The organism is Tsukamurella tyrosinosolvens (assembly GCF_900104775.1).
GTDB classification, from domain to species: Bacteria; Actinomycetota; Actinomycetes; order Mycobacteriales; family Mycobacteriaceae; genus Tsukamurella; species Tsukamurella tyrosinosolvens.
This window is the reverse complement of sequence record NZ_FNSA01000003.1, coordinates 3,530,388-3,586,753: the sequence shown is the minus strand read 5'-3', so window position 1 is coordinate 3,586,753 and position 56,366 is coordinate 3,530,388. Positions and strand designations below refer to the sequence as shown.

Below are 56,366 nucleotides of genomic sequence, written 5' to 3'. Positions count from 1 at the left end.
GTGCCGGTGGGTGGTGCGGCGCGGTGATACGCGCGTCTAGCGGAAGATCAGAGCTTGTTGAGAGCCAGCGAGAGGGCCGACTTCTTGTTGGCGGCCTGGTTGGCGTGGATGACGCCGGCGCTGGCGGCCTTGTCGAGCTGGCGGCTGGTGCTCACCAGGAGCTCGCCGGCCTTGGCCTTGTCCCCGGCCTCGATGGCCTCGCGGAAGTGGCGGATGGCGGTACGCAGCGACGACTTCGCCGACTGGTTGCGCAGGCGGTTGCGCTCGTTGGTCTTGATCCGCTTGATCTGGGACTTGATGTTGGCCACGCGTTCAAACTCTCTTGTCTCGAAAGGGGCAGCCGGTACTGACTGCCGACGTACCAGGTTACCAGCGGCCCGGACACAACCCAAATCGTGGCACCGCCTGCGGGAACGGCGTCCGACACTCACATTGCCACGCCGTGAACGAGAGCGCTGCCGAAACCGCGCGGGTGCGGCACGATGGCCGAGTGACCCCGCAGAAACAGGCCAAGTCCGCGACCCGGAAGCAGGCCGCCGCCCCCCGCTTGTCCGACGAGGCGCCCCTCTTCGGGGGCTACGACGACGCACCGTCGTTCGGGCGGGCGTTCGACGAGATGTTCGCCGACGACGGCACCGTCCGCACCCCGTACAAGCGGATCTTCGGCGCCCTCTCCTCGGCCGACGAGTCGGACCTGGCGGCCCGCGTCGACGCCCTCGGCGCCGCCTTCATCGACCAGGGCATCACCTTCTCGCTGGAGGGTCGTGAGCGGCCGTTCCCACTCGACCTGGTGCCGCGGGTCATCGCCGCCGCGGAGTGGAACCGCCTGGAGAAGGGCATCAAGCAGCGCGTGCAGGCGCTGGAGATGTTCCTCGACGACATCTACTCGGAGCAGGAGATCCTGCGCGACGGCGTCGTGCCGAAGCGGCTGGTCACCTCCTGCGCCCACTTCCACCGGCAGGCCGCGGGCATCCGGCCGCCCAACGGCGTGCGCATCCACGTCGCGGGCATCGACCTCATCCGCGATGCGGAGGGCACCTTCCGCGTCCTCGAGGACAACCTGCGGTCCCCGTCGGGCGTGAGTTACGTCATGGAGAACCGCCGGACGATGGCACAGGTCTTCCCGGACCTGTTCCAGCGGCACCGCGTGCGCGCCGTCGCCGACTACAGCTCCCACCTGCTGCGCGCGCTGCGCCGCTCCGCCGCCTCCAACGAGGCCGACCCCACGGTGGTCGTGCTCACCCCGGGCATGGCGAACTCGGCGTACTTCGAGCACTCGCTGCTCGCCCGGCAGATGGGCGTCGAGCTGGTCGAGGGCCGCGACCTCTTCTGCCGCGACAACGTGGTCTACATGCGCACGACGAGCGGTGAGCAGCAGGTCGACGTGATCTACCGCCGCATCGACGACGAGTTCCTCGACCCGATGCAGTTCCTCCCCAACTCGGTGCTCGGCGTCGCGGGCCTGCTCAACGCCGCCCGCGCGGGCAACGTCGTGATCAGCTCCGCGGTCGGCAACGGCGTCGCGGACGACAAGCTGACCTACACGTACGTCCCCGACATCATCGACTACTACCTCGGCGAGAAGCCGATGCTGCAGAACGTCGACACCCTGCGCTGCTGGCTCGACGACGAGCGGGAGGAGGTGCTCGACCGGATCGACGAGCTGGTGATCAAGCCCGTCGAGGGCTCCGGCGGCTACGGCATCGTCTTCGGCCCCGACGCGAGCGAGAAGGAGCTCGCGACGATGCGCCGCAAGGTCGTCGCCGATCCGCGCGGCTGGATCGCGCAGCCGGTCATGCAGCTGTCGACGGTGCCCACCAAGATCGGCGAGCAGGCTCGCCCGCGGCACGTCGACCTGCGGCCGTTCGCGGTCAACGACGGCGACGACGTGTGGGTGCTGCCCGGCGGCCTCACCCGCGTCGCGCTGCCCGAGGGCTCGCTCGTCGTGAACTCGAGCCAGGGCGGCGGCTCCAAGGACACCTGGGTGCTCGCGGCCCGGTCGTCGGCCGCCGAGGCGGAACTCGAAGGCGTGGAGGTGGTCCCGAGCCGGGACCTCGCCGAGCAGCAGCAGGTGGAGCTCGGGCCCGAGCTCAGCTCGCAGGACCAACAGCAACAGCAGGCACGAGAGGAGGTCCGTGATGCTCGCCCGTAACGCGGAGGCGCTGTACTGGATCGGCCGGTACGCCGAACGCGCCGACGACACCGCCCGCATGCTCGACGTCACCGTGCACCAGTTCCTCGAGGACGCCACCGTCGACGAGGACCGCGTCTCCCGGCAGCTCGTCCGCGTCCTCGGCATCCCGGAGCCGCCCGCCGACCAGCCGCTCGACCTGCGTTCGGTCACCGAGGTCGTCGCGTACAACCGGGACCCGGGCAGCGGGTCGATCGCCGCCACCGTCGCCTCCGCCCGGGAGAACGCCCGCGGCGCACGGGAGGTCACCAGCTCCGAGATGTGGGAGTGCCTCAACGCCACGTACAACGGCCTCGCCGAGCGCGAGCGTGCTGCCCGGCGGCTCGGCCCGCACGAGTTCCTCAACTACATCAAGAACCGCGCGGCGATGTTCTCCGGCCTCACCGACTCGACGCTCTCGCGCGACGAGGGCTACCGCTTCCTGCTGCTGGGGCGCTCCATCGAGCGGATGGACATGGCGGTGCGCCTGCTCCTCTCGCGCGCCGGCGACCGGGCGAACGCCCCGACCTGGGTCACGGTGCTCCGCGCGACGGGCGCGCACGACACCTACCTGCGCACCCACCGCGGCGTCCTCGACGCCACCCGCGTCGTCGAGTTCATCCTCGTCGACCGGCTGTTCCCGCGGTCGGTGATCCACGCCCTCACCACGGCGGAGGACTGCCTCAACGCCATCGAGGGCGGGCGCGAGGGCCGCCTCGGCACCCGCACCGAGGCGCAGCGCCTCCTCGGCCGCGCCCGCGGCGAGCTCGAGTTCCTCGCCCCGGGCGAGCTCCTCGAGGACCTGCAGCGCCGGCTCCTCGCGCTGCAAGAACTGGGGCAAGCCGCCGGCGAGGCCGTCACCGCCCGCTACTTCCACGTGACGCCGTACGTCGCGTGGACCGACGCCCGCGCCCGGGGCGACATCGACACCATCCTGGAGGGGGAGCTGTGAGCTGGCGTCTTCGAGTCGTGCACTCCACCGGTTTCGGCTACAACGCGCCGGTCACCTCGTCGTACAACGAGGCCCGCCTGACGCCGCGCAGCGACCAGCGGCAGAACGTCATCCTCAACCGCGTGGAGACGGTGCCCGCCACCCGCGCGTACCGCTACACCGATTACTGGGGCACCGCGGTCACCGCCTTCGACCTGCACGCGCCGCACACCGCGCTCGAGGTTACCGGTGCCTCCGTCGTGGAGACCGAGGCGGCCGACGACAGCGGCGAGGTGGTCGGCTGGGACGAGCTGGAGACCGACCGCGTCCGCGACCGGTTCGACGAGCTGCTCAGCTACACCGACTACGTGCCGAAGCACCGCAAGCTCACCGCGCAGGCGAAGAAGCTCGTCAAGGACCGCGAGCTCGACGAGGCCGTGCTCGCGGTGTGCCGCTGGGTGCACGAGGAACTGGATTACGTGCCCGGCACGACGGGCGTCCACTCGTCGGCGATCGACGCCTGGGACGAGCGCAAGGGCGTCTGCCAGGACTACGCGCACCTGACGCTGCTCCTCCTGCGCAGCGTCGGCATCCCCGCCCGGTACGTCTCGGGGTACCTGCATCCGCAGCGCGACGCCGAGGTCGGGTCGACGGTGGCGGGGGAATCGCACGCCTGGATCGAGGCGTGGACGGGGCAGTGGCGCGGCTACGATCCGACCAACGACGTCCCCATCGGCGAGCGGCACGTCTCGGTGGGCGTGGGCCGCGACTACGCCGACGTCCCGCCCCTGCGCGGCGTCATTGCCGGCGGCGGGGCCTCGGACCTCGACGTCGTCGTGGAGATCACCCGCCTCGCATGACCGCCCACCGCGCATGACCGACGACACCCCGCTGCGGATCGCCGTCCGCGGGGCCCGGGTGCACAACCTGCGCTCGCTCGACGTCGACGTGCCGCTGCGCCGCCTCGTGGCGATCGCCGGCGTCTCCGGCAGCGGGAAGTCGTCGCTCGCGATGGGTGTGCTCTACGCCGAGGGTTCGCGCCGCTACCTGGAGGCCCTGTCGACGTACACGCGCCGCCGCATGGCCCAGGCGCCGCGCGCGGCCGTCGACTCCGTGGAGCACGTCCCCGCGGCGCTCGCGCTGCGGCAGCGGCCCGGCGTCCCCGGCGTGCGTAGCACCTTCGGCACCAGCACCGAACTGCTGAACGTGCTGCGGCTCATGTTCTCCCGCCTCGCCTCGCACCGCTGCCCCAACGGCCACCGCCTCGGCCCGACCATCGACGTCGCCGCGGGGTTCGACCTCACCTGCCCGGAGTGCGGGGCGGTCTTCACGCCGCCCGGCGCGGAGTCGTTGGCCTTCAACTCCGACGGTGCCTGTCCCACCTGCGCGGGCACGGGCGTCGTCCGCGCGATCGACGGGGCCGCGCTGGTGCCGGACCCGTCGAAGACCATCGCCGACGGTGCCGTCGCGCCCTGGTCGATGTTCGGCTTCTCCTTCATGCCGCAGGTCGTCGCCGACCTCGGCGTCCGCATCGACGTGCCGTACGCCGAGCTGACCGACGCCGAGCGGGAGATCGTGCTGCACGGCCCCGCCGAGAAGCGCAAGGTCGCGGTCACCAGCAAGAACGGCAAGCTCTTCGAGGTCAACTTCACGTACCGCAGCGCGAACGCCGCCGTGCAGGAGGCGCTCGGCAAGGCGACCACCGAGGCGGGCCTCGGCCGGATCAACCGGTTCGTGCACGCCGGGCCGTGCCCCGACTGCGGCGGGTCCCGGCTGAGCCCGGAGGCGCGGGCGCCGCGGATCGGCGACCTCGGGCTCGCCGACGTCACCGCCCTGACACTCGACGAGGTGCTCGCGTGGGCGCCGGGCACCGTCGGACCGCTGCCCGCGGACATGCGATCGATGGCGACGATCCTCGTCGACACCCTGCAGTCGATCGCCCGGCGCCTCGTGGAGCTCGGCCTCGGCTATCTCGGCCTGGACCGCGCCGCCGCGACCCTGTCGACCGGCGAGCGGCAGCGGGTGCAGCTCGCGCGGGCGGTCCGCAACCGCACCACCGGGGTGCTGTACGTGCTCGACGAGCCGTCGGTCGGTCTGCACCCCGCGAACGTCGAGGGCCTGCTCGGCGTGATCCGGGACCTGCTACGGGACGGGAACTCGGTGGTCGTCGTCGACCACGACCTCGACGTGCTGCGCGAGGCCGAGCACCTGATCGAGATCGGTCCCGGCTCGGGCGCCGAGGGGGGACGCCTCGTCGCGCAGGGCACCGTCGCCGAGATCGAGGCCGATGGGGCGTCCGTCCTCGGCCCCTTCCTGGCCGGCCGCGAACCCGTCCGCACCAGGCCGCGCACCACGGACGGGGAGGTCTTCGCACGCGGCCGGATCCGCCTCGCGACCGCGCCGATCCACACGGTGCACGCGCTCGCCGTCGAGGTCCCCGTGGGCCGGGTCACGGCGGTCACCGGGGTCTCCGGCTCCGGCAAGTCCACGCTGGTGCTCGAGGGGCTCGTGCCCGCGCTCACCGCCGCGGCCGCGGGGGAGCCGCTCCCCACGCACGTCACCGCGCTCGACGCACCGGGGCTCGGCCGCGTGAATCTCGTGGACGCCACCCCCATCGGCGTCAACGTGCGCTCGACGGTCGCGACTTACAGCGGCGTGCTCGACGACCTCCGCCGCGAGTACGCGAAGACCGCCGCCGCGAAGGCCGCAGATCTCAAGGCCGGTGCGTTCTCGTACAACACGGGCTCGCTGCGCTGCCCGCGGTGCGACGGCACCGGGCAGGTCTCGCTGGACGTGCAGTTCCTGCCGGACGTCGACATCGAATGCCCGGCCTGCCTGGGCCGACGGTACGCCCCCGAGGCCTCCGCGGTGCGGTGGCCCGAACCCGACGGGCTGTCCCTGCCGGACCTGCTGGCGCTCAGCGTCCGCGAGGCCGTGGAGGCGGTGCCGGTGCCGCGGATCGCGAAGAAGTTGCGCACTCTCGCGGACCTCGGTCTCGGTTACCTGACCCTGGGCGAGGCGACTCCGGCCCTGTCCGGCGGTGAGGCGCAGCGGCTCAAGCTGGCGGGGGAGCTGGGCCGCGACCAGTCCGACGCGGTCTTCGTGCTCGACGAGCCCTCGGTGGGCCTGCACCCGCGGGACGTGCGCGTGCTCCTCGGCGTGCTGCAGCGGCTCGTCGACCGCGGGGCGACGGTGATCGTGGTCGAGCACGACCTGGACATGATCGCCAACGCCGACCACGTCATCGACCTGGGCCCGGGCGGCGGGGCCGCGGGCGGCACCGTCGTCGCGGAGGGAGCTCCCGAGGACGTCGCGGCGGCGAAGGCGAGCGTGACGGGCCGGTTCCTGCGGGAGCACCTGAACGACTGAACGATCAACCGATGTATGCGTTGCTTACATGGACCGGTCACGCTAATGTAAGCAGTGTTAACCGCAGTCGTTCGCCGGGAGTCACACCATGTCGAAGCGCATCCTGAACGTCGTCACCAACGTCGGCCACTACGACGACCCGTCGCACGCGACGGGCCTGTGGCTCTCCGAGCTCACCCACGCCTGGCACGTCTTCGAGGAGGCGGGCTTCGAGCAGGTGCTCGTCAGCCCGCAGGGCGGCGCGGTGCCGCTCGAACCGCGGTCGCTGAAGTTCCCGAACTACGACAGGACGGCGAAGGCCTGGCGCGCCGACCCCGCGCGGATGGCCCTGCTGGACGACACGCGCGGCCCCGAGGAGATCGACCCGGCGGAGTTCGACGCGATCTTCTTCACCGGCGGTCACGCCGTGATGTACGACTTCCCGGACAGCGAGGGGCTGCAGCGGATCAGCCGCGAGATCTTCGAGCGCGGCGGCGTCGTCTCCTCCGTCTGCCACGGCTACTGCGGACTGCTCAACACGCGGCTCTCGAACGGCGAATACCTCGTCGCCGGCCGAAAGGTGACGGGTTTCGCCTGGCAGGAGGAGGTGCTCGCGCGCGTCGACAAGCTGGTCCCGTACAACGCGGAGGAGGAGATGACGAAGCGGGGCGCGCTCTACGAGAAGGCCAAGCTCCCGTTCGTCTCGTACGCGATCTCCGACGGCAACCTCGTCACCGGGCAGAACCCCGGCTCCGCCAAGGCGACCGCGCGGAAGGTCGTCGAGGTGCTGGGCTGACTCAGCTACGAATTGTGGCAGGCTCGCTGGCATGTCCGATCACATTCGGTTGATCAGGTCGACGCTGCTCAGCGATGTCGCGCAGTACGCCTACGCGTCGACGGCGTGCGCCGAGGCTCGGCTGGTATTCCCCGCCGGCGCGTGCCCGCTTGACGCGGGCGGGCGCATCGTCGGGGCTGGAGACTACGCGGTGCAGGCCGCGCGGTGCGTCGAGAACCTGCAACTCGCGTTGGACGCCGCAGGAGCCCGGCTCGAGGACGTCGCGTATACCCGCGTGCTCGTCGCGTCGACGCGGCGGCATGACCTCGTGACCGCATGGGACGTGGTCCGCGCAGCATTCGCGGACCACGACGTGCCCAGCACTTTGATGGGCGTCACGGTTCTCGGCTACGACGACCAGCTCGTCGAGGTGGAGGCCGTCGCCGCCGTCATTGATTGACTCAGCTCCAGCCGTAGTCGTCGCGCAGGCGCTGCGCGACGGACTCGAACCGCCGACGGTCGAGCACCGCGCCCTCGCGGCGGATGCCGTCCTCCGGCACGTCGAGGACGCGGTCGAGTCGCACCCAGGAGGGCCGCTGATCCGCGTCCCACGGGCCGGAGCCGATGCCGACCCAGTCCGGGTCGCCCATGTGCCGCTCCTGGCTGGAGAGCATGAGCCCGAGCAGGCTGTTCACCGACCGCCCGACCACCAGCACCGGCCGGTCCTTGCCCTGGCCCGCGTTCGGCCCCGTCGTCTCCTCGAACTCCACCCACGTCCACACGATCTCGCCCGGATCGGCCTGCCCGTCGAGTTGCGGGGCGTAGAAGACGCCGCGCGCCATCAGTGCGGTCGGCGTGAACGTGCGGGTGACGGGCCGGCCCGGCGTGAACTCCTTGGGCTCCGGCGGAGCCTCCAGGCCGAGCGCCTGGTTCACGGTCTGCGTGACCACCTGGGTGATCGCGTCCCGGCCCGCGCGGACCGGGGGACTGTTCACGACCTGCGCGGCGAGCCGCGGCCCGTGCTCGCGTGCGAGCTTGGCCGCCACGGCCGCGAAGCGGGTGAAGTCGTTCGCCATACCCCTCAGGATAGGCCCGGACCGTCGATGGTCGCTCGCGCGACGAATTCCGGCGGTCCCGCTCGTATGTACCTGTGACGACCCGTTCCGAGCACAGGAGACCGCCATGACCATCCGAACAGATACCGACCTGTACGACGCCACCGTCGCCGAGCGAACTCGCATGGCCGCGCTGCTGGCGGATCTCACCTCCGCGCAGTGGGCCTCCGACTCGCTCTGCGAGGGCTGGCGCGTGCGCGAGGTGGTCGCGCACCTCAACATGACCGACACCCAGACCCAGGAGGAGTTCGGGGCCGCCCTCGCCGAGGCCGGCGGTGACATCAACGCCGCGGTCGACCGCACCGCCCGCGACGACGTCGCCCGCTACTCCGACGCCGAGCTGCTGGCGATCCAGCAGGCGCGCGTCGCGAGCCGGTGGACGCCGGGGCCCGGCGCGACGCAGGGCGCGCTCGCCCACGAGGTGATCCACGGCCTCGACATCACCGTCCCGCTGGGCCTGCCCGGCCCGGCGCCCGAGGTGCTCGCGGCGACGGTGGCCGGGTCGACCGCGGAGGGCCTCGCCTTCTTCGGCGTCGACCTCGCGGGCCTGCGCCTGACCGCCGTCGACTCCGACCTGGTCCTCGGTGACGGCCCCCAGGACGTCCCACTGCCGACGGCCACGATCGTCCTGATCGCGACGGGCCGACGCCCCGTCCCGGACCCCGCCGCCGTGGGATGATCGCGACTGTGGCAGCAGTCGACGGGGCGGTGATCGACGAGGGACTCCTCGGCGAGCTGCGCCCCGAGCTGGTCCGCTACTGCTACCGGATGATCGGCGACGGGACGGGCGCCGAGGACGCCGCGCAGGAGGTGCTCCTGCGGCTGTGGCGCACGCGGTCGACCTACGATCCGGCGCGCGCGAGCGTCCGGACCTGGGCGTACGCCATCGCGTCCCGGTACTGCATCGACCTGCTCCGCGCCGCCCCGCGCAAGGCGCTCCCGACGGACCTGTCGGACCGGAACGGCGCGGGGGATCAACCGTTCGCGGAGCTGCGGCCCGGCAGCTGGGTGACGCCACTGCCGGACGCCGGCGGCGATCCGGCCGCAGCCGCCGAGCGGCACGAGACCATCCGGATGGCCTTCGTCGCGGCGCTGCAGCACCTCACGCCGTCGCAGCGCGCGGTGCTGGTGCTGCGCGACGTGTACCGGCACAGCGCCGCCGAGACCGCGGCGATGCTGGGGATCAGCGCGGCCGCGGCGCATTCCTCGCTGCAGCGCGCCCGGAAGGTGCTCGCGGGGGCGGGGCCCGCACCGTCGGACGTTCCCGCCGGCGAGGTGGACGCCCGGCTGCTCGACGGCTTCGTCCGCGCCTTCGAACGGCACGACGTGGCCGGCCTGGCGGCCCTGCTCGCGGAGGACGTGGTCTTCTCCATGCCGCCCGTCGCCTTCTGGCTGCGGGGTGCCGCCGACTACGCGGCGCTGTTCGGCTCGGGCGACGCCTGCGTCGGCCACCGCCTCGTCCCGACGACGGCGAACGGCACACCGGCCTTCGGGCAGTACGCGCCCGGCGACGGGGGCGGGATGCGCCCGTTCGCCCTCGTCGTCGTCGAGTCCGACGGTGCCCGGATCACCCGCGTGACCACGTGCCTGGACCAGGCGGACCGGTTCGAGGCCTTCGGCCTCCCGGCCCGCCTGTAGCGGCCGAAGGTCACCTGCCCGAGACGAGCTCCGCACACCGCTCGCCGACCAGCATCACGGTGATGTTCGGGTTCACCGTCGTGTGCTCGGGGAACACCGAGGCGTCCGCCACCCGCAGGCCCGCGGTGCCCTTGACCCGCAGCTCGGGGTCCAGCGGCGACATCGGGTCGTCGACGGCGCCCATGCGCACGGTCCCCACCGGGTGGTAGACCGTGTTGTGCGTGCGACGGATGTAGTCGGCGAGCTCGGCGTCGGTCTGCGCGCCCGGGCCCGGGTACAGCTCCCGCTCGATCCACTCCTTGAGCGGCCCCGCCTCGGCGATCTCCCGCGCCTTCCGGATGCCCGCGATCATCACCTTCATGTCGTGCCCCTCGGGGTCCGTGAAGTACCGCGGGTCCACCCGGGGCTTGTCCCGGAAGTCCCGCGACCGCAGCCGGACGGTGCCGCGCGAGCGCGCGTGCGTGACGTTCGGCGTGAGGCAGAAGGTGTTCTCGGCCGTCGGGTACCCCTGACGCAGCGTGTGCATATCGAACGGGACGCTGCCGTAGTGCATCATCAGGTCCGGCCGGTCGAGGCCGTACTCGGTGGGCGTGAAGATGCCGATCTCCCACCACTGCGTGGACTCGCGGACCATCGGCTTCGCGGTCTCGAAGCCGATCACTCCTTCCGGGTGATCCTGCAGGTGCGCCCCCACCCCGGGGGAGTCGACGAGCACCTCGACGCCCGTCTCGCGCAGGTGATCCGCGGGGCCGATCCCCGAGAGCATGAGCAGTTTCGGCGAGTCGATGGCGCCCGCGCTCACGATCACCTCGCGGCGCGCACCCACCCGCGTCGTCCGCCCGAAGGCGTTGTCGGTGATGTCCACCGCCACGGCGCGCGGCACGTCCCCGGTGGCGTCGAAGACCACCTTCTTCGCCCACGCTCCGGTGCGGATCGTGAGGTTCTCCCGGTCCAGGACGGGGTGCAGGTAGCTCACCGACGAGGACGAGCGCGTCCCGTCGGAGCGGCGGTTGATCTGGAAGAAGCCGGCGCCGTTGATCACCGTCGAGCCCGTGTTGAACTCGGCCCGCGGGATGCCCACCTCCGCACAGGAATCCAGCAGCGCGACGCCGCAGGGGTCCTTCGGGGGCACGGACATGATGTGCACCGGCCCGGACCGCCCGTGATGATCGCCGGGGGCGTCGTTGGTCTCGATCGTCGGGTACAGGCGGTACACCGAATCCGCGCCCCAGCCGGTGGCGCCGTGATCCCGCTCCCAGGAGTCGAGGTCCTCGCGCGGCGCCCAGAAGGCGATGCAGCTGTTGTGGGAGCTGCAGCCGCCCAGCACCTTCGCGCGGGCGTGCCGCATGAAGGAGTTGCCGTTCTCCTGCGGCTCGATCGGGTAGTCCCAGTCGTAGCCCGACTCCAGCAGCTCCATCCATCGGTCCAGCTGCAGGATCGCCTCGTCGCCCACGTCCGACGGTCCCGCCTCCAGTAGGCAGACCGTCACCGTCGGGTCCTCGGACAGGCGGGCGGCGACGGCGGCCCCGGCCGATCCGGCGCCCACCACCACGTAGTCGAAGACGTCCTCGTCCCGTGCGTCCCCAGAGGTCACTAGGCGTCCTTCCGCTCGGCGAACCATCCGGTCACGGACGGCCGCAGGTTCTCGTACACGTGCTTGGCCTCGAGGTACTCGCCGAGGCCGGTGGGCCCGAGCTCGCGCCCGATGCCCGAGGCGCCGAAGCCGCCCCACTCTGCTTGGGGGAGGTAGGGGCCGAAGTCGTTGATCCAGACGGTGCCGTGCCGCAGCCGGCGCGCGACGCGCTTGGCGCGGCCGCCGTCGGCCGACCAGACGGCGCCCGCGAGTCCGTACTCGGTGTCGTTGGCGATCGCCACGGCCTCGTCCTCGGTCTCGAAGGTCTCGACGGTGACGGTGGGCCCGAAGGCCTCGTCGTGCACGCACGCCATCGACGGGTCGCAGCGGTCCAGCACCGTCGGGAGGTAGAAGTACCCGGCGTCGAGCGCGCCCGAGCCCTGGTCGCCCGTCGCGAAGGCGCCGCCCGTGCGGACCACGGCGCCGTCCTCGCGGGCCTTCTCGACGTAGGCGTGCACCTTGTCGCGGTGCGCGGCGGAGATCAGCGGACCGGTCTCGGTGCCCTCGGCGTAGGGGAGGCCCTGGCGGATGCCCTCGGCGCGGCGGACCAGCTCGTCGACGAAGGCGTCGTGCACCGAGGCCTCGACCACCAGGCGCGCACCGGCGGAGCACACCTGCCCGGAGTGCAGGAAGGCGGCGTTGAGCGCGTTGTCGACCGCGGCGGCGAGGCCCTCGGGCGTCGCGCAGGCGTCCGCGAAGATCACATTGGGGTTCTTTCCGCCCAGCTCGAGCGCGACCTTCTTGACCGTGCCGGCGGCGTTCGCGGCGATGATCCGGCCCGTCACGAGGCCGCCGGTGAAGGACACCAGGTCCACGTCCGGGTGGGTCGACAGCGGGGCGCCCGCCTGCGCGCCGGCGCCCAGCACGAGATTGGCGACGCCGTCGGGCAGCCCCACCTCCTGGAGCACCTGCATGAGCAGGATCGACGTGTGCGGGGTGAGTTCGGAGGGCTTGAGCACGAAGGTGTCGCCGGCCGCCAGGGCGGGCGCGACCTTCCACGCGGCCTGCAGGAGCGGGTAGTTCCAGGGCGTGATCATGCCGCAGACGCCGACGGGCTCGTAGACGATCTGCGAGGCGACGTCGGCGGAGCCGGCGTCCACGATGCGGCCGCTGTCCTGCCCGGCGAGCTTGCCGAAGTAGCGGAAGCAGGCGGCGATGTCGGCCATGTCGAGCTCCGACTCGTACAGCCGCTTGCCGGTATCCAGCGTCTCCGCGCGGGCGAACTCGTCGCGGCGGCGGTCGAGAGCGTCGGCGACGCGCAGCAGCAGGTCGCCCCGCTCGGCCGCCGGGGTGTGCGGCCAGGGGCCGGTGTCGAAGGCGCGGCGGGCCGCGGCGATCGCGGCCTCGGTGTCGGCGGCGGTGGCCTCGTCGACGACGGCGACCTCGGTGCCGTCGGCGGGGCAGACGATGGTGCGCGTGCCGCCGTCGGCGCTGTGGCGCCAGGCGCCGTCGATGAACAGGGTGGGTTCGGTCATGCGGGTGTCCCTTCGGGTTCCGTGGACGCTTCGGGGTCGGGTTCGGGATCGGTTCGGGTGCCGGCCGATTCGTCGTGGCCGTCGTGGCCGTCGTGGTGGTCGGTCGCGGCGCGGCGCAGGTGCAGGTAGCCCAGGTGCCGCTCGTACTGGTCGAGGATGTCGCCGATGATCTGCTCGCGGGTGTAGCCGCCCAGCGTGTAGCCCTGCGAGCCCTCGGCGAGGTAGACCTCGCACCGGAAGTAGCGATCGTCCGAGCGCTGCGCCAGGATCGCGTAGCTCGGGGCCGGCGCCGAGACGGGCCACACGCAGTACTCGAAGTGCGGCTCGCCGGCGAGGTCGACCTTGAGCGTCGGCGACGGCAGCGACTCGCTGCGTCCCGATTCGTCGACGGTGGCGGAGACGCCCTCGGCGGCGAATTCCGCTGCGACGTCCCGCATCGCGGGCGCCACCGAGTTCTCGAGGAAGCGCAGCGTCGCTGCCCGGCCCGGGTACTGGACGGTCGCGAGGAGACGGCGGCGCCAGCTGCCGGGCTCGCCGCTGCCGCGCCCGGCCGCGAGCGACTTCGGCAGGGCGGTGCGGTAGCTGTCCTGCTTGTAGGACTCGGTGTGCAGGGCCCGCAGCAGCGCGATGCCCACCAGGGCGAGCACGAAGGAGAAGGGCAGGCCCATGATGATGGTCGCCTTCTGCAGCGTCACGATCGAGCCGTCGTTGCCCGCGAACAGCATCGCGAGCGTCAGCAGGCCGATCGCGAAGGACCAGAAGATGCGGGTACTGCGGGCGCAGTCCGCCATCGGGTCGGACAGCTTCGAGGTGAAGTTGCCCATCACCAGGGAGCCGGAGTCGGCGCTGGTGACGTAGAACAGCAGGCCCGTGATGGTGGCGATCGCGAGCAACAGCGGTGCGCCGGGGTACTTCTCCAGCAGCGAGTAGAAGCCCACCTCGGGCATCGAGGCGGTGGCCTCGGCGAACGCCTTGTCGCCGCGGGCGACCTCGAGCGCGCTGTTCCCGAACACCGAGATCCACAGCAGGATGAAGCTGAAGGGCACGACGAGGACACCGAAGACGAACTGGCGCAGGGTGCGGCCGCGGGAGATCCGGGCGAGGAACAGTCCCACGAACGGCGCCCACGCCACCCACCACGCCCAGAAGAACAGGGTCCACGAGTCGAGCCAGCCGCGGGGGTCGTTGCCGGCGGTCTCCGGGTTGATCTGACCCCACGCGAACGTGTCCATGGTGCGGTCGAGGAAGGTCGAGAGGTAGTCGCCGGTGTTCTGCACCAGGCCGTTGAGCAGGAAGTCGGAGCGGCCCGCCACCAGGATGTAGACGAGCAGGAGGATCGCCAGGATCACGTTGAGCTCGCTGAGCCGCCGGATGCCCTTGTCGACACCGGACGTCGCCGAGATCGTCGCGACGATCACCGACAGCACGATGAGGCCGATCTGCGCGGCCTTGCCCTGCGGGATGCCGAAGAGCTCGTGCAGGCCGTAGTTGAGCTGGACGATGCCGATGCCCAGCGAGGTCGCGATACCGAAGATCGTGCCGAGCACCGCGGCCACGTCGACCGCGTCCCCGAGCCGGCCGTGAACCCGCTTGCCGAGGATGGGATACAGCGCGGCCCGGATGGTCAGCGGAAGGTTGTGGCGGAACGCGAAGTAGGCGAGAGCGCCGCCCATCAGCGCGTACATCGCCCATCCGGTGACGCCGTAGTGGAAGACCGTCCAGGTGACGGCCTCGCGCGCGGCGTGGTTGGTCTCGCCCGTGCCGATGGGCGGGTTCATGTAGTGGCTCACGGGTTCCGCGACCGAGAAGAACATCAGGTCGATCCCGATGCCCGCCGCGAAGAGCATCGACGTCCAGGTGAAGAGGCTGTACTCGGGGCGCGACTCCTCGGGGCCGAGGCGGTAGGTGCCGTAGCGGCTGAGGCCGATGAAGACGACGACGCCGACGATGCCCGTCGCCAGGAGGAAGTACCACCAGCCGAACCAGGTGGTGATGACGTCGACCACGCCGCTGATCACGCTCTCCGCGGTCTCGGGAGACGCGAGTGCCCAGAGGGCGAGTGCGAGGACCGAGCCTGCGGCGGCGAAGAAGACTCGGCGGTTCAAGGAGCTCGTCGGTGTCGGTGTGGTCTCTACTGGTTTCGAAGTTCGTGAGGATTCAGAATCACTCATGTCGTTCGACGTTACCGTGGTGGGCGTGAAACCGGACGAGGACGGTCATTACCCGGACGCGGCGCTGTGGCCGTGATCCGTGCCTACCGCGACGCCGACGCGCGCGCCCTGCGCGCCCTGTTCGTGCGGGCGGGGGAGGGCTCGCCGTCGGGCGAGCTGTGGCGCCATCCCGCGTCCGAACGGGCCGTCTACCTGGACCCCTACATCGAGCACTGCCCCGGATCGCTCTTCGTCGCCGAGGCCGACGGTGCGCTCGTCGGTTACCTGACGGGGTGCCCGCCGGGGTCGTCGCTGCCGGCGGAGGACGACCGGTTGATCGCCGCGTTCCGCAGCCCGGCGGCGCTGCTGCGCCCGGCGACGGTCCGGTTCCTCGGGCGCGCCGCGCTCGACCTCGCAACGGTGTGCCGCCGCGAACCGTCGGCCTCCGGCGAGCTCAAGGACGACCGGTGGCCGGCCCACCTGCACATCGACGTGGCTCCCGAAGCCCGCGGGACGGGGGCGGCGTACGGGCTGATGGCGGCCTGGACGGAGGCCCTGGGCGGCGCCGGCTGCCACCTGCAGACGCTGGTCGAGAACGTTCGAGCGGTGCGGTTCTTCGAGCGGTGCGGGTTCGTCCCGTACGGCCCCAGCCCGACGGTGCCGGGCGTCCGGCACCGCGGCGCGCGGGTCCACCAGCTCACCATGGTGCGGCCGTTCCCGGCGGCATGAGAAACTGGAGGGTGACGTGTGCCGGGAACCCGGCCAGCCGCCCGAGGAGTGAGACCGATTCCCAGCTTCGCCGATACCACCTTCACGGATCCCGCCCGGATCCGGAACTTCTGCATCATCGCGCACATCGACCACGGCAAGTCGACCCTGGCCGACCGGATGCTGCAGCTCACGGGTGTGGTCGAGGAGCGCGCCATGCGGGCGCAGTACCTCGACCGGATGGACATCGAGCGCGAGCGCGGCATCACCATCAAGGCGCAGAACGTGCGGCTGCCGTGGACGATCACGGGTGAGGACGGCTCCGACGAGGAGTACGTCCTGCACATGATCGACACACCGGGCCACGTGGACTTCACCTACGAGGTCTCCCGCGCCCTCGAGGCCTGCGAGGGCGCGATCCTCCTGGTCGACGCCGCGCAGGGCATCGAGGCGCAGACGCTGGCGAACCTGTACCTCGCGATGGACAAGGACCTGGAGATCATCCCGGTCCTCAACAAGATCGACCTCCCCGCCGCCGATCCCGATCGCTACGCCGAGGAGATCGCGCACATCACCGGCTGCGAGCCGGAGGACGTGCTGCGGGTCTCGGGCAAGACCGGCATCGGTGTCGACGCCCTGCTCGACCGCGTGATCGAGAAGGTCCCGCCGCCCGTCGGCGACGCCGACGCGCCCGCCCGCGCGATGATCTTCGACTCCGTCTACGACACCTACCGCGGCGTCGTCACCTACATCCGCGTGGTCGACGGCAAGATCGTCCCGCGCGAGAAGATCCAGATGATGTCGACCGGCGCCACCCACGAGCTGCTCGAGGTCGGCATCGTCTCGCCCGAGCCGAAGGCCTCGAAGGGCCTGGGCGTGGGCGAGGTGGGCTACCTCATCACCGGCGTGAAGGACGTGCGCCAGTCGAAGGTCGGCGACACCGTGACGACCGCGCGCAAGGGGGCCGAGGAGCCGCTCACGGGCTACGAGGAGCCCCGGCCGATGGTCTACTCGGGCCTGTACCCGGTGGACGGGTCGGACTATCCCGCGCTCCGCGAGGCGCTGGACAAGCTGCAGCTCAACGACGCCGCGCTGACCTACGAGCCGGAGACCTCCGTGGCGCTCGGCTTCGGCTTCCGCTGTGGCTTCCTCGGGCTGCTGCACATGGAGATCACCCGTGAGCGGCTGCAGCGCGAGTTCGGCCTCGACCTGATCTCCACTGCGCCCAACGTCGTGTATCGGGTGGTCGGCGAGGACGGCAAGGAGCTGATCGTCACCAACCCGTCGGACTGGCCGGACGGCAAGCTGCGCGAGACCTACGAGCCCATCACCAAGACCACGATCATCGCGCCCAGCGAGTTCGTCGGCACGATCATGGAGCTGTGCCAGTCGCGGCGCGGCGAGCTGGGCGGCATGGACTACCTGTCGGAGAGCCGCGTCGAGCTGCGCTACACGCTGCCGATGGCGGAGATCATCTTCGACTTCTTCGACTCGCTGAAGTCGCGCACCCGCGGCTACGCCTCGCTGGACTACGAGGAGGCCGGCGAGCAGCAGTCCGATCTGGTGAAGGTCGACATCCTCCTGCAGGGCGAGGCCGTCGACGCGTTCAGCGCGATCGTGCACCGCGACGGTGCGCAGGCCTACGGCAACAAGATGACGGTCAAGCTCAAGGAGCTCATCCCGCGCCAGCAGTTCGAGGTACCGGTGCAGGCCGCGATCGGCTCGAAGATCATCGCCCGCGAGAACATCCGCGCCATCCGCAAGGACGTGCTCGCCAAGTGCTACGGCGGCGACATCAGCCGTAAGCGCAAGCTGCTCGAGAAGCAGAAGGAGGGCAAGAAGCGCATGAAGACGATCGGCCGGGTCGACGTGCCGCAGGAGGCCTTCGTGGCGGCGCTGTCGTCGGAGTCCTCGGCCGACAAGCCGAAGGGCAAGTAGTGATCCGACGGTGACCGCACCGTCGGATCGCGGGTCCTCCCGGGGCCGCGCCGCGGGCGCGGGAGGAACTCTCCCGCGGTCCCGTCGGGTCCTTGCACATCGAGCCGATCGACGGCCCGGGGCGTGCGAGACCCGGCGCCTGGACGGAGCGCTCAGCCGTTGAACGCGGCGGGGTGCGGTCCGGTCCTGCCGTCGGCCTCCAGCGCGTCGATCGCGGCGATCTCCGCGTCGTCGAGGGTGAAGCCGAACAGGGCGAGGTTCGCGGCGATGCGGCTGGGCGTCACCGACTTCGGGATGACGACGGTGCCGTGCTGCAGGTGCCACCGCAGCACCACCTGCGCGGGCGTGACGCCATGGCGGGCCGCAGCCGTGGTGACCGCGGGGGAGTCGAGGGCCGCGCCCTGGGCGAGCGGGCTCCAGGCCTCGGTCGCGATGCCGAGGCGACGGTTAGCAGCCGTCGTCGCGCGGTTCTGGAGGGCGGGATGAAGCTCGATCTGGTTGACGGAGGGCAGGATCCCGCCGAGCGCGGCGACCCGGTCGAGGTGCTCGGGGAGGAAGTTGGAGACGCCGATCGAGCGGGTGCCCGCGCCGCGGAGGCCCTGCAGTTCCCGCCACGTGTCGAGGTAGGCGTCGGTCTCCGGTGCGGGCCAGTGGATGAGGTACAGGTCGACGTGGTCGAGGCCGAGGCGATCGAGGCTCGCGTCGAGCGCCGGGCGGGCGCGCCCCGCGCCGAGGTCCGCGACCCACAGCTTGGTGGTGACGAAGAGCTCCTCGCGGGGAACGCCGGAGGCGGCGAGGGCGCGGCCCACGCCCGCCTCGTTGCCGTAGATCATGGCGGTGTCGATGCTGCGGTAGCCGGCCTCGAGAGCCGCCTCGACGGCGCGCTGCGCCTCGTCGTCGGGGACCTGGAAGACGCCGAAGCCGACCTGCGGCATGAGGACTCCGTCGTTCAGGGTGACGGTGGGGATGGTGGTCATGGGGTTCTCCTCGGTGTGGGAAGGGTGGTGGTTCGGGGCGCTCACGCGGCGACGGGAACGGGCGCGGTCGCCGCGTCGGGGGCGTGCTCGCCACCGGCGACGCGGGTGGCGACGACGTAGGCCACCAGGCCGGCCAGGGTGATGCCGGCGCCCACCCAGAGCGGCGAGACGTAGCCGAGCCCGGCTGCGAGGGTGAGCCCGCCGGCCCAGGCGCCGAAGGCGTTGCCCAGGTTGAACGCGGCGATGTTGGCGCCGGAGGCGAGAGTGGGGGCGTCGCCGGCGTAGTTCATGATCCGCATCTGCAGGCCCGGCACGGTCGCGAAACCGAAGGCGCCCATGAGGACCAGCGCGATGACCGTCGCGATCTGGGATGTGGCGGTGAGCGCGAAGACGCCGAGAAGGACCGTCAGGGCGGCGAGCAGGACGATGAGCGTGAGCGGCAGGTTGCGGTCGGCGGCGCGGCCGCCGAGCAGGTTACCGGCGAACAGGCCGGCGCCGAACAGCACGAGTAGCCAGGGCACGGACGACGACGCGAAGCCGCTGACCTCGGTGAAGGTGAAGGCGATGTAGGTGAAGGCGCCGAACATGCCGCCGTAGCCGAGCACGGTGACCAGCATCGACAGCCACACCTGGGGGCTGCGGAAGATCCGGAACTCGGCGAACGGATGCGCGCCGGTCGCCGGGGCGGGCGTCGGCCGGACCAGCACGGCGATGCCGACGAGCGCGATGACTCCGATGATGGTGATGGCCCAGAAGGTGGAGCGCCACCCGGCGGCCTGACCGAGGAAGGTGCCCAGCGGCACGCCGAGGACGTTCGAGACGGTCAGGCCCGCGAACATGATGGAGATCGCTGCGGCGCGGCGGTTCTCGGGCACGAGGTCGGCGGCGACGACCGCGCCGATGCCGAAGAAGGCGCCGTGGCACAGCGCGGCGACGACCCGCCCGGCGAGCATGAACTCGTAGCTGCCGGCGAGGGCCGACATGAGGTTGCCGGCGATGAACAGGACCAGCAGCCCCAGCAGGGCGTGCTTGCGGTTCACCCGCCCGAGGCCGGCGGTCAGGATGATGCCACCGACGGCCACGGAGAGCGCGTATCCGGAGATGAGGTAGCCGGCGACGGTCTCGGTGACGGCGAAGTCGGCGGCGACCTCCGGGAGAAGGCCCATGATGACGAACTCGGTCAGTCCGATGCCGAAGCCCCCGAGGGCGAGCGCGAGGAGCGCGATGGGCATGACGATTCCTTAGGGATGAGGGGATGGTATGAGCGCGTCTGCAATCACCGGCGTCTGCAGTAGTTGCACGCACAACGAATAGATAGTTGCACACGCCGGTAATCCTCGCAAGGTGATATGCTGGGCGTCACGACGAAAGGGGCGCTGACCATGGGTATCGCCGACGACGCGGTGGAGATCCGCGCGCAGGGCTGGCGCACGCTGGTCGCTCTGCATGCGCTCATCGAGAACGAGCTCGAGCGATCGCTGCAGACCGGCCACGACCTCTCGGTCGTCGAGTTCACGGTGCTCGACGCGCTGAGTCGCCAGGACGGCTGGCACATGCGCATGCGGCAGCTCGCCCGGGCTGCGGCGTTGTCCAGTAGTGCGACCACGCGGCTGGTCACGCGGCTCGAGGATCGGGGGCTGCTCACTCGGATTCTGTGCGCCGACGACCGTCGCGGCATCTACACCGAGTTGACCCCCGCCGGGTGGGAGTTGCTCGCCGCGGCGCGCCCGACGCACGAGCGGGTGCTCCGCGACGCCTTGGCGGAGGCGGCGGAGCAACCTGAGCTGCGCACCCTTGTCGATGCGGTTCACGTGAAGACGCCCGAGGTCGCGCCCGCCTCCTGAGCCGTCCGGGTCGAATCACGGGAAACTTCAGGCACTTCCGCCCCTTCTGTTGTGATGAACATTGGTTTTCTTTCCTGATCGCGCGACAATGTGACCGGCATCACATCGATGCCGGGCCGCCCCCGGCGGCCAGTCGTCGTTCGACGGAGGATTGGGGAGATCAACCATGAACATGAGGACAACCGGAGTGCTCGGGCTCGCGATCGCGGGCGTGGCGTCGATGCTCTCGGTCGGTGCGGCCGCCGCGGATCCCGCGCCGCCGTACGTCGATCTGCAGGCCTTCGGCTACGTCAGTTGCGGCGGGCCGCTGCCCGACAGGCCGGAGCCGAATTCGCTGATCGACCACGGCTGGGTCACCAATCACGGTCCCGGTACGGCGTACGACGTGCGGGTGTGGTTCAACGGCGGCGCGAGCAAGTCCGCCGGGATGCTGGCTCCCGGCCAGTCGCTCCAGATCGAGCAGGTGGTGCCGAGCTGGGGCTGCCCGTTCCGCGCGATCTCCGTGAAGTCGTCGACGAGTACGTACGACATCAACGGCGGCAACAACTGGTGGGTGGCGCGCAACTGACGCGCGGACGATTCGCTCGCCGTCGGCCCCGGACCGCGCGGTTCGGGGCCGACCCGTGTGCCCACCGGAGTCTCCCTTTCGGCACGGTTGCGCGGAAGTGGCGGAAAGATAACGGGATTCGAGGAGATCGAGCCCGGATCGTGACCCGTCGTCCGTAACGCCGCTGCCGGGCTCCTCGACAAACCAGACAGCGCCACTCTCGGCGCCCGCGGTCGAAAATGCGCCGCGTCCGAAGAAGTTCGATCGGGGAAGTGGGGAATCGAATCATGAGGAAGATTGCATTGGCGGCCGCATCGGTCGCGATCGCCGGGGCCGCCACCATGGTCTCCGCGCCGTCCGCGAGCGCCTTCGTGCCCATCGTGGATCTGCAGGTCACGGGAGGTATCTCGTGCGGAGGCCCCCTGCCGGGCCGGGCCGAGACGAACTCGCAGACGGATCACGGCTACGTCCGCAACAACGGCAACGTGCCCGCGGTCAACGTCTGGCTCGGTTTCGGCGGCGGTGGGGGACAGGGCCGCGCGTCGCTCGCGCCCGGCCAGGGTTTCGCGGTCACACGAACCGTGCCGACCTGGGGCTGCCCGTTCCGGTCGACCTGGGTGCACACCGCGACCAGCAGTTTCGACATCAACTACAGCAACAACTACTTCGTCGCGCGCAACTGAGCGCGCGCGGTCAGGCGAGCGTCGCCTCGAGTCCGAGGAACCGCCCGTAGTCGCGGGTGGGGCCGACGAGGCGGCGCTTCGCCGCAGCGGTGATCTTCGTGAACGGCTCGATGGTGACGGTCACCGTCTTCGCGGTGGCCTTCTTGGTCCACACGCCCACGATCTCGCCGTCGATCACCACCATCGGCTTGAAGACGCCGTTGCGTCCCGGCACGATCCGGTTGAGGAACGATTCGTCGAGCTGCGGTGCGCGGGAGCCGTATCCGATGATGTACTCGTCGAAGCCCGGAAGCAGCAAGGGGCGCGCCAGGGCCTCGTCGACCTGCGCGTCCGTCAGGTCGACGGTGCCGGGCGCCACCAGGTAGGTGGTGCCGGCGAGGCGAACCCGTTCGACGGCGTCGCCCGCGGCGTCGATGCCCTCGTCCACGGCGCCCATCGGGAGGTACGCCCATTTCCCGATGTCCTGCCGGGTCACCGGGCCGCGGGCGGCGACGAATCGGGAGACCGCCTCACCGAGGGCGTGGTCCGGATCCCGGCGCTCGGCGACCCAGTCGTCGGCGAGGGCGAAGACGTCGGTCTTCGGTGCGGGGTCGGCGAAGACGATCGCCATGAGCTCGGTGAGGTCGCGCAGGATGTGACCGGTCTGCGAGTTGTCCAGTGGCAGTCCCGCGTCCGCGCACGCGGCGACGAGCTCGGGGCGGGTTCTCGACGCGCCGCCCACCAGTTCCGCACGGATGATCCGCTCGGCGTCCGCCATCATCGTGTCCGTGATCCCGAGCTGCGGGCGGCGCTTCGCGGCCTCCGCGCGTGAGCGGACCGTGAGCGCGGCGCTGAGCCAGTGCAGGTCCTCCGGCGCGGTGATCTGCAGCGTGCCTCGGGCGGGTCGATTCCGGGTGATCCGCCGCTCGGCCAGGTCGGCGAGGACCGAGGCGTCGTCGGGGCGCTCGGACGCCCTGAGCGAGAGCGCGAACCGCGCTGCGGCACCGTCCTGCGCCTGGATCGCGAGCATGCCGCGCGCCGCGTCCGGGGCGGTGCGCCAGTCCCGGACGCCGGGCACCAGTCCCTGGGCGCGGAGGCGGAGCGCGCGGATGCGGCGGATCTCGGGATCAGTGGTGCCCATGGCCGCATCCTTCCACGGGCGTAGCCTCGTCGGTGTGTGGAACACCTGGCTGACGCGCACCCTGGACATCGACCTGCCCATCCTCGGCGCCCCCATGGGTGGCCGCGCCGGCGGTGAGCTCGCGGGGCAGGTGACGGCCGCGGGTGGTCTCGGCATGATCGGCGCCGCGCGGTACGCCACGCCCGAGTGGATCGACGAGCAACTGCGCGTGATCCGAGCCGCCGCGGGCGAGGACGCCCCGCTGGCCTTCGGGTTGCAGACCTGGTCGCTCGCAGACAGTCCGGAGCTGTTGGATTCCGTGCTCGCAGCGCGGCCGAAGGTGGTCTCGCTGTCGTTCGGCGATCCTGCGCCGTTCGTGCAGCGGGTCAAGGACGCCGGTGCCGTGGTGATCTCGCAGATCAACTCCGTCGAGGACCTCCGGGAGGTCGAGGCCGCGGGCGTCGACGCCGTCGTCGCGCAGGGTGGTGAGGCCGGCGGGCACACCGGCCGGATCGCGACGCTGCCGCTTCTGCAGGAGGTGCTCCGCGCCACCGACCTCCCCGTGCTCGCCGCCGGCGGCATCGGTACCGGTGCGGGCCTGGCCGCCGTGCTGGCCGCGGGAGCGCAGGGCGCGCTCATCGGTACCGCCCTGCTCGCCTCGCCCGAGACCGTCGGACCCGACTACGCGATCCCGGCTCTGCTCAAGGCTCGGAGCACCGACACCGTGTACACCGACGTCTTCGACAAAGCGCGGCACCAGCCCTGGCCCACGCGTTGGTTCGGGCGCGCGCTCACCAACGACTTCACCGACCGCTGGCACGACGGCGATGGTGTCGAGGCGTCCTCCGGTACGGAAGAAGCGGTGAGTGCCGCCTACGACGGTGCGTTGCCCGAGGTCGGCGTCGTGTACGCGGGCCAGGCCGCGGGCCTCGTCGACGAGGTGCGCCCGGCCCGCGACGTGGTCACGTCCATCGCCGCCGACGCCGAGGCCCGGCTGCGGGCCGTCGGCGGACTGTTCGGCTGAGGCGCGGAGCCGGGCGGGCGTTCCCGCGCATCGGTCTCCGACCTGGGATTCGGGCCGGTTGTCGGTGGCGGGAGGTACGTTCGTCTCCGTGAACGTCGACGCCGCTACCGCCGCCAGAAACGCACCTCTCGCCACGGGGGAGATCGTCTGATGGCCGGCCTCGTCGCACCGAAGATCTCGCCCCTGCGCCTCGGCGATCTCGAAGACGGGAACACCGACGAACTGATGCCGGGGGACACCGAGGACCGCCGACGCTTCGCGGGCCCCACCGTTCAGGGACGTGACCTCAGCGGGATCACGTTCAGCGAGTGCAAGCTCGAGGGCTGGGAGGTCCGGGATGCGGTCTTCACGGAGTCGGCGTTCCTGGAGACGAGGATCAGCGCGCTGTTCGCCACGGGCTTCCGGGCATCGCGGTCCACGTTCCGCCAGGTCGAGGTCGACGATGCACGGATCGGCGCCGTCGAACTGATGGACTCCAAGCTGCGTTCCGTCGTCTTCACCGACGTCCGGCTGGGCTTCGTGAACCTGCGCGGCGCGGGCCTCACCGACGTGATCTTCCGGGGCTGCATGCTCGACGGCATCGACGCGGGCGACGCGACGCTCACCCGGGTCTCGTTCGAGGACTGCACCGCCGGTGAGATCGACGTGACGCGGGCGAAGCTGCAGCACGTCGACCTTCGGGGCCTGCAGGTCGAGCGGATCCGCGGGCTCGAGGGCATCGCCGGCGTCACCATGTCGCACCTGCAGGTGCTCGGCCTGGCGGAGGTCTTCGCCGCGCACCTGGGCATCCACGTCACCGACTGAGCATCACCGGACGGGCGCGGCGAGCCACGCCCCGATGAGCCAGCCGACCACGGTGAAGGCGAAGCCGATGATCGGCCAGATGAATGTGATCCGTCGGTCGTCGAAAGCTCTGCCGTAGCCGACGAGAGCGACGAGTGCACCTACTCCGGCACCGGAGTACGCGACGGCGATCCCCAAACGGGGCAACCCGGTGGATGCGCAGTCCTCCCAGGCGCACGGATCCGACGCCATCGCGAAGGCCAGCCCCGCCCACACGACGGCGAACAGGTTGGCCACGCCGAGGACGCAGAGCAGCAGACCGCCGAACAATGGCTCCGCCACCGGCCGCGAGGGCGTGCTCACAGCGTCATTGCCGTGTTCGCCATGCTGCCCGTGACGACGGTGCAGAGCACGACGAGGCCGATCCCGGCGAGCGGCCAGTAGAAGGTGTACCGCCGCCTGCGCGCCCGCAGGACGGTGACGACTCCGATGCCCACGACGATCGCGGCGATGCCCGCCCACTGCAGGAGGATCGCGGCGCCGGCCTTGTCCGAGGCGGCGCAGGGGCCGGGCGGGCACCCGTCGGCCGCCATCGCGTAGAAGCCGGCGAACATCGCCGCGACGTACGCGGTGCCGAGGAACAGGATCCACAGCACGACGCTCGCCGCGGTGTCCGCCGCCGTGGAGCGCTGCGTGCGCGGCGCGGGCTCGGTGGTGAACAGGGTGGGGAGGGCTATCGGATCGCTCATGGAATCAGCATCGCCGGGCCGCGGCGGCTCGGAATCCGTGGAACTACTCAGGCCGTGTGAGGACTTGTCCGGGTAGGTTCGTCTGCGTGACCGTCGATGCCGTACTCGCCCCCAGCACCCTGCCCTTCGCCCTGCCGGACTTCGCCGCGTTCGCGGACGCGGACTACGAGGCGGCCTTCGCCGAGGGCTTCGCCCGGCACCGTCGGGACATCGCGGCGATCGCCGAGAATCCCGAGCCCGCCACGTTCGAGAACACCGTCGAGGCGATGGAACGCGCCGGTCAGGACCTGGGGCGGGTGGCCGCGGTCTTCTTCTCGCTGACCTCCACCGACCGCACCGACGCGTTGGAGGCCGCGCAGGCGGCGATCTCGCCGCGGTGGTCGGCGCACTTCGACGCGATCCTCATGGATGCGGCGTTGTTCGCCCGCATCGATGAGCTATACACCCGGCGTGGCGATCTCGGGCTCGATGCCGAGCAGCAGCGCCTCCTCGAGCGGTACCACCTGCGTTTCGCCCGTGCGGGCGCGGGGCTGGACGCCGCGGCGCAGGAACGGCTTCGGACGATCAACACCGAGCTCGCCGAGCTCACGACCGAGTTCTCCCGGCGCACCCTTGCCGAGACCAACGCCTCCGCCGTGCATTTCGCGACCGAGGCCGAGCTCGACGGCCTGGACGCGGATGCCGTCGCCGCCGCTCGCGCCGCGGCGCAGGAGGCCGGTCGCGAGGGATACCTGCTGGCCCTGGGGTATCCGCTCAACCAGCCGAACCTCGCGCGGCTGACGGACCGCGAGTCGCGCCGGAAGGTCTTCGAGGCCTCGTCGGAGCGGAACACGCGCGGCGGCGAGAACGACACCCGCGAGTTGATCGCCCGCGTCGCGGCCCTGCGCGCCGAGCGGGCCGCGCTCTTCGGGTACCCGCACCACGCGGCGTACCAGATCGCCGACCAGACCGCGGGGACCGCCGAAGCGGCCCTCGGGATGCTGCGCGACCTCGCCGCCCCGGCCGCGCGGAACGCCGCCGCCGAGCGCGCCGAACTGGAGGAGCTCGCCGGGCATCCGATCGAGGCCTGGGACTGGCCGTACTACGCCCGCATCGCCGAGCAGCGCGCGCAGGCGGGGGACGGCGGCGCGGAGGGGCCGCAGCTCAGCGACTTCCTCGCGCTCGACACAGTCATCGAGAACGGCGTGTTCGAGGCCGCGTCGCGGATGTACGGGCTCGCTTTCACCGAGCGCACCGATCTCGCGCTGTACCACCCGGACGCGCGGGCGTGGCAGGTCACCGGGCCCGACGGTACGCCGCTCGGCCTGTTCATCGGGGACTACTTCGCGCGGCCGAGCAAGCGCGGAGGAGCGTGGATGACCAGCTTCGTGGACCAGTCGGCGCTGCTCGATGCGCGGCCCGTGATCATCAACGTCTGCAACTTCGTCCGGCCGCCCGCGGGGCGCCCCGCGCTGCTCACGCGCGACGAGGTGACCACTGTCTTCCATGAGTTCGGGCACGCGCTGCACGGCCTGCTCTCGGACGTCACCTACCCGTACTTCTCGGGGACCAGCGTGCCGCGCGACTTCGTGGAGTTCCCGTCCCAGTTCAACGAGATGTTCGCCGCGTGGCCGACGATCCTCGACGGGTACGCCCGGCACTACGAGACCGGCGAGCCGTTGCCCGCCGGACTCCGGCGGTCGGTGCTCGAGCCCGGTACGCGCGGTGAGGGATTCGGCACCGTCGAATACCTGGCGGCGGCCGTGATCGACCTGGCGTGGCACATGATCGAGCCGGGCACGGTCGTCGCCGACGTGGAGGCCTTCGAGGCCGCGGCGCTCGCCGACGCCGGGCTCGACGTGGCCGGCGTGCCGCCGCGGTACCGCGGCCCGTTCTTCAACCACATCTTCTCCGGCGGCTACAGCGCCGGCTACTACAGCTACATCTGGTCGGAGGTGCTCGACGCCGACGCGTCCGCCTGGTTCACCGCGCACGACGGTCCGACGCGCGAGAACGGCGAGAAGCTCCGTACGGCCGTGCTCTCCCGCGGCGGGAGCGTCGATGCGTCGCAGGCGTACCGCGACTTCCGCGGCGCCGACCCGGACATCACGCCGCTGCTGGAGCGTCGCGGCCTGACGCCGTAGCGGATTGTGTCGACGCCCCAGATACCGGTGTCATGGGATCCGATGAAATGTTCGATTCTGATGGCGCTATCGCAAATACGGGCGTAGAATGGGGCTATGGCCATTCCGTCGGCGTTGCTCGATCTACCTGGGGATATTATCCCTCAGGGGCTCGCCGCTGCTGGTGTCGACCCGTGCGCGGTGGCCCAGGTTCTGTTCGAACAACGGCGGAGTGAGAATCGTGCCTTCTGTCGCACCATGACCACCGTGTACGCGCTGCACCGGGTGATGTACGCGGACGACGAGGCCGAGTACCTGGCGCAGCCGGGCGATTATGTGGAAGCGGTGCAGGCGCGGCGTCGGCTCTCCGCTGCGGCGGAGGCGCTGGAGGCACAGGCCTCCACAGCTATGCGCGTGGGGCCGTCCGCCGCCGCGCACGCGATCGAGGTCGCGGTCGGCCTCGTGGAGCGCATCCCGCGGATACTCTCGCTGATCGGCGAGGGCGTGATCTCGCCGAAGGCCGGAGAGGTCGCGTTGACGCGTTCGCGCGTGCTCAGTGCGGAACAGGTGCGGGTCTTCGACGGGCGCCTCGCGGAGCGCCTGACTCGGCAGTACGAAGTGCTCGCGCTCCCTGCGCTGCGCGAGGCCGCCGACCTGGTGGTGGATCAGATCGATCCCGAGGCGGTGGAGCGGCGCCGTCGGGCGGCCGAGCAGGACCGCCGGGTCACGTTCCGCCCCGAGGAGGACGGGATGGCGGCGGCGTTCGCGCTCCTGCCGGCGCAGGACACTGCCGAACTGTCGACGCGGGTGGACTACATCGCAGGCACCGTGTGCGCGGAGGATCCGCGGACGCTGCCCCAGCGATACGCCGATGGTCTGATGCAGCTCACCCGCGGTTACTCCACGCTCGGGTGCCAGTGCGAGACAGCGGAATGCAGGTACCGCGAAGCTCGCTACCAGGGCGAACCGGATGCCGACGGCGTGATCACCCGCTTCATCACGATGATCAACGTGGTGGTGAACGAGAGGGACCTCGCCGACCCTGCGGATACGACCACCGATGTCGCAGGTGGCGGCAGCGAGGCGGAGGGGGCCGGCGATGCGAGCGGGTTCGCGTATCTGGTGGGGCACGGGCCGATCACCGGCGCTCACGCGCGCGAACTCGCCGCACGGGACGACGCGAAGGTCCGGCCGTTCGGGCGGCGGATCGCCGACTCCTCGGAGACGCTCGCGCCCGACGTCGGTGCCGAGCCGTCGTTGACTGCGGTGGACGACGCGGGTTCCACGCGTGCGACGCACGACATCGCGTTCACCTTCGCCGAGATCGTCGCCCGCATCGAGGGGCACTCCGGGCCGTGGGGCGGGCCTGCGGGCGATGGCCCTGATGATCCCGAGCCCGACGATCCCGGGCCGGCCGGAGGCTCACCGCCCGATGGAGACCGAGGCCCGGATACCGGTCCCGCCGGCGCTCCGCCACCGGGTGGCCGGCGGATGGACATCGGATCGAGCGATGTGGGAGGCCCCGGCCCGTCGGAAACGACCAGCCGCGCATCGCGAGGCGGTGCGGTGGTGCGGGCGCGCGGCAGCGCCGGGTACCGGCCATCGGCGGACCTGCGCCGGTACCTGCGGCTGTTGTTTCCGCGCTGCGTGTTCCCCTTCTGCAACCGCCCCGCGTCGCGGGCGCAGATCGATCATCGTCGCGAGTACGACCACCGCGCCCCGGAGTTGGGAGGTGGGACGACGGCGGACCAGATCCAGCCGCTGTGCGTCGCCCATCACCAGCTGAAGACCGCGGGCCAGTGGATCGACGCGAGGTTGAATGATGGGCGGATCCTGTGGGCCTCGCCGGACGGCCGGCGCTACATCGTCGATCCGCACGGCGTCGTCCTGGAACTCTTTCCGGACCTCGCACGCGTCGAGTGGATCGTCCCCGAGCGTGCGATTTCGCCGCGTGCGGAAGCCGCTGCCGGCGTACGAACTCGCCTGCAGCGCGAGCACGCGCGCCGAGAGAGGCTGCGCCGCCGGAATATTGCGACGATGGAAGCGGAGCGGTCCCGACACTGCGCACCCCTGAGCGAGTTCGAAGACGGTCTCGTCGCCGCCCTCGGTGTGCCGCGACCGCGCCGCGCACCGTCGTTCGACGGTCCGCCGCCCTACTGACCCGCCCGGAACACCGCTCGCAGCGGAGACGGATCACCGTCGAGCCCACCCTGCGCGATCGCCTCCTCGACCGAGACCGTGCCGGTCGCGAGGCCGACGACGACATCCGGCGAGGCGCTCAGCACCGTGCCGGGTCGCTCCGCCGGTACAACCGCCGACGGGCCGGTCTCATCGATGCGGACGAGCATGAGGAATCCCTCGGTCTCGATCCCGACCTCGACGCTCGGCGACGCGGTGCGGCCTCGGAGCAGTGCCGGGACGGCGAGTGTGAGCCAGCGCGGCTGGAACGCGTCGTCGCCGCGTCCTGAGGCTAGGAGGGGGATTCCCCACCGCCCGAGCGCCTCCATCGGCTCGCGGAGCTCCGCGCCCCACGGCGTGAGTCGATAGACCACACCCGCACCGTCGAGGTGGCGCTCGACGATCCCGTTCGCTTCGAGGCTGCGCAGTCGGTCCGCCAAGAGGTTCGTCGCGATTCCCGCGAGCGAGGTCTTCAGCTCGCCGTACCGCATCGCCCTGGGCAGCAGCTCGCGGACGATCAGGAGGGTCCATCGGTCGCCGATCACGTCCAGCGAGCGCGCGAGCGCGCAGAACTGACCGTACGAGCGGGCCGGCGCCGAGCGATTGACTTTTTCAACCATGCTTGATTGTATCAAGTCGATACGCAGGATGGCGCGACCGAGGAGCGATTCCCATGGACATGACCATCAGCTGGCTCGCGGTACTCGCGGCGACGGTCGTCGGGTTCGTGATCGCCTTCGTCTGGTACAGCGACTGGGGGCTCGTGGGCGGGACGTGGCGCAAGCTGACCGGTGTCACGAAAGAGATCTCGGCCGGTGCGGGCAAGGGGCCGATGGTGATCTTCGTTGCCTCGCTGGTCTTGACGGCGATCGGCCTGGCGGCGGCGGACTCGCTCGCGGCCGGCTTCTTCGACAGCGATTCCCCATGGCTCGGTGTCGCGGTCGGGGCGGCGGCGTGGGCGGGCTTCTCGGTCTCGACGCTGGCGCAGCACAACGGCTTCGAGATGAAACCCACGCGGCTGACCGTGATCAACTGCGCGTATCAGCTGGTGCTGTTCGTGGGCATGGGGCTGACCATCGGGCTGCTCCAGTAGTCGCCCGCAGCAGCCGGGCCGGACGGGCCCGGCCGCTGGCGTCTTTCTTCCGCGTCAGGAGACGATCACGCCGCGCGGGTCGGTGCGGCTCTCCCGGTCGGCGACGGCGCGATGGATGTCCCGGGCGCGGAAGTCCAGGCCGTTCCGGTCGCTCGTCAGCCAGACGAGGAAGACGACGAATGCGATCAATGCCAGCACGCTGAGCATCTCGACCTCCTTGGTTCGAAGGATCACGGTTGATAGTGATGAACCTTCAAGCTATCACCGCGCGGGACGGTGATCGAGGTGATGCTGAACACGTCAGCGGCGGAAGCGCAGCGTGACGATCTGAAAGGGGCGCAACGTGAGTCGCGTCTCACTCGTCCGCTCGGGATCGGCGAGCGGGCGCTCCAACAGGTCGGTGCGGACGACGGAGTCGTGCTCGAAGTCGGCATGGACGGTCGCGGCCGCGCGGGTGCCGCGGGACTCGTAGAGGCGCACGACGACGTCACCGCTGCCGTCCTCCGCGAGCTTGACCGCCTCCACGATCACGCCCGGGTGGTCGACGGTGACGAGCGGGGCGACCGCCGCGACCACGCCGGGCACCGTGCGCGGCGCGAGGTTGCGGCGGTAGCCCTCCTCCACGGCGTCGCCGATCGTCGCGCCCGGCCGGACCGACACGGCGAGGCGGTGCGGACCCTGATCGGCCTCGGGATCGGGGTAGCGGGGCGCGCGCAGCAGCGAGAGCCGCACGACGGTGCCGGAGGTGCCCGATGGTGCGGTGCCGGGCGCTGCGCCGCCGGAATCGGCGGTGAGCCGGGTGATGTCGTGGCCGTACGTGGAGTCGTTCGCGACGGCGACGCCGTAGTCCGGCTCGCCCACGTGCACCCAGCGGTGCGCGCAGATCTCGAACTTCGCGGCGTCCCACGACGTGTTGGCGTGCGTCGGCCGGAACACGTGGCCGAACTGGGTCTCCGCGGCGCTGCGGTCGGCCGACACGTCCAGCGGGAAGGCGAGCTTGAGCAGCTTCTGCCGCTCGTGCCAGTCGATGTCGCTCACGATGTCGAGGGCGGGGGAGCCCGCGCGCAGCGAGATCCGCTGGACGATCATCGAGTCGCCGAAGGCGCGGCGCACGACCACGGCGTCGCCGTCGACAGCGACCGATTCCACGTCGACGAGGTCCGTGACGTCGCGGCGGTAGAACGAGTCGATGTCCCACGCCTCCCAGTGGTTCGGGATGTCGCGGTGCAGCTGCAGGAGGTTGCCGGGCGCCGCCATCGCCTCCCGGCCGGTCGCGGCGTCGACGAGCGAGACCAGCAGGCCGCGCGCGTCGATCAGCGCCGACACCACGCCGTTGTCCAGCCGGAAGCCCGAACCCTCGGGGGCGGGTTGTACGGACCCGGGCGCATCGACCACCACCGCGCCCAGGGCGGGAACTCCGTCGCGGGCGTGCGGCGCGGCGTTGAACACCAGTCGGCGCTCGCCGGCATCCGCGACCTGCGGTGTCCGGGAGTCGCTGCCCGCCAGCGCCTCCAGGGCCGCCGCGATGATCCGTTCGAGCCGCCGCGCCACCGCGGCGTAGTTCCGCTCCGCGTCCTTGTGCACCCACGCGATCGAACTGCCCGGGAGGATGTCGTGGAACTGCTGGAGCAGCACGAGGTGCCAGATCTCCTCGAGTTCCTCCGCCGGGTAGGCGAATCCGGTGCGTACGGCGGCGGTCGCCGCCCACAGCTCGGCCTCCCGCAGTAGGTGTTCGCTGCGACGGTTGCCCTGCTTGGTGTTCGCCTGCGAGGTGTAGGTGCCGCGATGGAACTCCAGGTACAGCTCACCCACCCAGCGCGGCGGGTGCGCTAGCTCCGCGGCGGCGGCGTCGAAGAACTCGGCGGGCGAGGCGATCTCGACGGTGGGTGAGCCCTCGAGCGAGGCGGTGCGCGCCGCGGCGGCGAGCATCTCCCGGGTGGGGCCGCCGCCACCGTCGCCCCACCCGAACGGGACGAGCGAGCGCGTGCCCGCGCCCTGCTCGCGGTAGTTCTTCTGCGCCCGAGCGAGATCCGCGCCGGACAGGTCCGAGTTGTACTTGTCGACGGGCGGGAAGTGCGTGAACAGCGCCGTGCCGTCGATGCCCTCCCAGAGGAAGGTCGAGTGCGGCATCAGGTTGGTCTGGTTCCACGACAGCTTCTGCGTGAGGAAGTACCGCGAGCCCGCCGCGGCGACGATCTGCGGCATCGCCGCGGAGTAGCCGAAGGAGTCGGGGAGCCACGCCTCCGGGGTGTCGATCCCGAACTCGTGCAGGAAGAACCGCTTGCCCATGACGAACTGGCGGGCCATCGCCTCGCCGCCGGGCATGTTGGTGTCGGCCTCGACCCACATGCCGCCGACCGGCACGAACCGGCCGGCCGCGACGTGGTCCTTGATCCGCCCGAACAGCTCCGGATACCGATCACGCACCCACGCGAACTGCTGCGCCGACGAACAGGCGAAGCGGAACGAGGGATCGCGGTCCATGAGGTCCACGACGTTCGCGAAGGTCCGCGCGCACTTGCGGGCCGTCTCGCGGACGGGCCACAGCCACGCGGAATCGATGTGCGCGTGGCCGACCGCCGTGATCCGGTGCGCCGACCCGTGGGCCGGCGAGGCGAGCGCGGGCGCCAGCGCCGCCCTGCCCTCCGCCGCGGTGCCGGCGACGTCGTGCGGGTCCACCGCATCGAGCATCCGCTCCAGGGCGCGGAGCACCTCGTGCCGTCGGGGCAGGTCGAACGGCAGCTCGTGCATCAGGCCGTTCAGCGTCCAGATGTCCTGCTGCAGCTCCCACACCGTCACATCGCGCAGCGCGAGGTCGATCGTGCCCAGCCGGTACAGCGGACCGTCGCCCGCCGTCTCCCGATCACCGAGATGCGTGGGGGAGACGAAGTCGCCGCCCAAGTCGGGGTTCGCGGCGGCCTCGATGTACAGGTCCACCGGCGCACCGGGCTCCAGCGGCACGTACGCGTTGAACGGTGAGATCCCCTTCACGACGGTGCCGTCCGCGCGGTACACGAGCGCCTCGGCGTTGAAGCCGGGGCCGCCGGTGAAACCGAGCTCGACGCGGAGCTCGAGCGCACCGTCTGCGCCCGACCAGTCCGGCGGCGGCGCCCCGGTCACGTGGAGCCACAGCGTGGACCACGGTGCGCCCCAGGGGGTGCCGGCGGCGATCGGGGTGAAGTCCTGCGCCACCGCCTCGGCGAAGGGCACCGGCTCGCCCGGGGCGGCCCACGCGGTGACGGTGACCGGGGCGCAGTGCGAGTACACCGCCCCGTTCAGGAACTCCCGGGTGAACCTGTCGAGCCGCTCTTCGGTCAGCCGCCGGTCGTCGTGCATGCCTGCACGCTACTGCCGTCAGGGCGTGTGATGTGCGGGAAGGAACGCGGACGCGTCGTGGCCCGACTCCTCGGCCCGGATCACGTGCACCACCGCGTTGATCAGCGCCAGGTGGGTGAACGCCTGCGGGAAGTTCCCGAGGTGCTTGCCCGACTTCGGGTCGATCTCCTCCGCGTACAGCTTCAGCGGCGACGAGTACGCCAGCAGCCGCTCGCACAGCGCCCGCGCCCGGGTGACCTCGCCGATCTCGACCAGCGCCGAGACCAGCCAGAACGAGCAGATCGTGAACGTGCCCTCCTCGCCGTGCAGGCCGTCGTCGGTCTCCTCCACGCGGTAGCGCAGCACGAGGCCGTCCTCGGTGAGCTCATCGGCGATGGCGAGCACCGTCGCCCGGACCCGCGGGTCGTCGGACGGCAGGAACCGCAGCAGCGGCACCAGCAGCAGGGAGGCGTCGAGCGCGGGCGAGCCGTAGCGCTGGGTGAAGACGCCGCGATCGTCGACGCCGTGCTCGAGGATGTCGGCCTTGATGACCTCGGCCTTCTCCGCCCACTCGCGGGCGTAGTCGTCCTCCCCGTGCATCGCCGCGAGCTTGGCCCCGCGGTCCAGCGCGACCCAGCACATGACCTTGGAGCTGGTGAAGTGCTGCGGCTCGCCGCGTACCTCCCAGATGCCGCGGTCGGGCTCGCGCCAGTGCTTGAGCGCCTCCTCGACCTGCTCCTTGAGCACCGGCCACAGCGTCTCCGGGATCCGCTCGGAGGACTTGGTGTTCAGGTACACCGAGTCCAGCATCGTGCCCCAGATGTCGTGCTGGCGCTGGTCGAACGCCCCGTTGCCGATCCGGACGGGCCGCGCACCGTCGTACCCGGAGAGGTGACCGAGCTCCTCCTCGAGGAGGGTGCGCTCGCCGCCGACCCCGTACATGACCTGCAGCGGGTGGCGCTCGCCGTTGTTGGCGCCGGAGACGTCGGCGATGAAGGAGAAGAAGTCCTCGGCCTCCCGGTCGAGGCCCAGCGTGTACAGGCCCCACAGCGCGAACGTGGAGTCGCGCACCCAGGCGTAGCGGTAGTCCCAGTTCCGCACGCCGCCCGGCGTCTCCGGGAGCGAGGTGGTGGAGGCGGCGAGCAGCGCGCCCGTGGGGGAGTACGTCAGGCCCTTGAGGGTGAGCGCCGACCGCTGCAGGTAGGTGCGCCACGGGTGATCGGGGAACTGGCCGCGGTTGATCCACTGGCGCCAGGACTCCGCGGTCGCCCACATCTTCTGCGTCGCCTCGGGGTAGGTCTGGGGCACCGGGTGCTTGCTCCAGGACAGGGCGACGAAGACCTCGTCGCCCTCCTTGAGCCGGGTGTGCGCCCGGGCCTCCCGGCCCTCCAGTCCCAGCCGCATGTTCGTGGTGAGCTTGAGCTCCGGGTTCGCGCCGAAGTCCGTGCGGGCCCGCGCGACGGCCTCGCCGTAACCGTCGGCCGAGTAGGTCCACTCGCAGCCGGCCCGGTGGTAGTCGAAGGCCGGCTCGCAGTTGAGCTGCAGCTCGACGGTGCCGGACACGCACCGCGCGGTGCGGAGCAGGATGTGCTCGGCGTCCCAGTCCGTCGGGGTCCGACGGTGCGTGCGGGACCGGGTGCTCGTGTCGTGCCACGGGCCCATCACGAGCGCGTCGCGCACGATGAGCCAGCCCGTCGAGGTCTGCCACGTGGTCTCCAGCATGAGGCTGCCCGGCAGGTACCGGCGGTCGACGGGGACCTTGACGCCGTACGGCCCGAGACGGAAGGAACCGGCGCCGCGGTCCAGGATCGCGCCGAAGACGCTGGGGGAGTCAGGGCGGGGGATGCACATCCACTCGACGCTGCCGTCGCGTGCGATCAGGCACGTGTTCTCGCAGTCCGAGAGGAAGGCGTAGTCGTGGATGGGCGGGAAGACGGCGTCGCCGATCGACGGTGCGTCGGTGACGAGCGCGTCGAGGCCGAGCACGTCCGGGCCGGATGCGTCGGGTGCGCCGGTGTCGGACGCGGCGGGCTCGCCGGGGCCGGACGCGGCGGGAGTCGGGGCGTCGTTCTTCGCTGGCATGCACACCATGATGAGGCACGGCGGTGGGTTCGCGCACGGCGGTCGCTAGGCTGGTCGGGTGCATGCGATCGCGCAGTGGTGGGACTCGGTGGAGCTGTGGCTCACCGGGCTGCCCTACGTCCTGCAGGTCAGCCTCGTGATGGTTGTACTCGCAGTGATCGCAATGCTGGTGGTGCGCGTCCTCAGCGCTCTCATCGATCGCGTCGCCGACGCGCTGGACGCTCGCCTCGAGCGCTCCGGTCGCACCGATGTCGCAGGTCAGCGTGCCGGAGAAGGGAATGACGAGAGTGTCTGAGACAGGCGGCGGATGGCGGGCCCTCGTGCCCAAGTCGAAGGTGACGCTCGCGTTGATCGCGCTGCTGGTGCTCCTCGTGGTCGCGTGGGCCCTGCTGCGCTGACGGCGCTCCGTAGGATTCTCGCCTGACCTTGTCCCGAGGAGAACGGCGAGACGTGATCCGACCCAGCCTCCGCGGCCGTGCTGTGAGCATCGTCGCGGTCGCCCTGACCGTGCTGCTCACGGCGTGCGGGGGCGGCTCCACCGATGACCCGCACGGCGTCGACATCTCCAGCGGCGACAAGCGGGTGAACCTGGTCGCCTTCGCGGCGCCCAAGCCCGCCTTCGACGTGGCCATCCCGCTGTTCCGCGAGACCAACCCCGACGTGGGCTTCTCGCAGTCCTACGGCGCGTCCGGCGACCAGTCCCGCAAGGTCGCGCGGCACGTTCCCGCCGACGTGGTGAACATGTCCGTCGCGCCCGACGTGACCCGCATCGTCAAGGCCGGGCTCATCGACAAGGACTGGGAGAAGGCCTACCCGCGGCGGTCCGTGCCCTTCACCTCCCTCGTCGCCGTCGTCGTCCGCCCCGGGAACCCCAAGGGCATCCACGACTGGGCGGACCTGCTCAAGCCCGGCGTCGAGGTGGTCACGCCGAACCCGGCGAGTTCCGGCTCGGCGAAGTGGAATCTCCTCGCGCCGTACGCGGCGCTGTCGAACGGCGGCCAGGAACCCGAGAAGGGGCTGGCCTTCGTCAAGGAGCTCATCCGCGATCACACGACGGTCAGCCCCGGCTCCGGCCGCGACGCCACGTCCGCGTTCGAATCGGGGCAGGGCGACGTGCTGCTCAGCTACGAGAGCGAGGCCGTGCTCCTGCAGCGGCAGAGCGAGAAGGAGGGCAAGCCCAGGCCCGAGTACTTCATCCCGCCGCAGTCCTTCCGGATCGACCTCCCGGTGGCCGTCGTGAACACCGCGCAGTCCCCTGAGGCGGCGAAGCGCTTCGTCGGCTTCCTGTTCTCGCCCGAGGCGCAGCGCGCGATCCCGCGGTCGGGCTTCCGGGCGGGCGACCCGGCGATCGCCGCCGAGACCGCGCACCAGTTCCCGGCGCAGCCGCAGCGGCTGTGGACCGTCGACGAGCTCGGTGCCGTGCTCGGCAAGGGCACCGCCGCGAAGAACAACGGCAAGGACCTCACCGGGTGGCCGGCCGTCGACGCGGCGCTGTTCGGCGACAAGGGCACGATCGCCGCGGCGTACAAGAACGGCGGCAAGTGATGCGGCGCCTCGTCAACCCGCTGCGCATCGGCGTCGCGTGGCTGTGGATCTCGCTGATCGTGCTGCTGCCGATCGCGGCGATCACCACCAAGGCCTTCGACCACGGCTGGTCGGGCTTCTGGGAGGCGCTCACCGCGAAGAACGCCGTCTCCACGCTGGTCATCACCGTGTGGGTCTCGCTGCTCGTGACGCTGATCAACGTCGTCATGGGCACCGTCATCGCCTGGGTGCTGGTGCGCGACGACTTCCCCGGCAAGGGCGTGGTCAACGCGCTCATCGACCTGCCCTTCGCGCTGCCGACGATCGTCGCGTCGATCGTGCTGCTCTCGCTGTACGGGCCCGACAGCCCCATCGGGCTGACGCTCAACGCGACCCAGCCGGCCATCGTCATCGCGCTGGCCTTCGTGACGCTGCCCTTCGTCGTCCGGCAGGTGCAGCCGGTGCTCATCGAGCTCGACCGTGAGGTCGAGGAGGCCGCGGCCTCCCTCGGCGCGCCCAACCGGGTCATCGTCGCGAAGATCGTCATCCCCACCCTGCTGCCCGCCATCCTCTCCGGTGCGGGCCTCGCCTTCACGCGCGCGATCGGCGAGTTCGGCTCCGTGGTCCTCGTCGGCGGTAACGTCCCCGGCGAGACGCAGGTCGCTTCGCAGTACATCCAGCAGCAGCTCGAGGTCGACAACCAGGTGGCCGCGTCCGCGGTGTCCGTGGCACTGCTCGCCATCGCTTTCGTACTGCTGGCGGTGATGCGGTTCGTCGGTAGTAGGACCGCCAAGCGGGAGGAGAACAGCGAATGACCGGCGACGTGACGGCCTCCCGCCGTGGCCCCGGCAAGCGCAGCGAGGAGGACAGCGAGTGAATCTCTCCAGGAAGACGGTGCTGAGCCTCCGGTCCGTCGCGCTGCTGTACCTGCTGGTGCTGCTGGTCCTGCCCATCGGCGTGATCCTGTACCGCTCGTTCGAGCGCGGCTTCGGCGAGTTCTGGGCGTGGATCACCACCCCGGCCGCGATCTCGGCGCTGCAGCTCTCGCTGCTCATCGTCGCGATCGTGGTGCCGCTGAACGTGATCTTCGGCGTCCTCGTCGCGCTGGCCCTGGCGCGCGGGAAGTTCCGGGGCAAGGGCGCGCTGCAGGCCGCGGTCGACCTGCCCTTCGCCGTCTCGCCGGTCGTCGTGGGTGTCGCGCTCATCATGCTGTGGGGCGTGGGCGGCTGGTTCGGCGGCATCGAATCGCTCGGCTTCCGGATCATCTTCGGGCTGCCCGGCATGGTGCTGGCCACGACCTTCGTGACGCTGCCCTTCGTGGTGCGCGAGGTGGAGCCGGTGCTGCACGAGATCGGGCAGGACCAGGAGCAGGCCGCCGCGACCCTCGGCGCCAGCGCCTGGCAGACGTTCTGGCGGATCACGCTGCCGGCGATCCGCTGGGGCCTGACCTACGGCGTGGTGCTGACGATCGCCCGCGCGCTCGGCGAGTACGGCGCCGTGCTCATGGTCTCGTCCAACTTCCCCGGCATCTCGCAGACGCTCACCCTGCTGGTGAGCTCGCGCAACCACGACGACTACAACACCTTCGGGGCGTACGCCGCCGCGACGCTGCTCATGCTGCTGGCGCTCGTCGCGCTGGTGGTGATGTCCCTGCTCGAAGCGACCCGCAGGAGGAACCGCGATGACGATTAACGTGGTGGGAGCCAACAAGCGCTACGGCGACTTCGCGGCCCTCGACGACGTCTCCCTGGAGATCCCCGACGGGTCGCTGACCGCGTTGCTCGGGCCCTCCGGGTCCGGCAAGTCGACGCTGCTGCGCTCGATCGCGGGCCTCGACCGGCTCGACTCGGGCCTCGTCGAGATCAACGGTGTCGACGTCACGCACGCGACACCGCAGCAGCGCGACATCGGCTTCGTCTTCCAGCACTACGCGGCGTTCAAGCACATGACGGTGCGCGAGAACGTCGCCTTCGGGCTCAAGATCCGCAAGCTCCCGGCGGCCAAGGTGAAGGCCAAGGTCGACGACCTGCTCGACGTCGTGGGGCTCACCGGCTTCCAGTCGCGCTACCCGGCGCAGCTGTCGGGCGGTCAGCGCCAGCGCATGGCGCTCGCCCGCGCGCTGGCCGTCGACCCGCAGGTGCTCCTGCTCGACGAGCCCTTCGGCGCGCTCGACGCCAAGGTCCGCGACGAACTGCGGTCCTGGCTGCGCCGCCTGCACGACGAGGTACACGTGACCACGGTGATCGTGACGCACGACCAGCAGGAGGCGCTCGACATCGCCGACCGGATCGCGGTGCTCAACAAGGGCCGGATCGAGCAGGTCGGCACGCCCGCGGACGTCTACGACCGCCCGGAGACCGAGTTCGTCATGTCGTTCCTCGGCTCCGTGGCGCGGCTCAACGGCGTCCTGGTCCGCCCGCACGACATCCGCGTGGGCCGCACGCCCGAGCTGGCCCGCGCCGGCGGCCTCACCTCCGAGGAGGCGGGCGTCCTGCGCGCCGAGGTCGAGCGCGTGGTCTACCTCGGCTTCGAGGTGCGCGTCGAGCTGAAGAACGCCGCGACGGGGGAGCGCTTCCAGGCGCAGATCACCCGCGGCGACGCCACCGCGCTGGACCTGTCGGAGGGCGATTCCGTGTACGTCCGCGCCACGCACGTGCCGGAGATCGCGGCGCCGAAATAGGGTTGTGCGCGCCGGTACTGTTGCCGGTATGACCGATTCGAGCGGTATCGACTTCCAGCGCGTCACCACCCGCGAGCAACTCGTCGGCTTCCAGGAGTGCGCCTCCATCGGCTTCCAGAGCAAGCTGCCCGATGCCGAGCAGTGGCTCGAAGCGGTGTCCGCGCAGCTGGATTCGCTCGACCACCGGGTCGCGGTCGACGGCGCGCGGACCGTCGGGACCTTCCTCTCCTTCGACCAGGAACTGACGGCGGTCGGTGGCGCGCGGGTGCCGGTCCGCGCGGTCTCCGCCGTGACGGTGCTGCCCACGCACCGTCGCCGCGGCATCCTCGGCACGCACATGCGCGAGTGCCTCGCGACCGCCCTCGCCGACGGCGCCGCGGCGGCCACCCTCATCGCGGCCGAGCACGCCATCTACGGCCGCTACGGCTTCGGGCAGAGCACGGAGTCCACCGACCTCCGGATCGCGGTCGACCGCGGCCGACTGCCGGAGCCGCCCGTCGACGAGGTGCGGTACGTCGGCGGCGAGGACTACCTCGCCGCGTCGATCCGGATCCGCGAGCTGCTCGACGTCCCCGGACGGGTCTCGAAGCTCGACATCAACCTGCGCCGCACCGCGGGCGTCCTGCCCGGCGGCGGCCCCGACGAGACGCTGCGCGTGGTGCTGCGCCGAGCCGGCGAGGTCGCGGGCGTGCTCGCGTACACCGTCGCGCCCAAGTGGACCGACAGCCGCCCCGACTCCACGCTGAAGGTCACCGAGCTGCTGGGCGTCGACGCCGCCGCGGAGCGCGACCTGTGGTCGTTCGCGATGAGCATCGACTGGGTGCTCTGGGTGGAGGCCTCGCAGCGGCCGCTCGACGACATCGCCACGACCGTCCCCGTCGACCCGCGCACCGTGCAGCCGTCGAACCGCACCGACTTCCTGTGGATCCGGCCCTTCGACGTGCCTGCGCTGTTCGCGGCCCGCACCTACGCCGCGCCGGGCCGGCTCGTGGTCGACGTGACCGATCCGGGGTTCGACGGTGCCGGCCCCGGCCCGGCGCACGGGCGGTTCCTGCTCTCCACCGACGGGGGAGCGGGCACCTGCACGCCGACCGACGAAGCCGCCGACCTCGCGCTCGACGTCACCGACCTCGGCCGGCTGTGGCTCTCCGACGAGCCGGTCGCACGCCGCGTCGCCGTCGGGTCGGTCCGGGAGCTCTCCCACGGGGCCGCCGCCCGCGCCGACCTGATGCTGTTCAGCCCCCGTCGGGCATGGGCCGTCGAGATGTTCTGACGCGGAGACCGAGAATCGGGCCCTACGGCCGTCCGCGGCGGAATCCTCCCGCGGACCGTCGTAGAACCCGACTTTCGGACCGTGACCTCGTCAGACCAGGTGGGACAGGGCGTTCCCGACCAGGCCCGCGGCGAGGGTGTTGCCGCCGGCGGGATCGATGAGCAGGAACGAGCCCATCTCCCGGTTCTTGTCGTAGTCGTCCGCGACGATCGGCTCCGCGGTCTGGATCGAGATCCGGCCGATCTGGTTCAGCTCCAGCGTGGTGCCCTCGCCGACGGTGAGGTTCTGCTCGTCGAACACCGCGTCCAGCCCGCCGACGATCGCCTGCGTCGTCTTGGTGCCGTGCTTGAGCAGCAGCCGCGCGCCGATGCGCAGCGGCTTCTCGGCCAGCCAGCACACCGTGGCCTCGAACTGCTGGCGCGGCTCGGGGGCGTCGGCGGCGGAGACGATCAGGTCGCCGCGGCTCACGTCCACGTCGTCCGCGAGCACGACCGTCACCGAGCGCCCGGTGTGCGCGGAGGCGAGCGCGCCGTCGGGGGTGTCGATGCGCTCGACCCGGCTCCGGGTGCCGGCGGGGAGCACGAGCACCTCGTCGCCCACGTCGACGGTGCCCGCGGCCACCTGACCGGCGTAGCCGCGGTAATCGGGGTACTCGGGGGTACGGGGGCGGATCACGTACTGCACCGGGAAGCGGAACCCGATCGGCTTCGTGTCGGGATCCGTCGGGATCGACTCCAGGTGCTCGATGAGCGACGGGCCGTCGTAGTACGGCGTCTGGTCCGAGCGCGACGCGACGTTGTCGCCGTGCAGCGCCGAAACGGGGATCGCATGGACGGCGTCGTCGGCCCAGCCCAGCGAGCCCGTCAGCGCGCGGAACTCCGCGGAGATCTCCTGGAAGACCGACGCCGGGTCCTCGACCAGGTCGATCTTGTTCACCGCGAGCACCAGGCGCGGCACGCCCAGCAGCGACAGCACCGCGGCGTGCCGGCGGGTCTGCTCGATGACGCCCTTGCGCGCATCGGTCAGCAGGATCACGACCTGCGCGGTCGAGGCGCCGGACACCGTGTTGCGGGTGTACTGCACGTGACCGGGGGTGTCGGCGAGGATGAAGGACCGGTTGGGCGTCGCGAAGTAGCGGTAGGCCACGTCGATGGTGATGCCCTGCTCGCGCTCGGCGCGCAGGCCGTCGACCAGCAGCGACAGGTCCGGGGTGTCGAGGCCCTTGTCGACCGACGCGCGGGTGACGGCGTCGATCTGGTCGGCGAGCACCGACTTCGTGTCGTAGAGCAGGCGCCCGACGAGGGTGGACTTGCCGTCGTCGACGGAACCCGCGGTGGCGAGACGCAGGAGGGCGGGGGCGCTGCTCATCAGAAGTAGCCTTCCTTCTTGCGGTCTTCCATCGCGGCCTCGGAGACGCGGTCGTCGCCGCGGGTGGCGCCGCGCTCGGTGAGGCGCGACGCGGCGACCTCGGCCATGATCTGCTCGTTGTTCGACGCGGTGGACTCGATCGCGCCGGTGGTGGAGCCGTCGCCCACCGTGCGGTACCGCACCGACAGCGTCCGCACCTCCTCGCCCTCGCGCGGGCCGCCCCACACGCCGGAGGTCATCAGCATCCCGTCGCGCGAGTAGACCTCGCGCTCGTGCGCGTAGTAGATCGAGGCCAGCTCGATGTCCTCGCGGGCGATGTAGCGCCAGATGTCCAGCTCGGTGAAGTTGCTGATCGGGAACACGCGCACGTGCTCGCCCGGCGCGTGCCGGCCGTTGTACAGGTTCCACAGCTCGGGGCGCTGCCGCTTCGGGTCCCACTGGCCGAAGGCGTTGCGCAGCGAGAAGATCCGCTCCTTGGCGCGGGCCCGCTCCTCGTCGCGGCGGCCGCCGCCGAAGACGGCGTCGAACCGGTTCTCGGAGATGGCGTCGAGCAGCGGCACCGTCTGCAGCGGGTTGCGGATCCCGTCGGCCCGCTCCTCGAGCCGGCCGTCGGCGAGGTAGTCCTCGACCTTCGCGACGTGCAGCCGCAGGTTGTACTTCTCGACCATCCGGTCGCGGAAGTCCAGCACCTCGGGCAGGTTGTGGCCGGTGTCCACGTGCAGCAGTGCGAAGGGGAGCGGCGCCGGCCAGAAGGCCTTCACCGCGAGGTGCAGCAGCACCGTCGAGTCCTTGCCGCCCGAGAACAGGATGACGGGGCGCTCGAACTCGCCCGCGACCTCGCGGAAGATGTGGATGGCCTCGGACTCCAGCGCGTCGAGCGTGCTGAACTCCGTGGGGTCGCCAGTGGACACGATCGGCTCCGTGGGCTCTGTGATGGTCATGAGGCGTGCAGTCCGCATTCTGTCTTGGTCGAACCGGCCCAGCGGCCGCTTCGAGGATCGGAACCCGGGGCGGGCTTGTTGGTGCAGGGCTGGCAGCCGATCGACGGGTAGCCCTCGTCGACCAGCGGGTTCACCAGGATGCCGTTTTCCTCGATGAACCGCTGCATCTGCTCGTCGGACCAGTCGACGATGGGGTTGACCTTGAGCAGGCCGAAGCCCTCGTCGAAGGAGATGAAGGGCGCGTTCGCGCGAGTGGGCGACTCGACGCGGCGGATACCGGTGACCCAGGCGCGGTAGCCCGACAGGGTCTCGCGCAGCGGCACGACCTTGCGCAGGTTGCAGCACTGCGCCGGGTCGGTCGCGAACAGGTCCTTGCCGACGGTCGCGTCCTGCTCGCCGACGCTCTGCGCGGGCGTCACGTTCAGCAGCTCCACCTCGTAGATCGACTCGACCGCGTCGCGCATGCCGATCGTCTCGGGGAAGTGGTAGCCGGTGTCGAGGAACAGGACCTTCGGCCGCTCCTGCACCTGCTTGGCGAGGTGCACCAGCACCCCGTCCTGCATGTTCGACGCGACGACGAAGTCCTCGCCGAAGGTGTCCAGCGTCCACCGCAGCAGGGTGAGCGGGTCGGCGCCCTCCAACTCCTTCGACGCGCGCTCCGCGAGGGCGCGGAGCTCGTCCGCGTCGCGTCCGGTCAGGGGGTTCGACGGTGCCGTCATCGCAGGTCCTCCTCAGCGGCGCGGAGCGTCCACTGCGCGAAGCGCTCGTCGCCCTCGCGCTGTGCCACGAAGTTCCGCACCACTCGCTCGATGTAGTCCCCGAGCTCCGTCGACAGCACCTTGTGCTGGCGCAGCTTGCGGCCGAACCCGCTGTCGAGCCCGAGGCTTCCACCAAGGTGAACCTGGAAGCCCTCGACTTGATTCCCCTCGTGGTCGTCCACGAGCTGGCCCTTGAAGCCGATGTCGGCGATCTGGGAGCGGCCGCACGAGTTGGGGCAGCCGTTGATGTTCACCGTGATCGGGACGTCCAGCTGGGCGTTGATGTCGGCGAGCCGCTGCTCCAGTTCGGGCACGAGCACCTGCGAGCGCTTGCGGGTCTCGACGAAGGAGAGCTTGCAGAACTCGATGCCGCTGCACGCGATGAGGTTGCGCCGCCAGATCGACGGGCGGCCCTGCAGGCCCAGCGGCGCCAGCTCGTCGATCAGGGAGTCGACCTGGTCATCGGGGACGTCGAGGACGATGAGCTTCTGGTAGGGCGTGAACGAGGCGCGATCGGAGCCGACCCGCTCCATCGCGTCGGCCACCTTGCTCAGGACCGTGCCCGAGACGCGGCCGGCGATGGGGGAGAAGCCGACGGCGTTGAGGCCGTTGCGCAGCTTCTGCACGCCGATGTGGTCGATGGGACGCTCCGGCTGTGCGGGAGCGGGGCCGTCGATCAGCTTGCGGCCGAGGTACTCGTCCTCGAGCACCTGGCGGAACTTCTCGATGCCCCAGTCCTTGACCAGGAACTTCAGCCGCGCCTTCGAGCGCAGCCGGCGGTAGCCGTAGTCGCGGAAGATCGAGACAACGCCCTCCCAGACGTCGGGCACCTCGTCGAGCGGGATCCAGGCGCCCACGCGCTGCGCGAGCATCGGGTTCGTCGACAGCCCGCCGCCGACCCAGAGGTCGAGGCCGGGGCCGTGCTCGGGGTGCTCGACGCCGATGAAGGCCACGTCGTTGATCTCGTGGACCACGTCCTGCTGACCCGAGATGGCGGTCTTGAACTTGCGGGGCAGGTTCGAGTACTTCGGGTCGCCGATGTAGCGGCGCACGATCTCGTCGATCGCGGGCGACGGGTCGAGGACCTCGCCGAAGGACTCGCCGGCCAGCGGGGAGCCGAGCACCACGCGCGGGCAGTCGCCGCAGGCCTCGGTGGTCTTGAGGCCGACGGCCTCGATGCGCTTCCAGATCTCCGGGACGTTCTCGATCTCGATCCAGTGGAACTGCACGTTCTCGCGGTCGGAGATGTCGGCGGTGTTCCGTCCGAACTCCTCCGAGATCCCGCCGAGGGTGCGCAACTGCGCGGCGTCGAGCTTCCCGCCGTCGCACCGCACCCGCATCATGAAGTACGGCGCCTCGAGCAGATCGATGTTCTCGTCGCCGGTGAACGTGCCGTCGTAGCCCTGCTCGCGCTGGGTGTACAGGCCCCACCAGCGCATCCGGCCGCGCAGGTCGGCCTTGTCGATCGAGTCGAAGCCCTGCTTCGAGTAGATGTTCTCGATCCGGGCGCGCACGTTGAGCGGGTTGTCGTCGCGCTTGGTCTGCTCGTTGGGGTTCAGCGGCGTGCGGTACCCCAGCTTCCACTGGCCCTCCGACTTGCGCTTGACCGGGCGCGTGCGCGCCGGCCGCGTCGGGGCGGTGTCAGCGGCGGAGGGGACAGGGGCGTCGGCGATCGACGTCATGGAGACTCCTGGGATTCATGGGATGGTGCGCCGGGCTGGTGGCGCTTCCGGGAATCGACGCGGGCAGAGGCGTCGCGAATCAGGCCCGACAGCCGCTGCTGCAGACCCGCAGGTAATCGATGTGCCGGCGCGACGCCAGCAGCTCACCCTGTCCATCCATCGAGATCATTGTGCCACCGGCTGGGCGGAAACGAGGAATCGGGTTCCGCTCACCGGTGCACGAAATTCCGTGGTCGGCGACCTGCCAGACTGGATGCGTGCCCGCGCCCTCGACCCCAGAGCTCAGCCGGCTCGACGGTGCCGCGTCACCGTTCGGGCTGTACCTGCACGTTCCGTTCTGCGCGACGCGCTGCGGCTACTGCGACTTCAACACCTACACCGCCGGCGAGCTGGGTGCATCGACCTCGCCGCAGGCGTGGGCCGAGGCGATCGACGGCGAGCTGGCCCTGGCCCGTCGCGCGCTCGGCGACGTCCCCGTGTCGACGGTGTTCGTGGGCGGCGGCACCCCGTCGCTCCTGGGCGGCGACGGCCTCGCCGCCCTCCTCGACACGGCCCGCCGGCACTTCACCTTCGCCGACGACGCGGAGGTGACCACCGAGTCGAACCCCGAGTCGACCTCGCCGGAGTTCTTCGCGCGGCTGCGGGAGGCGGGCTTCACCCGGATCTCCCTCGGCATGCAGTCGGCCGCGGCGCACGTGCTGCGCGTGCTGGACCGCACGCACACACCCGGGCGGGCGGTGGCCGCGGCGAAGGAGGCGCGCGCCGCGGGCTTCGACCACGTCAACCTGGACCTGATCTACGGCACGCCCGGGGAGTCCGACGACGACCTGCGGGCCTCGCTCGACGCGGTGCTCGACGCCGGCGTCGACCACGTCTCCGCCTACGCGCTCATCGTCGAGGACGGCACCGCGCTGGCCCGGCGGATCCGCCGCGGCGAGCTCCCCGACACCGACGACGACGTGCTGGCGCACCGCTACGAGATGCTCGACGGGGCCCTGCGGGACGCGGGCTTCGACTGGTACGAGGTGTCGAACTGGGCACGCTCGGAGGCGGGCCGGTGCCGGCACAACGAGCTGTACTGGGAGGGCGCGAACTGGTGGGGCGCCGGGCCCGGCGCGCACGGCCACGTCGCCGGGACACGGGTGTGGAACGTCAAGCACCCCGCCCGGTACGCCGACGCCGTGGCGGGCGGGGCGCTGCCGATCGCGGGCCACGAGGTGCTCACCGACGAGGACCGTCACGTCGAGGACGTGATGCTGCGCGTGCGCATGCGGTCCGGCATCCCGCTCGCTGTGCTCCGGCCCGACGAGGCCTCCCGGGCCGAGGACGAGGTCGCCGTCGGGAACCTGGACCGGGCGCGTGACGCCTACGTGCTCACCGACGCCGGGCGACTCCTGGCCGACGGGGTGGTGCGCCGCATCCTGGGCTGACCCGACCCGCGGGCGGTCAGGACAGCGCGAAGACCACCGTCACCGTCACGGTCAGCGACTGCTCGCCGGACTCGATCGGGACGGGCGAGGCGGCGACACCGGGAGCGGAATCGGGGGCCGAGAACTGCCGGGTCGTCGTCGGCCGGGCGGCCGCGCCCTCGGTCACCGTGCGGACCTCGCCGAGCTTGCCGCCGGAGAGCTTGGCGTACTGCTCGGCGCGGCTCTTGGCCTCGGCGAAGGCCTTGTCGCGCGCCGTCGTCTTGAGCGCGGAGTCGTTCTCGATGTCGAAGCCCACGGAGCTGATCCGGGTCGCGTCGCCGCCGGCGGTCGCGAGGTCGCCCAGCAGCTTCGACGCGGTCTCGAGCTTGCGGACCTTCACCGTGAGCGACTGCGTCGCCTCGTACGACGTGATCTGCCGGTCGGTGCCGTAGCGGGGATTGACCCGCACGTTCGCGGTGGCGACGTCCTTCTTGTCGACGCCGTTCGCGCCGGCCGCGTCGATCACCTTCTGCGCGCTCGCCGAGGCGTCGTTGAGCGCGGTCGTCACGTCGCCCGCCTGGTGCTGCACGGCCAGCTCCACGGTGAGCACGTCGGGCTTGCCCGAGGCGTCGCCCGTGCCGACCGCCGTGATCTCCCGCGGCGAGTCGTTGGACGTGCTCGACGAGCCGCACGCCGTCACCGACCCGCCCAGTGCGACCGCCGCGAGGAGCGCGACGCCGGTGACGCGCAGTTTCCGTGCTGTGCTGGATGTCGAGTTCGCCATGGTCCCAGGGTGGCAGCGGGGACGCGCCGCCGCAGCGGATCGCCCGTTACGGCAACGAACGGACGGTTACACCAACTCCCATTCGACGGTGACCCGTGCCGTGACGGTCTTCTCGCCCGGCTCGAGGGCCGGGCCCGCGGGCGCCGCCGAGCCGAGCGCCTTCGCGGCGAAGTGCACCTCGGTGCGTGGTCCGGACCCGTCATCGGCGATCGAGAGCACGGCGCCGAGGGCGTCGCCGGACAGCGCGGCGTACTGCTCGGCCTGCGCCTTCGCATCGGTGAACGCGGCCTCGCGTGCCGCGGCGGCGGGGGCGGCACCGTCGGACAGCGCGAAGGTGACGGACTGGATCCGGGCCGCATCGCCCGCGGCCGCCGCGGCCGCCTGCAGCACCGCGGCGGCGTCGCCGACGGTGCGGATGGTGACGGTGAGCGACTCGCTGGCGGCGTAGCCCTCCAACCGGCGGTCCTCCCACGGGCCCGTCTCGACGGCCTGCAGCCCCAGGTTCGACGTCGCGACGTCGCCGTCCGCCACCCCGGCCCCGCGGACGGCGGCGACCACCGCGTGCGCCGCCTCGCCGGCGCCGGAGAAGGCCGTCGACACGTCGGCCGCGCGGAACTCCACGCCGATCCGGGCGATGACGACGTCGGGGGTCGCGGTGGCGATGCCGGACCCGGTCAGGCGGATGGTGCGCGACATGGGGGAGTCCTCTCAGTCCTGGCGGGCGTGCTTGCCGTGCCTCCCCGAGGATGCCGGACGCGGCGGGGTGCCGGGTGGGAGCGCGTGTACGCGGCAGTGCAGCACCTCGCGCCCGCGCAGCGCCGACCGCACGGCCCGGTGCAGCCCGTCCTCGAGGTAGAGGTCGCCGTTCCACTGCACCGCGTGCGGGAACAGGTCGCCGTAGAAGGTGGAGTCCTCGGAGAGCAGGCGGTCCAGTGCCAGCACCGTGGTGGTGGTGATGATCGCGCTCAGCCGCACCTGCTGCGGCGGGATCTGGGACCAGTCGCGGGCGGTGAGGCCGTGATCCGGGTACGGCTTCCCGTCGAGTACGCCCTTGAAGATCACGGCTCGACTCTAGCCCGCGTAAGCTGGACATTCGAAGTCCACAGGAGAAAGGACGGCGCGATGTCGACGACGGAGGACCGGCGCTTCGAGGTGCTCCGGGCGATCGTGGCCGACTACGTCGAGACCCACGAGCCCGTGGGATCGAAGGCCCTGGTGGACCGGCACCAGCTCGGCGTCTCCAGCGCGACGGTGCGCAACGACATGGCGGTCCTCGAGGCCGAGGGCTACATCACGCAGCAGCACACCAGCTCGGGGCGCATCCCCACCGAGAAGGGGTACCGGCAGTTCGTCGACCGGATCGCGCAGATCAAGCCGCTCTCCTCCGCCGAGCGGCGCGCCATCCTCCAGTTCCTGGAGACCGGCGTCGACCTCGACGACGTGCTGCAGCGCTCCGTGCGGCTCCTGGCCCAGCTGACGCGGCAGGTCGCGGTCATCCAGTACCCGGTGATCAGCTCCGCGCGGGTGCGGCACCTCGAGGTGGTGGCGCTGGCCCCGTCCCGGCTGCTCCTCGTAGTGATCCTCGACTCGGGCCGCGTCGAGCAGCGCCTCGTCGAGCTCGGCGGTCCGGTCTCCGACGAGGACCTCTCCCGGCTGCGCGAACTGTTCGGCGCCGCGGTGCACGGCAAGCTCATCCCCGACGCCTCGATGGGCGTCGCGGACCTGGCGCCGCTCGCACCGCGCGATCTGCGCGACGCGGTGATCCGGGTGTCGACGGTGCTGGTCGAGACCCTCGTCGAGCGCGCGGACGACCGACTGGTGCTCGGCGGCACCGCGAACCTCACCCGCAACGCCGCCGACTTCGACGCGGTCTCCGGCTCCCTGCGCAGCGTGCTCGAGACGCTGGAGGAGCAGGTGGTGGTCCTCAAGCTGCTCACGGCGCGGCAGCAGCCGGGCACGGTGTCGGTCGCGATCGGCTCGGAGACTCAGGACGAGAACCTGCGTGGCGCGTCGGTGATCTCCACCGGCTACGGCGCGCCCGGCGCGATCTTCGGCGGCGTCGGCGTACTGGGCCCCACCCGCATGGACTACCCCGGCACGATCGCCTCCGTCGCGGCGGTCGCACGGTACGTGGGCGAGGTCCTGGGGGAGCGCTGATGCTCGTCCGCGCATGATTCGCGGCGGGGTGACCAGCGCGAATGGTCCGAATCGCCCCTGTGGTGGAATCATGGGTTGAGCGCGGTCCGAGCAGGTCCGCTGATTGTCGTCCATACGTTAGAGGGATTCGCCGCAGTGGCACGTGATTACTACCGCATCCTCGGGGTCGATTCGAAGGCCTCCGACCAGGAGATCAAGCGCGCGTACCGCAAGCTGGCCCGCGAGCTGCACCCCGATGTGAACCCCGACGAGGCGGCGCAGGAGAAGTTCCGCGACGTCTCCGACGCCTACGAGGTGCTCAGCGACCCCGAGAAGCGGCGCGTCGTGGACATGGGCGGCGACCCGCTCGACAGCGCGCCGGGCGGCGGCGGCTTCGGCGGCGGCGGATTCAGCGGCTTCGGCGGTGGCGGCCTGGGCGACGTCTTCGAGGCCTTCTTCGGCGGCGGCATGGGCGGCGGAGGACGCGGCCCCCGCGGCCGGGTCCGCGAGGGCAACGACGCGCTGATCCGTATGGAGCTGGACCTCGACGAGTGCGCGAACGGCGTCAGCCGCGAGCTGACCGTCGACACCGCGGTCCTGTGCGACAAGTGCCAGGGCGCCGGTACCGAGGGCGACAGCAAGCCGTCGACGTGCCCCACCTGCCACGGCCAGGGCGAGGTGCAGTCGGTGCAGCGGTCCTTCCTGGGCCAGGTCATGACGTCCCGGCCGTGCCCCACGTGCTCGGGCGTCGGCGAGGTCATCGAGAACCCCTGCAGCAAGTGCAGCGGCGACGGCCGCGTCCGCACGCGCCGCAACCTCACCGTGAAGATCCCCGCCGGCGTCGGCGACGGGATGCGCGTGCGGCTGGCGGGGCAGGGCGAGGTCGGCCCCGGCGGCGGCCCCGCCGGCGACCTCTACGTCGAGGTCACCGAGAGCGAGCACGAGTACCTGACCCGCGACGGCAGCACGCTGCACGTCACCGCGCGGGTCCCGATGTTCGACGCGGCACTGGGCGCCGAGGTCACCGTGCCCACCGTCATCGACGGCGAGCTCACGGTGGAGGTGCCCCCGGGCACCCAGACCGGCGACACCACGGTGCTGCGCGGCCACGGCATGCCGCAGGTCAACTCGCAGGTGCGCGGCAACCTCGTCGTGCACTTCGACGTCGCGATCCCGTCGCGGCTGGACAAGAAGCAGACCGAGAAGCTGCGCGAGCTCAAGGCGCTGTTCCCGGGCGAGGGCCCGCACGCCGCGCGCCGCGGCGGCCAGGACCAGGGCGGCGGCATCTTCTCCCGCCTGCGCGACACCTTCGCCGGACGGTAGCCGCAGGTGGCGGCCACCGTCTTCCTCGCGGAGTCGCTGCCCGCGCCGGGGGAGGAGTACCTCCTCGCCGGCGACGAGGGCCGGCACGCCGCGGCGGTGCGGCGCGTCCGAGCGGGCGAGGAGCTCGTCCTGTCCGACGGTGCCGGCGGCTTCGCCCGGTGCACCGCGACCGCCGTCGGCAAGGCTGACGTGACGGTGCGCTGCGCCGAGACCTGGACCGTGCCGCCCGCCTCGCCCCGCGTGGTGCTGGTGCAGGCGCTGCCCAAGTCCGATCGTTCCGAACTGGCCGTCGAGCTCGCCACCGAGGCGGGGATCGACGCGATCGTCCCGTGGCAGGCGTCGCGCTGCGTCTCGCGATGGGACGGGGGCGGCTCCGGGGGCAAGGGCTCCGGCAAGGCGGAGAAGGGGGTCGCCCGCTGGCGCGCGGTCGCCCGATCCGCGGCGAAACAGGCACGGCGAGCGTATGTTCCGGAGATCCACGACCTGGTGACGACGCGAGAACTCGTTCCGTTACTCACCAGTATGGATGCGAATGTAGTTGTCTTGCACGAGGGTTCGGCGGTGCCTCTGGGCGAGGTTGACTTCTCAGTAACCGAAACCGTCGTTATCGTGGTGGGGCCGGAGGGCGGAATCAGCCCCGAGGAACTGGATGCCCTGGTCGGGATGGGTGCGCAGCCCGCGCTCCTCGGCCCGACGGTGCTGCGGACCTCCACCGCGGCGGCCGTCGCCCTGGGTGCTCTGGGAGTGATGACCGACAGATGGTCCGGCACGCCGCCGGACTGATCGACCGGACCGGCGGGGTGCCGGCCGGCGGCTGGGACGAAGGAGTGCTCGGACACGATGGCGCGTCGCATCTTCTACGGCAGCGAGGAATCGCAGCACGGGCACTTCTACCCGGGTGACGCCGACAAGCCCCTGATCACCCTGGTGCACGGCGGCTACTGGCGGAACCTGTACTCGATGACGATGGAGTCGAAGGTCGCGAAGGACCTCAACGACCGCGGCTATCCGGTGTGGAACGTCGAGTACCGGCGCGTCGGCGAGCCGGGCGTGGTGTGGCCGATCCTCGGCGACGACGTGCTCGCCGCCATCGACTACGGCACCGCGAAGCTCGCGAAGAAGGGCGGGCACATCGTCGCGGCCCACAGCGCCGGTGCCACCCTCGCGGTCTGGGCGGCCGCGCAGCGCCCCGACCTGCTGGGCGTCATCTCCCGCGGCGGCGTCCTCGACCTCATCGAGCGCGGCGACGGCGACCAGTCGATGCGCCTGCTCTTCGACCTCGCGCCGAACGCCAACCAGCGGTTGATCAAGCGGACCTTCGCGCAGGCCAGCCCCGTCGCGGCGATGCCCTTCACCACCCGCGTGCGCGCCCTGCACGGCCGGCTCGACGAGCAGGTGCCCTACCAGCTCTCCGAGTGGTTCCTCTCGCAGGCGCAGGAGAACGGCATGGATGCGACGCTCACGATGATCGAGGGCGAGGGCCACGACGACTTCCTCGAGCCCGGCTCGAAGGGCCACAAGGCGACGCTGGCGGCGATCGAGGAGCTCTCCGCGCGGTGACCGCGCCGGGGCGGATCCGCCCCGGGCGAAACCCACGGGCCTTCCGGGGGTGAGCGGTACTAAACTGGAGGTATCCGCACCGTCAGGCGCGGGAACCGCCGAGTGAAGGATTGACGCACCGCGTGCCAGACCCCACCAGTTCCGACAGCCCCGTTCAGGCAGTGACGCCGGCGCGGTCCACCGTCGAGATCCCCATCGAGCTGACCTTCGGTCTGCTCGGCCCTGCGGACGCGAACCTCCGGGCTCTGGAGAACGTGCTCGACGCGGACGTCCATGCGCGCGGCAACGTGATCACCCTCTCCGGCCGCCCCGCCGACGTGGCGCTGGCCGAGCGGGTCCTCGCCGAGCTGCTCGCCGCCGTGCGCAGCGGCGTCGCCGTCAGCCCCGAGGAGGTGCGCCGCTCCGTCGGGATGATGACCGACGGTTCCGGCGAGTCGCCGGCCGAGGTCCTGACCCTCGACATCATCTCGCGGCGCGGCAAGACGGTGCGCCCCAAGACGGTCAACCAGAAGAAGTACGTCGACGCGATCGACGAGCACACCATCGTCTTCGGCGTCGGCCCGGCGGGCACCGGCAAGACCTACCTCGCGATGGCCAAGGCCGTGCAGGCGCTGCAGTCCAAGCAGGTCAGCCGCATCATCCTCACCCGCCCCGCCGTCGAGGCGGGGGAGCGGCTCGGCTTCCTGCCGGGCACGCTCAACGAGAAGATCGACCCGTACCTGCGTCCGCTCTACGACGCGCTGCACGACATGATGGACCCCGAGGCGATCCCGAAGCTCATGGCCGCCGGCGTCATCGAGGTCGCGCCGCTGGCGTACATGCGCGGCCGCACGCTCAACGACGCGTTCATCATCCTCGACGAGGCGCAGAACACCACCGCCGAGCAGATGAAGATGTTCCTCACCCGCCTCGGCTTCGGCTCGAAGATCGTGGTCACCGGTGACGCGACGCAGGTCGACCTCCCGGGCGGCGCCACCAGCGGTCTCCGCGCCGCCGTCGGCATCCTGCGCGGCATCGACGACATCCACATCTCCGAGCTGTCGAGCGCGGACGTGGTGCGGCACCGACTGGTCGCCGAGATCGTCGACGCGTACTCCCAGTTCGAGGAGCAGCTCGAAGCCACCAAGCGCCCGCAGCTGGGCGCGCGACGCATCCCGGGGCGCCGATGAGCATCGAATTCGCCAACGAGTCGGGGTTCGACGTCGACGAGGCGGAGGTCGTGGCGGTGGCCGCGTTCGCCATCGCGGCGATGGACGTGCACCCGGGTGCCGAGCTCAACATGCTCGCCGTCGACCTCGACACCATGGCCGACCTGCACGTGAAGTGGATGGACCTGCCCGGTCCCACCGACGTGATGAGCTTCCCGATGGACGAGCTGACCCCGGGCGGCCGCCCCGACATGGCCGACGCCGGCCCCGCGACCCTCGGCGACATCGTGCTGTGCCCGCAGTTCGCCGCGGAGCAGGCGACCGCCGCCGGGCACTCCACCGGCCACGAGCTCAACGTGCTCACCGTGCACGGCGTGTTGCACCTGCTGGGCTTCGACCACGCCGAGCCCGACGAGGAGCGCGAGATGTTCGCGCTCCAGGACAGCATCCTCGCCGAGTACTACGCGCAGCAGCGCGACCAGGAGCGTCGCGCCCGGCAGTCCGCGCGCGACGAGAAGCTGCTCGGCCGCACCGGTTTCCTGGGGCGGCGGGACTGAGCCGTGTCCTCGTCGATCCTGCTGATCGTCGGCGTCGTCGCCCTGGTCCTGCTCGGCGGGCTGTTCGCGGCCGTCGACTCCGCCCTGCTCACGGTGTCCCCGGCGCGCGTCGAGGACCTCGTCGAGGAGGGCCGCCCGGGCGCCAAGCGCCTGCAGCGCGTGCTGGTCAACCGGCCGCTGTACGTCAACCTCGTCGTCCTGCTGCGCACCGCGTGCGAGGTACTGGCCACGGTCCTCGTGTTCCTCGTCCTCGACCGCTACCTGTCCACCGTGGGGACGGCCGTCGTGACCGCCGCCGTGATGACCGTCGTCAGCTACGTGCTCATCGGCGTCGGGCCCCGCACCCTCGGCCGCCAGCACGCGTACACGCTGGGCTGCGCGACCGCCGTGATCCTGCAGGTCATCGCGATCCTCATGGGGCCCATCACCCGCCTGCTCATCCTGCTCGGTAACGCCATCACCCCCGGCCGCGGCTACCGCAACGGCCCGTTCGCCACGGAGGTCGAGCTGCGGGAGCTCGTCGACCTCGCCCAGCAGCGCGGCGTGGTCGACGAGGACGAGGGCAAGATGATCCAGTCCGTCTTCGAGCTCGGCGACACCGCCGCCCGCGAGGTCATGGTGCCCCGCCCCGAGATGGTGTGGATCGAGGCGGACAAGTCCGTGTCGCAGGCCACCCGGCTCGCGGTCCGCTCGGGCCACTCCCGCATCCCCGTGATCGGGGAGAACGTCGACGACGTGCGGGGCGTCGTCTACCTCAAGGACCTCGTCGCCCTGCCCGACGGTGCCGACCGCCACGCCATCGAGGTGGGCCGGATGGCCCGCCCGGCGGTCTTCGTGCCGGACTCGAAGCCGGTCGACGCGCTGCT

Annotated in this window: 53 protein-coding genes (1 of these 53 only partly in view); 32 read left to right on the top strand and 21 right to left on the bottom strand. The window is 71.1% G+C overall.

The window, feature by feature from the left end; genetic code table 11:
* Window positions 1–47: 47 nt before the first annotated feature.
* Window positions 48–308 (bottom strand): 30S ribosomal protein S20, encoded by a 261-nt coding sequence (rpsT, locus tag BLW32_RS19755; protein WP_068521373.1) that lies wholly within the window; start codon window positions 306–308, stop codon window positions 48–50.
* A 308-nt stretch (window positions 309–616) separates the two neighbouring features.
* On the opposite strand from rpsT, the gene BLW32_RS19750 reads away from it, so the two are divergent.
* The 6 genes from BLW32_RS19750 (at window position 617) to BLW32_RS19725 (ending at window position 7,684) form a co-directional block, all read left to right on the top strand.
* The gene (locus tag BLW32_RS19750; protein ID WP_231857293.1) at window positions 617–2,152 is read left to right on the top strand and encodes a circularly permuted type 2 ATP-grasp protein; all 1,536 of its coding nucleotides are present in this window, start codon (window positions 617–619) and stop codon (window positions 2,150–2,152) included.
* On the top strand, window positions 2,139–3,122 hold the full coding sequence (locus BLW32_RS19745; protein WP_068521368.1) for an alpha-E domain-containing protein: 984 nt from the start codon (window positions 2,139–2,141) through the stop codon (window positions 3,120–3,122). The genes BLW32_RS19750 and BLW32_RS19745 overlap by 14 nt, the downstream gene beginning before the upstream one ends.
* The gene (locus tag BLW32_RS19740; protein ID WP_068739375.1) at window positions 3,119–3,961 is read left to right on the top strand and encodes a transglutaminase family protein; all 843 of its coding nucleotides are present in this window, start codon (window positions 3,119–3,121) and stop codon (window positions 3,959–3,961) included. The genes BLW32_RS19745 and BLW32_RS19740 overlap by 4 nt, the downstream gene beginning before the upstream one ends.
* Before the next feature lie 13 nt (window positions 3,962–3,974).
* Window positions 3,975–6,470, top strand: a complete 2,496-nt coding sequence (locus tag BLW32_RS19735; protein ID WP_068739373.1) for an excinuclease ABC subunit UvrA — start codon at window positions 3,975–3,977, stop codon at window positions 6,468–6,470.
* 88 nt (window positions 6,471–6,558) lie between these two features.
* A complete protein-coding gene (locus tag BLW32_RS19730) occupies window positions 6,559–7,245 on the top strand; it encodes a type 1 glutamine amidotransferase domain-containing protein (RefSeq protein ID WP_068739371.1) in 687 nt (228 codons plus the stop codon).
* 31 nt (window positions 7,246–7,276) lie between these two features.
* Window positions 7,277–7,684, top strand: a complete 408-nt coding sequence (locus BLW32_RS19725; RefSeq protein ID WP_068739369.1) for a RidA family protein — start codon at window positions 7,277–7,279, stop codon at window positions 7,682–7,684.
* A gap of 1 nt (window position 7,685) precedes the next feature.
* Here BLW32_RS19725 and BLW32_RS19720 read toward each other — a convergent pair whose 3' ends face one another.
* Window positions 7,686–8,300, bottom strand: coding sequence for a type II toxin-antitoxin system PemK/MazF family toxin (locus tag BLW32_RS19720; RefSeq protein ID WP_068739367.1), 615 nt, complete (start codon window positions 8,298–8,300; stop codon window positions 7,686–7,688).
* A 106-nt stretch (window positions 8,301–8,406) separates the two neighbouring features.
* Between BLW32_RS19720 and BLW32_RS19715 the strand changes: the two genes are divergently transcribed.
* Both BLW32_RS19715 and BLW32_RS19710 read left to right on the top strand, forming a co-directional pair.
* A complete protein-coding gene (locus BLW32_RS19715) occupies window positions 8,407–9,018 on the top strand; it encodes a maleylpyruvate isomerase family mycothiol-dependent enzyme (RefSeq protein ID WP_068739366.1) in 612 nt (203 codons plus the stop codon).
* Between the two features lie 8 nt (window positions 9,019–9,026).
* On the top strand, window positions 9,027–9,977 hold the full coding sequence (locus tag BLW32_RS19710) for an RNA polymerase subunit sigma-70 (RefSeq protein ID WP_170181067.1): 951 nt from the start codon (window positions 9,027–9,029) through the stop codon (window positions 9,975–9,977).
* A 10-nt stretch (window positions 9,978–9,987) separates the two neighbouring features.
* Here BLW32_RS19710 and BLW32_RS19705 read toward each other — a convergent pair whose 3' ends face one another.
* From BLW32_RS19705 to betT, 3 genes are read right to left on the bottom strand one after another with little or no spacing between them, the layout of a single operon-like run.
* Entirely contained in the window at window positions 9,988–11,571 is a 1,584-nt protein-coding gene (locus BLW32_RS19705) for a GMC family oxidoreductase (protein WP_232066454.1), read from the bottom strand.
* Window positions 11,571–13,085, bottom strand: coding sequence for an aldehyde dehydrogenase family protein (locus BLW32_RS19700; RefSeq protein ID WP_068739364.1), 1,515 nt, complete (start codon window positions 13,083–13,085; stop codon window positions 11,571–11,573). The genes BLW32_RS19705 and BLW32_RS19700 overlap by 1 nt, the downstream gene beginning before the upstream one ends.
* Entirely contained in the window at window positions 13,082–15,256 is a 2,175-nt protein-coding gene (betT, locus tag BLW32_RS19695) for a choline BCCT transporter BetT (protein ID WP_068739363.1), read from the bottom strand. The genes BLW32_RS19700 and betT overlap by 4 nt, the downstream gene beginning before the upstream one ends.
* Before the next feature lie 66 nt (window positions 15,257–15,322).
* Between betT and BLW32_RS19690 the strand changes: the two genes are divergently transcribed.
* Window positions 15,323–15,964, top strand: coding sequence for a GNAT family N-acetyltransferase (locus tag BLW32_RS19690; RefSeq protein WP_068739362.1), 642 nt, complete (start codon window positions 15,323–15,325; stop codon window positions 15,962–15,964).
* A 48-nt stretch (window positions 15,965–16,012) separates the two neighbouring features.
* On the top strand, window positions 16,013–17,881 hold the full coding sequence (gene lepA, locus BLW32_RS19685) for a translation elongation factor 4 (protein ID WP_139286269.1): 1,869 nt from the start codon (window positions 16,013–16,015) through the stop codon (window positions 17,879–17,881).
* Window positions 17,882–18,033: 152 nt separating this feature from the next.
* On the opposite strand, the gene BLW32_RS19680 is transcribed toward lepA, so the two are convergent.
* Together BLW32_RS19680 and BLW32_RS19675 are read right to left on the bottom strand one after the other, a co-directional pair.
* The gene (locus BLW32_RS19680; protein WP_068739360.1) at window positions 18,034–18,858 is read right to left on the bottom strand and encodes an aldo/keto reductase; all 825 of its coding nucleotides are present in this window, start codon (window positions 18,856–18,858) and stop codon (window positions 18,034–18,036) included.
* Window positions 18,859–18,899: 41 nt separating this feature from the next.
* A complete protein-coding gene (locus BLW32_RS19675; protein WP_068739358.1) occupies window positions 18,900–20,090 on the bottom strand; it encodes an MFS transporter in 1,191 nt (396 codons plus the stop codon).
* Window positions 20,091–20,240: 150 nt separating this feature from the next.
* Between BLW32_RS19675 and BLW32_RS19670 the strand changes: the two genes are divergently transcribed.
* The 3 genes from BLW32_RS19670 to BLW32_RS19660 all read left to right on the top strand — a co-directional run bounded on the left by BLW32_RS19670 (window position 20,241) and on the right by BLW32_RS19660 (window position 21,932).
* A complete protein-coding gene (locus BLW32_RS19670) occupies window positions 20,241–20,702 on the top strand; it encodes a MarR family winged helix-turn-helix transcriptional regulator (protein WP_068523203.1) in 462 nt (153 codons plus the stop codon).
* A 166-nt stretch (window positions 20,703–20,868) separates the two neighbouring features.
* Window positions 20,869–21,270 carry a hypothetical protein gene (locus BLW32_RS19665; RefSeq protein ID WP_139286268.1) on the top strand — a complete coding sequence of 134 codons (402 nt, stop codon included), beginning with the start codon at window positions 20,869–20,871 and terminating at the stop codon, window positions 21,268–21,270.
* 266 nt (window positions 21,271–21,536) lie between these two features.
* Window positions 21,537–21,932: a hypothetical protein gene (locus BLW32_RS19660; protein WP_139286267.1), complete on the top strand. Its 396-nt coding sequence runs from the start codon at window positions 21,537–21,539 to the stop codon at window positions 21,930–21,932.
* A 10-nt stretch (window positions 21,933–21,942) separates the two neighbouring features.
* Here BLW32_RS19660 and BLW32_RS19655 read toward each other — a convergent pair whose 3' ends face one another.
* Entirely contained in the window at window positions 21,943–23,052 is a 1,110-nt protein-coding gene (locus tag BLW32_RS19655) for a winged helix DNA-binding domain-containing protein (RefSeq protein ID WP_068739356.1), read from the bottom strand.
* Between BLW32_RS19655 and BLW32_RS19650 the strand changes: the two genes are divergently transcribed.
* A complete protein-coding gene (locus BLW32_RS19650; protein ID WP_068739353.1) occupies window positions 23,051–24,055 on the top strand; it encodes an NAD(P)H-dependent flavin oxidoreductase in 1,005 nt (334 codons plus the stop codon). The two genes, BLW32_RS19655 and BLW32_RS19650, sit on opposite strands and share 2 nt — an antisense overlap.
* 150 nt (window positions 24,056–24,205) lie before the next feature.
* Window positions 24,206–24,859 (top strand): pentapeptide repeat-containing protein, encoded by a 654-nt coding sequence (locus BLW32_RS19645; RefSeq protein WP_068739351.1) that lies wholly within the window; start codon window positions 24,206–24,208, stop codon window positions 24,857–24,859.
* Between the two features lie 3 nt (window positions 24,860–24,862).
* Here the strand turns inward: BLW32_RS19645 and BLW32_RS19640 are convergent, their stop codons facing one another.
* Together BLW32_RS19640 and BLW32_RS19635 are read right to left on the bottom strand one after the other, a co-directional pair.
* Complete coding sequence (locus tag BLW32_RS19640) at window positions 24,863–25,201, bottom strand: hypothetical protein (RefSeq protein ID WP_068739349.1); 339 nt, start codon at window positions 25,199–25,201, stop codon at window positions 24,863–24,865.
* Complete coding sequence (locus BLW32_RS19635; protein WP_068739344.1) at window positions 25,198–25,587, bottom strand: hypothetical protein; 390 nt, start codon at window positions 25,585–25,587, stop codon at window positions 25,198–25,200. Before BLW32_RS19635 ends, BLW32_RS19640 begins: the two co-directional genes overlap by 4 nt.
* An 86-nt stretch (window positions 25,588–25,673) precedes the next feature.
* Between BLW32_RS19635 and BLW32_RS19630 the strand changes: the two genes are divergently transcribed.
* Both BLW32_RS19630 and BLW32_RS19625 read left to right on the top strand, forming a co-directional pair.
* Window positions 25,674–27,710 carry a M3 family metallopeptidase gene (locus BLW32_RS19630; RefSeq protein ID WP_068739342.1) on the top strand — a complete coding sequence of 679 codons (2,037 nt, stop codon included), beginning with the start codon at window positions 25,674–25,676 and terminating at the stop codon, window positions 27,708–27,710.
* 96 nt (window positions 27,711–27,806) lie between these two features.
* Window positions 27,807–29,849, top strand: coding sequence for an HNH endonuclease signature motif containing protein (locus BLW32_RS19625; protein WP_082791169.1), 2,043 nt, complete (start codon window positions 27,807–27,809; stop codon window positions 29,847–29,849).
* Here BLW32_RS19625 and BLW32_RS19620 read toward each other — a convergent pair.
* Complete coding sequence (locus BLW32_RS19620; RefSeq protein WP_068739339.1) at window positions 29,843–30,487, bottom strand: winged helix-turn-helix transcriptional regulator; 645 nt, start codon at window positions 30,485–30,487, stop codon at window positions 29,843–29,845. The two genes, BLW32_RS19625 and BLW32_RS19620, sit on opposite strands and share 7 nt — an antisense overlap.
* 53 nt (window positions 30,488–30,540) lie before the next feature.
* Between BLW32_RS19620 and BLW32_RS19615 the strand changes: the two genes are divergently transcribed.
* Complete coding sequence (locus BLW32_RS19615; RefSeq protein WP_068739338.1) at window positions 30,541–30,960, top strand: DUF1761 domain-containing protein; 420 nt, start codon at window positions 30,541–30,543, stop codon at window positions 30,958–30,960.
* A gap of 54 nt (window positions 30,961–31,014) precedes the next feature.
* On the opposite strand, the gene BLW32_RS19610 is transcribed toward BLW32_RS19615, so the two are convergent.
* The 3 genes from BLW32_RS19610 to BLW32_RS19600 form a co-directional block, all read right to left on the bottom strand.
* Window positions 31,015–31,194 (bottom strand): hypothetical protein, encoded by a 180-nt coding sequence (locus tag BLW32_RS19610; protein WP_068521323.1) that lies wholly within the window; start codon window positions 31,192–31,194, stop codon window positions 31,015–31,017.
* Between the two features lie 66 nt (window positions 31,195–31,260).
* On the bottom strand, window positions 31,261–34,296 hold the full coding sequence (locus BLW32_RS19605) for an alpha-mannosidase (RefSeq protein WP_068739336.1): 3,036 nt from the start codon (window positions 34,294–34,296) through the stop codon (window positions 31,261–31,263).
* A gap of 18 nt (window positions 34,297–34,314) precedes the next feature.
* Entirely contained in the window at window positions 34,315–36,261 is a 1,947-nt protein-coding gene (locus BLW32_RS19600) for a glycoside hydrolase family 15 protein (RefSeq protein WP_102103345.1), read from the bottom strand.
* Between the two features lie 154 nt (window positions 36,262–36,415).
* Here BLW32_RS19600 and BLW32_RS19595 point away from each other — a divergent pair, with 154 nt between their 5' ends.
* The 6 genes from BLW32_RS19595 (at window position 36,416) to BLW32_RS19570 (ending at window position 41,834) form a co-directional block, all read left to right on the top strand.
* The gene (locus BLW32_RS19595; protein ID WP_068626876.1) at window positions 36,416–36,652 is read left to right on the top strand and encodes a hypothetical protein; all 237 of its coding nucleotides are present in this window, start codon (window positions 36,416–36,418) and stop codon (window positions 36,650–36,652) included.
* A gap of 155 nt (window positions 36,653–36,807) precedes the next feature.
* Complete coding sequence (locus tag BLW32_RS19590; protein WP_068521317.1) at window positions 36,808–37,902, top strand: sulfate ABC transporter substrate-binding protein; 1,095 nt, start codon at window positions 36,808–36,810, stop codon at window positions 37,900–37,902.
* A complete protein-coding gene (cysT, locus tag BLW32_RS19585; protein ID WP_068521315.1) occupies window positions 37,902–38,696 on the top strand; it encodes a sulfate ABC transporter permease subunit CysT in 795 nt (264 codons plus the stop codon). The genes BLW32_RS19590 and cysT overlap by 1 nt, the downstream gene beginning before the upstream one ends.
* 58 nt (window positions 38,697–38,754) lie before the next feature.
* Window positions 38,755–39,573, top strand: a complete 819-nt coding sequence (cysW, locus tag BLW32_RS19580; protein ID WP_068521313.1) for a sulfate ABC transporter permease subunit CysW — start codon at window positions 38,755–38,757, stop codon at window positions 39,571–39,573.
* A complete protein-coding gene (locus tag BLW32_RS19575; RefSeq protein ID WP_068521311.1) occupies window positions 39,563–40,561 on the top strand; it encodes a sulfate/molybdate ABC transporter ATP-binding protein in 999 nt (332 codons plus the stop codon). Before cysW ends, BLW32_RS19575 begins: the two co-directional genes overlap by 11 nt.
* Window positions 40,562–40,589: 28 nt before the next feature.
* A complete protein-coding gene (locus tag BLW32_RS19570; protein WP_068739334.1) occupies window positions 40,590–41,834 on the top strand; it encodes a GNAT family N-acetyltransferase in 1,245 nt (414 codons plus the stop codon).
* Between the two features lie 90 nt (window positions 41,835–41,924).
* Here BLW32_RS19570 and BLW32_RS19565 read toward each other — a convergent pair whose 3' ends face one another.
* Genes BLW32_RS19565 through BLW32_RS19550 form a run of 4 tightly spaced genes read right to left on the bottom strand, consistent with a single transcriptional unit; the run spans window position 41,925 to window position 46,583 of the window.
* The gene (locus tag BLW32_RS19565) at window positions 41,925–43,202 is read right to left on the bottom strand and encodes a sulfate adenylyltransferase subunit 1 (RefSeq protein ID WP_068739332.1); all 1,278 of its coding nucleotides are present in this window, start codon (window positions 43,200–43,202) and stop codon (window positions 41,925–41,927) included.
* Window positions 43,202–44,143, bottom strand: coding sequence for a sulfate adenylyltransferase subunit CysD (cysD, locus tag BLW32_RS19560; protein ID WP_068521305.1), 942 nt, complete (start codon window positions 44,141–44,143; stop codon window positions 43,202–43,204). The genes BLW32_RS19565 and cysD overlap by 1 nt, the downstream gene beginning before the upstream one ends.
* Entirely contained in the window at window positions 44,140–44,862 is a 723-nt protein-coding gene (locus BLW32_RS19555) for a phosphoadenylyl-sulfate reductase (protein ID WP_068739329.1), read from the bottom strand. The genes cysD and BLW32_RS19555 overlap by 4 nt, the downstream gene beginning before the upstream one ends.
* Window positions 44,859–46,583, bottom strand: coding sequence for a nitrite/sulfite reductase (locus tag BLW32_RS19550; RefSeq protein ID WP_068521302.1), 1,725 nt, complete (start codon window positions 46,581–46,583; stop codon window positions 44,859–44,861). Before BLW32_RS19550 ends, BLW32_RS19555 begins: the two co-directional genes overlap by 4 nt.
* A gap of 257 nt (window positions 46,584–46,840) precedes the next feature.
* On the opposite strand from BLW32_RS19550, the gene hemW reads away from it, so the two are divergent.
* Window positions 46,841–48,013: a radical SAM family heme chaperone HemW gene (gene hemW / locus BLW32_RS19545; RefSeq protein ID WP_068739327.1), complete on the top strand. Its 1,173-nt coding sequence runs from the start codon at window positions 46,841–46,843 to the stop codon at window positions 48,011–48,013.
* Window positions 48,014–48,029: 16 nt separating this feature from the next.
* Here the strand turns inward: hemW and BLW32_RS19540 are convergent, their stop codons facing one another.
* The 3 genes from BLW32_RS19540 to BLW32_RS19530 all read right to left on the bottom strand — a co-directional run bounded on the left by BLW32_RS19540 (window position 48,030) and on the right by BLW32_RS19530 (window position 49,838).
* Window positions 48,030–48,776 carry an SIMPL domain-containing protein gene (locus BLW32_RS19540; protein ID WP_068739325.1) on the bottom strand — a complete coding sequence of 249 codons (747 nt, stop codon included), beginning with the start codon at window positions 48,774–48,776 and terminating at the stop codon, window positions 48,030–48,032.
* Window positions 48,777–48,842: 66 nt separating this feature from the next.
* Window positions 48,843–49,472: an SIMPL domain-containing protein gene (locus BLW32_RS19535; protein WP_068739324.1), complete on the bottom strand. Its 630-nt coding sequence runs from the start codon at window positions 49,470–49,472 to the stop codon at window positions 48,843–48,845.
* Between the two features lie 12 nt (window positions 49,473–49,484).
* Entirely contained in the window at window positions 49,485–49,838 is a 354-nt protein-coding gene (locus tag BLW32_RS19530) for a type II toxin-antitoxin system VapB family antitoxin (RefSeq protein WP_068521295.1), read from the bottom strand.
* Window positions 49,839–49,898: 60 nt separating this feature from the next.
* On the opposite strand from BLW32_RS19530, the gene hrcA reads away from it, so the two are divergent.
* The 7 genes from hrcA to BLW32_RS19495 form a co-directional block, all read left to right on the top strand.
* Entirely contained in the window at window positions 49,899–50,933 is a 1,035-nt protein-coding gene (gene hrcA / locus BLW32_RS19525; RefSeq protein ID WP_068521293.1) for a heat-inducible transcriptional repressor HrcA, read from the top strand.
* Between the two features lie 135 nt (window positions 50,934–51,068).
* On the top strand, window positions 51,069–52,235 hold the full coding sequence (gene dnaJ / locus BLW32_RS19520) for a molecular chaperone DnaJ (RefSeq protein ID WP_068739322.1): 1,167 nt from the start codon (window positions 51,069–51,071) through the stop codon (window positions 52,233–52,235).
* Between the two features lie 6 nt (window positions 52,236–52,241).
* A complete protein-coding gene (locus BLW32_RS19515) occupies window positions 52,242–53,018 on the top strand; it encodes a 16S rRNA (uracil(1498)-N(3))-methyltransferase (RefSeq protein ID WP_068521288.1) in 777 nt (258 codons plus the stop codon).
* A 57-nt stretch (window positions 53,019–53,075) separates the two neighbouring features.
* Window positions 53,076–53,795, top strand: coding sequence for an alpha/beta hydrolase family protein (locus BLW32_RS19510; RefSeq protein WP_068521286.1), 720 nt, complete (start codon window positions 53,076–53,078; stop codon window positions 53,793–53,795).
* 110 nt (window positions 53,796–53,905) lie between these two features.
* Window positions 53,906–54,964, top strand: a complete 1,059-nt coding sequence (locus BLW32_RS19505) for a PhoH family protein (RefSeq protein ID WP_263865562.1) — start codon at window positions 53,906–53,908, stop codon at window positions 54,962–54,964.
* Window positions 54,961–55,500 (top strand): rRNA maturation RNase YbeY, encoded by a 540-nt coding sequence (gene ybeY / locus BLW32_RS19500; protein ID WP_068521282.1) that lies wholly within the window; start codon window positions 54,961–54,963, stop codon window positions 55,498–55,500. Before BLW32_RS19505 ends, ybeY begins: the two co-directional genes overlap by 4 nt.
* A gap of 3 nt (window positions 55,501–55,503) precedes the next feature.
* Window positions 55,504–56,366 carry the 5' portion of a hemolysin family protein gene (locus BLW32_RS19495; RefSeq protein WP_068521279.1) on the top strand. It continues 460 nt past the right edge of the window, so 863 of the gene's 1,323 nt are visible here — the first part of the coding sequence; it begins with the start codon at window positions 55,504–55,506; its stop codon lies beyond the right edge, outside the window.

Excerpts from the sequence above, each read along its gene's own strand:
- BLW32_RS19750 (WP_231857293.1), top strand. The coding sequence starts at position 617 with ATGTTCGCCGACGACGGCACCGTCCGCACCCCGTACAAGCGGATCTTC.
- BLW32_RS19745 (WP_068521368.1), top strand. The coding sequence starts at position 2,139 with ATGCTCGCCCGTAACGCGGAGGCGCTGTACTGGATCGGCCGGTACGCC.
- BLW32_RS19735 (WP_068739373.1), top strand. The coding sequence starts at position 3,975 with ATGACCGACGACACCCCGCTGCGGATCGCCGTCCGCGGGGCCCGGGTG.
- BLW32_RS19730 (WP_068739371.1), top strand. The coding sequence starts at position 6,559 with ATGTCGAAGCGCATCCTGAACGTCGTCACCAACGTCGGCCACTACGAC.
- BLW32_RS19725 (WP_068739369.1), top strand. The coding sequence starts at position 7,277 with ATGTCCGATCACATTCGGTTGATCAGGTCGACGCTGCTCAGCGATGTC.
- BLW32_RS19720 (WP_068739367.1), bottom strand. The coding sequence starts at position 8,300 with ATGGCGAACGACTTCACCCGCTTCGCGGCCGTGGCGGCCAAGCTCGCA.
- BLW32_RS19715 (WP_068739366.1), top strand. The coding sequence starts at position 8,407 with ATGACCATCCGAACAGATACCGACCTGTACGACGCCACCGTCGCCGAG.
- BLW32_RS19700 (WP_068739364.1), bottom strand. The coding sequence starts at position 13,085 with ATGACCGAACCCACCCTGTTCATCGACGGCGCCTGGCGCCACAGCGCC.
- betT (WP_068739363.1), bottom strand. The coding sequence starts at position 15,256 with ATGAGTGATTCTGAATCCTCACGAACTTCGAAACCAGTAGAGACCACA.
- BLW32_RS19680 (WP_068739360.1), bottom strand. The coding sequence starts at position 18,858 with ATGACCACCATCCCCACCGTCACCCTGAACGACGGAGTCCTCATGCCG.
- BLW32_RS19675 (WP_068739358.1), bottom strand. The coding sequence starts at position 20,090 with ATGCCCATCGCGCTCCTCGCGCTCGCCCTCGGGGGCTTCGGCATCGGA.
- BLW32_RS19670 (WP_068523203.1), top strand. The coding sequence starts at position 20,241 with ATGGGTATCGCCGACGACGCGGTGGAGATCCGCGCGCAGGGCTGGCGC.
- BLW32_RS19665 (WP_139286268.1), top strand. The coding sequence starts at position 20,869 with ATGAACATGAGGACAACCGGAGTGCTCGGGCTCGCGATCGCGGGCGTG.
- BLW32_RS19660 (WP_139286267.1), top strand. The coding sequence starts at position 21,537 with ATGAGGAAGATTGCATTGGCGGCCGCATCGGTCGCGATCGCCGGGGCC.
- BLW32_RS19650 (WP_068739353.1), top strand. The coding sequence starts at position 23,051 with ATGGCCGCATCCTTCCACGGGCGTAGCCTCGTCGGTGTGTGGAACACC.
- BLW32_RS19655 (WP_068739356.1), bottom strand. The coding sequence starts at position 23,052 with ATGGGCACCACTGATCCCGAGATCCGCCGCATCCGCGCGCTCCGCCTC.
- BLW32_RS19645 (WP_068739351.1), top strand. The coding sequence starts at position 24,206 with ATGGCCGGCCTCGTCGCACCGAAGATCTCGCCCCTGCGCCTCGGCGAT.
- BLW32_RS19635 (WP_068739344.1), bottom strand. The coding sequence starts at position 25,587 with ATGAGCGATCCGATAGCCCTCCCCACCCTGTTCACCACCGAGCCCGCG.
- BLW32_RS19625 (WP_082791169.1), top strand. The coding sequence starts at position 27,807 with ATGGCCATTCCGTCGGCGTTGCTCGATCTACCTGGGGATATTATCCCT.
- BLW32_RS19620 (WP_068739339.1), bottom strand. The coding sequence starts at position 30,487 with ATGGTTGAAAAAGTCAATCGCTCGGCGCCGGCCCGCTCGTACGGTCAG.
- BLW32_RS19615 (WP_068739338.1), top strand. The coding sequence starts at position 30,541 with ATGGACATGACCATCAGCTGGCTCGCGGTACTCGCGGCGACGGTCGTC.
- BLW32_RS19605 (WP_068739336.1), bottom strand. The coding sequence starts at position 34,296 with ATGCACGACGACCGGCGGCTGACCGAAGAGCGGCTCGACAGGTTCACC.
- cysT (WP_068521315.1), top strand. The coding sequence starts at position 37,902 with ATGCGGCGCCTCGTCAACCCGCTGCGCATCGGCGTCGCGTGGCTGTGG.
- BLW32_RS19575 (WP_068521311.1), top strand. The coding sequence starts at position 39,563 with ATGACGATTAACGTGGTGGGAGCCAACAAGCGCTACGGCGACTTCGCG.
- BLW32_RS19570 (WP_068739334.1), top strand. The coding sequence starts at position 40,590 with ATGACCGATTCGAGCGGTATCGACTTCCAGCGCGTCACCACCCGCGAG.
- BLW32_RS19565 (WP_068739332.1), bottom strand. The coding sequence starts at position 43,202 with ATGAGCAGCGCCCCCGCCCTCCTGCGTCTCGCCACCGCGGGTTCCGTC.
- cysD (WP_068521305.1), bottom strand. The coding sequence starts at position 44,143 with ATGACCATCACAGAGCCCACGGAGCCGATCGTGTCCACTGGCGACCCC.
- BLW32_RS19555 (WP_068739329.1), bottom strand. The coding sequence starts at position 44,862 with ATGACGGCACCGTCGAACCCCCTGACCGGACGCGACGCGGACGAGCTC.
- BLW32_RS19550 (WP_068521302.1), bottom strand. The coding sequence starts at position 46,583 with ATGACGTCGATCGCCGACGCCCCTGTCCCCTCCGCCGCTGACACCGCC.
- BLW32_RS19540 (WP_068739325.1), bottom strand. The coding sequence starts at position 48,776 with ATGGCGAACTCGACATCCAGCACAGCACGGAAACTGCGCGTCACCGGC.
- BLW32_RS19535 (WP_068739324.1), bottom strand. The coding sequence starts at position 49,472 with ATGTCGCGCACCATCCGCCTGACCGGGTCCGGCATCGCCACCGCGACC.
- hrcA (WP_068521293.1), top strand. The coding sequence starts at position 49,899 with ATGTCGACGACGGAGGACCGGCGCTTCGAGGTGCTCCGGGCGATCGTG.
- BLW32_RS19510 (WP_068521286.1), top strand. The coding sequence starts at position 53,076 with ATGGCGCGTCGCATCTTCTACGGCAGCGAGGAATCGCAGCACGGGCAC.
- ybeY (WP_068521282.1), top strand. The coding sequence starts at position 54,961 with ATGAGCATCGAATTCGCCAACGAGTCGGGGTTCGACGTCGACGAGGCG.